General features: G+C 35.1%; 53 protein-coding genes, 2 pseudogenes and 1 riboswitch (1 of these 56 only partly in view). Of the genes and pseudogenes, 22 read left to right on the top strand and 33 right to left on the bottom strand.

Features of this window, described 5'->3' with window-relative positions; translation table 11 throughout:
- On the bottom strand, positions 1–988 hold the 5' portion of the coding sequence (locus AC4D4A_RS09805) for a DHA2 family efflux MFS transporter permease subunit (RefSeq protein WP_490996018.1). It extends 395 nt beyond the left edge of the window; 988 of the gene's 1,383 nt are visible here — the first part of the coding sequence; the start codon lies at positions 986–988; its stop codon lies off the left edge, out of view.
- Between the two features lie 441 nt (positions 989–1,429).
- Between AC4D4A_RS09805 and AC4D4A_RS09810 the strand changes: the two genes are divergently transcribed.
- Complete coding sequence (locus tag AC4D4A_RS09810) at positions 1,430–1,804, top strand: YuzC family spore coat inner layer protein (protein WP_490995737.1); 375 nt, start codon at positions 1,430–1,432, stop codon at positions 1,802–1,804.
- Positions 1,805–2,092: 288 nt separating this feature from the next.
- Here the strand turns inward: AC4D4A_RS09810 and AC4D4A_RS09815 are convergent, their stop codons facing one another.
- Positions 2,093–2,530: a GNAT family N-acetyltransferase gene (locus AC4D4A_RS09815; protein WP_490995738.1), complete on the bottom strand. Its 438-nt coding sequence runs from the start codon at positions 2,528–2,530 to the stop codon at positions 2,093–2,095.
- A gap of 293 nt (positions 2,531–2,823) precedes the next feature.
- Positions 2,824–3,702, bottom strand: a complete 879-nt coding sequence (locus tag AC4D4A_RS09820; RefSeq protein ID WP_490995739.1) for a Cof-type HAD-IIB family hydrolase — start codon at positions 3,700–3,702, stop codon at positions 2,824–2,826.
- A 458-nt stretch (positions 3,703–4,160) separates the two neighbouring features.
- Here AC4D4A_RS09820 and trhA point away from each other — a divergent pair, with 458 nt between their 5' ends.
- A complete protein-coding gene (trhA, locus tag AC4D4A_RS09825; protein WP_490995740.1) occupies positions 4,161–4,811 on the top strand; it encodes a PAQR family membrane homeostasis protein TrhA in 651 nt (216 codons plus the stop codon).
- An 85-nt stretch (positions 4,812–4,896) separates the two neighbouring features.
- Here the strand turns inward: trhA and AC4D4A_RS09830 are convergent, their stop codons facing one another.
- From AC4D4A_RS09830 to AC4D4A_RS09850, 5 genes are all read right to left on the bottom strand, one after another.
- Positions 4,897–5,034 carry a hypothetical protein gene (locus AC4D4A_RS09830; RefSeq protein WP_490995741.1) on the bottom strand — a complete coding sequence of 46 codons (138 nt, stop codon included), beginning with the start codon at positions 5,032–5,034 and terminating at the stop codon, positions 4,897–4,899.
- 92 nt (positions 5,035–5,126) lie between these two features.
- A complete protein-coding gene (locus tag AC4D4A_RS09835) occupies positions 5,127–5,306 on the bottom strand; it encodes a hypothetical protein (RefSeq protein WP_490995742.1) in 180 nt (59 codons plus the stop codon).
- Positions 5,307–5,353: 47 nt separating this feature from the next.
- On the bottom strand, positions 5,354–6,151 hold the full coding sequence (locus tag AC4D4A_RS09840) for a type II toxin-antitoxin system SpoIISA family toxin (RefSeq protein WP_490995743.1): 798 nt from the start codon (positions 6,149–6,151) through the stop codon (positions 5,354–5,356).
- 101 nt (positions 6,152–6,252) lie between these two features.
- Entirely contained in the window at positions 6,253–6,711 is a 459-nt protein-coding gene (locus AC4D4A_RS09845; protein WP_490995744.1) for a hypothetical protein, read from the bottom strand.
- Positions 6,704–7,177 carry a DUF2243 domain-containing protein gene (locus AC4D4A_RS09850; protein ID WP_490995745.1) on the bottom strand — a complete coding sequence of 158 codons (474 nt, stop codon included), beginning with the start codon at positions 7,175–7,177 and terminating at the stop codon, positions 6,704–6,706. The genes AC4D4A_RS09845 and AC4D4A_RS09850 overlap by 8 nt, the downstream gene beginning before the upstream one ends.
- A gap of 142 nt (positions 7,178–7,319) precedes the next feature.
- Between AC4D4A_RS09850 and AC4D4A_RS09855 the strand changes: the two genes are divergently transcribed.
- Together AC4D4A_RS09855 and AC4D4A_RS09860 are read left to right on the top strand one after the other, a co-directional pair.
- The gene (locus tag AC4D4A_RS09855) at positions 7,320–8,852 is read left to right on the top strand and encodes an FAD-dependent oxidoreductase (protein WP_490995746.1); all 1,533 of its coding nucleotides are present in this window, start codon (positions 7,320–7,322) and stop codon (positions 8,850–8,852) included.
- 310 nt (positions 8,853–9,162) lie between these two features.
- Complete coding sequence (locus tag AC4D4A_RS09860) at positions 9,163–10,023, top strand: EamA family transporter (RefSeq protein ID WP_490995747.1); 861 nt, start codon at positions 9,163–9,165, stop codon at positions 10,021–10,023.
- A 119-nt stretch (positions 10,024–10,142) separates the two neighbouring features.
- Here AC4D4A_RS09860 and AC4D4A_RS09865 read toward each other — a convergent pair whose 3' ends face one another.
- Positions 10,143–10,763 carry an FMN-dependent NADH-azoreductase gene (locus AC4D4A_RS09865; RefSeq protein ID WP_490995748.1) on the bottom strand — a complete coding sequence of 207 codons (621 nt, stop codon included), beginning with the start codon at positions 10,761–10,763 and terminating at the stop codon, positions 10,143–10,145.
- A gap of 179 nt (positions 10,764–10,942) precedes the next feature.
- Here AC4D4A_RS09865 and AC4D4A_RS09870 point away from each other — a divergent pair, with 179 nt between their 5' ends.
- Both AC4D4A_RS09870 and AC4D4A_RS09875 read left to right on the top strand, forming a co-directional pair.
- Positions 10,943–11,362, top strand: coding sequence for a MarR family winged helix-turn-helix transcriptional regulator (locus tag AC4D4A_RS09870; protein WP_490995749.1), 420 nt, complete (start codon positions 10,943–10,945; stop codon positions 11,360–11,362).
- A 10-nt stretch (positions 11,363–11,372) separates the two neighbouring features.
- Entirely contained in the window at positions 11,373–12,596 is a 1,224-nt protein-coding gene (locus AC4D4A_RS09875) for an MFS transporter (RefSeq protein WP_490995750.1), read from the top strand.
- Positions 12,597–12,763: 167 nt separating this feature from the next.
- On the opposite strand, the gene AC4D4A_RS09880 is transcribed toward AC4D4A_RS09875, so the two are convergent.
- The 3 genes and pseudogenes from AC4D4A_RS09880 to AC4D4A_RS09890 form a co-directional block, all read right to left on the bottom strand.
- Entirely contained in the window at positions 12,764–14,242 is a 1,479-nt protein-coding gene (locus tag AC4D4A_RS09880) for a sensor histidine kinase (protein WP_490995751.1), read from the bottom strand.
- Positions 14,235–14,891, bottom strand: coding sequence for a response regulator transcription factor (locus AC4D4A_RS09885; RefSeq protein WP_490995752.1), 657 nt, complete (start codon positions 14,889–14,891; stop codon positions 14,235–14,237). The genes AC4D4A_RS09880 and AC4D4A_RS09885 overlap by 8 nt, the downstream gene beginning before the upstream one ends.
- 258 nt (positions 14,892–15,149) lie before the next feature.
- Positions 15,150–16,931, bottom strand: a pseudogene (locus tag AC4D4A_RS09890) (APC family permease).
- Between the two features lie 127 nt (positions 16,932–17,058).
- Positions 17,059–17,185: riboswitch (cyclic di-AMP (ydaO/yuaA leader) on the bottom strand.
- Positions 17,186–17,602: 417 nt separating this feature from the next.
- On the opposite strand from AC4D4A_RS09890, the gene AC4D4A_RS09895 reads away from it, so the two are divergent.
- Complete coding sequence (locus AC4D4A_RS09895; protein WP_490995753.1) at positions 17,603–18,904, top strand: NCS2 family permease; 1,302 nt, start codon at positions 17,603–17,605, stop codon at positions 18,902–18,904.
- 128 nt (positions 18,905–19,032) lie between these two features.
- Positions 19,033–20,259 carry an aminopeptidase gene (locus AC4D4A_RS09900; RefSeq protein ID WP_490995754.1) on the top strand — a complete coding sequence of 409 codons (1,227 nt, stop codon included), beginning with the start codon at positions 19,033–19,035 and terminating at the stop codon, positions 20,257–20,259.
- A 264-nt stretch (positions 20,260–20,523) separates the two neighbouring features.
- Here AC4D4A_RS09900 and AC4D4A_RS09905 read toward each other — a convergent pair whose 3' ends face one another.
- The 7 genes from AC4D4A_RS09905 to AC4D4A_RS09935 all read right to left on the bottom strand — a co-directional run bounded on the left by AC4D4A_RS09905 (position 20,524) and on the right by AC4D4A_RS09935 (position 28,693).
- The gene (locus tag AC4D4A_RS09905) at positions 20,524–22,290 is read right to left on the bottom strand and encodes an L-fucose isomerase (RefSeq protein ID WP_490995755.1); all 1,767 of its coding nucleotides are present in this window, start codon (positions 22,288–22,290) and stop codon (positions 20,524–20,526) included.
- 120 nt (positions 22,291–22,410) lie between these two features.
- A complete protein-coding gene (locus tag AC4D4A_RS09910; protein ID WP_490995756.1) occupies positions 22,411–23,511 on the bottom strand; it encodes an ABC transporter substrate-binding protein in 1,101 nt (366 codons plus the stop codon).
- A gap of 20 nt (positions 23,512–23,531) precedes the next feature.
- The gene (locus AC4D4A_RS09915) at positions 23,532–24,521 is read right to left on the bottom strand and encodes an ABC transporter permease (RefSeq protein ID WP_490995757.1); all 990 of its coding nucleotides are present in this window, start codon (positions 24,519–24,521) and stop codon (positions 23,532–23,534) included.
- Complete coding sequence (locus AC4D4A_RS09920) at positions 24,522–26,027, bottom strand: sugar ABC transporter ATP-binding protein (protein WP_490995758.1); 1,506 nt, start codon at positions 26,025–26,027, stop codon at positions 24,522–24,524.
- An 18-nt stretch (positions 26,028–26,045) separates the two neighbouring features.
- Positions 26,046–26,471 carry an L-fucose mutarotase gene (gene fucU, locus AC4D4A_RS09925; RefSeq protein ID WP_490995759.1) on the bottom strand — a complete coding sequence of 142 codons (426 nt, stop codon included), beginning with the start codon at positions 26,469–26,471 and terminating at the stop codon, positions 26,046–26,048.
- 1 nt (position 26,472) lies between these two features.
- Positions 26,473–27,957: a rhamnulokinase gene (locus tag AC4D4A_RS09930; RefSeq protein WP_490995760.1), complete on the bottom strand. Its 1,485-nt coding sequence runs from the start codon at positions 27,955–27,957 to the stop codon at positions 26,473–26,475.
- A gap of 28 nt (positions 27,958–27,985) precedes the next feature.
- Positions 27,986–28,693, bottom strand: coding sequence for a class II aldolase/adducin family protein (locus tag AC4D4A_RS09935; RefSeq protein ID WP_490995761.1), 708 nt, complete (start codon positions 28,691–28,693; stop codon positions 27,986–27,988).
- A gap of 158 nt (positions 28,694–28,851) precedes the next feature.
- On the opposite strand from AC4D4A_RS09935, the gene AC4D4A_RS09940 reads away from it, so the two are divergent.
- Positions 28,852–29,607 (top strand): DeoR/GlpR family DNA-binding transcription regulator, encoded by a 756-nt coding sequence (locus AC4D4A_RS09940; RefSeq protein ID WP_490995762.1) that lies wholly within the window; start codon positions 28,852–28,854, stop codon positions 29,605–29,607.
- Positions 29,608–29,783: 176 nt separating this feature from the next.
- Here AC4D4A_RS09940 and AC4D4A_RS09945 read toward each other — a convergent pair whose 3' ends face one another.
- Positions 29,784–31,559, bottom strand: a complete 1,776-nt coding sequence (locus AC4D4A_RS09945; RefSeq protein WP_490995763.1) for an ABC transporter ATP-binding protein — start codon at positions 31,557–31,559, stop codon at positions 29,784–29,786.
- A 308-nt stretch (positions 31,560–31,867) separates the two neighbouring features.
- Between AC4D4A_RS09945 and AC4D4A_RS09950 the strand changes: the two genes are divergently transcribed.
- The 4 genes from AC4D4A_RS09950 to AC4D4A_RS09965 all read left to right on the top strand — a co-directional run bounded on the left by AC4D4A_RS09950 (position 31,868) and on the right by AC4D4A_RS09965 (position 36,888).
- The gene (locus AC4D4A_RS09950) at positions 31,868–32,275 is read left to right on the top strand and encodes a MarR family transcriptional regulator (RefSeq protein WP_490995764.1); all 408 of its coding nucleotides are present in this window, start codon (positions 31,868–31,870) and stop codon (positions 32,273–32,275) included.
- Between the two features lie 54 nt (positions 32,276–32,329).
- Positions 32,330–34,060 carry an ABC transporter ATP-binding protein gene (locus tag AC4D4A_RS09955; RefSeq protein ID WP_490995765.1) on the top strand — a complete coding sequence of 577 codons (1,731 nt, stop codon included), beginning with the start codon at positions 32,330–32,332 and terminating at the stop codon, positions 34,058–34,060.
- The gene (locus AC4D4A_RS09960) at positions 34,057–35,910 is read left to right on the top strand and encodes an ABC transporter ATP-binding protein (protein ID WP_490995766.1); all 1,854 of its coding nucleotides are present in this window, start codon (positions 34,057–34,059) and stop codon (positions 35,908–35,910) included. Before AC4D4A_RS09955 ends, AC4D4A_RS09960 begins: the two co-directional genes overlap by 4 nt.
- Before the next feature lie 240 nt (positions 35,911–36,150).
- Positions 36,151–36,888 (top strand): Na-translocating system protein MpsC family protein, encoded by a 738-nt coding sequence (locus AC4D4A_RS09965; protein WP_490995767.1) that lies wholly within the window; start codon positions 36,151–36,153, stop codon positions 36,886–36,888.
- Positions 36,889–37,824: 936 nt separating this feature from the next.
- Here AC4D4A_RS09965 and hmpA read toward each other — a convergent pair.
- Positions 37,825–39,036, bottom strand: coding sequence for an NO-inducible flavohemoprotein (gene hmpA / locus AC4D4A_RS09970; protein WP_490995768.1), 1,212 nt, complete (start codon positions 39,034–39,036; stop codon positions 37,825–37,827).
- A 166-nt stretch (positions 39,037–39,202) separates the two neighbouring features.
- On the opposite strand from hmpA, the gene AC4D4A_RS09975 reads away from it, so the two are divergent.
- Together AC4D4A_RS09975 and AC4D4A_RS09980 are read left to right on the top strand one after the other, a co-directional pair.
- Positions 39,203–39,667: an RrF2 family transcriptional regulator gene (locus AC4D4A_RS09975; protein WP_490995769.1), complete on the top strand. Its 465-nt coding sequence runs from the start codon at positions 39,203–39,205 to the stop codon at positions 39,665–39,667.
- Positions 39,668–40,123: 456 nt separating this feature from the next.
- Positions 40,124–40,333, top strand: coding sequence for a hypothetical protein (locus AC4D4A_RS09980; protein WP_490995770.1), 210 nt, complete (start codon positions 40,124–40,126; stop codon positions 40,331–40,333).
- Between the two features lie 220 nt (positions 40,334–40,553).
- Here the strand turns inward: AC4D4A_RS09980 and AC4D4A_RS09985 are convergent, their stop codons facing one another.
- Entirely contained in the window at positions 40,554–41,084 is a 531-nt protein-coding gene (locus tag AC4D4A_RS09985) for an NADPH-dependent FMN reductase (RefSeq protein ID WP_490995771.1), read from the bottom strand.
- A gap of 264 nt (positions 41,085–41,348) precedes the next feature.
- A pseudogene (locus AC4D4A_RS09990) lies at positions 41,349–41,660 on the bottom strand (GNAT family N-acetyltransferase); the annotation flags it as partial.
- Between the two features lie 245 nt (positions 41,661–41,905).
- Between AC4D4A_RS09990 and AC4D4A_RS09995 the strand changes: the two are divergent.
- Positions 41,906–42,457 (top strand): 2'-5' RNA ligase family protein, encoded by a 552-nt coding sequence (locus AC4D4A_RS09995; protein WP_490995772.1) that lies wholly within the window; start codon positions 41,906–41,908, stop codon positions 42,455–42,457.
- Between the two features lie 408 nt (positions 42,458–42,865).
- Here AC4D4A_RS09995 and AC4D4A_RS10000 read toward each other — a convergent pair whose 3' ends face one another.
- A complete protein-coding gene (locus AC4D4A_RS10000; RefSeq protein ID WP_490996019.1) occupies positions 42,866–43,759 on the bottom strand; it encodes an alpha/beta hydrolase in 894 nt (297 codons plus the stop codon).
- 131 nt (positions 43,760–43,890) lie between these two features.
- Between AC4D4A_RS10000 and hemH the strand changes: the two genes are divergently transcribed.
- Positions 43,891–44,868: a ferrochelatase gene (gene hemH / locus AC4D4A_RS10005; protein WP_490995773.1), complete on the top strand. Its 978-nt coding sequence runs from the start codon at positions 43,891–43,893 to the stop codon at positions 44,866–44,868.
- Positions 44,869–45,096: 228 nt separating this feature from the next.
- On the opposite strand, the gene AC4D4A_RS10010 is transcribed toward hemH, so the two are convergent.
- The 3 genes from AC4D4A_RS10010 to AC4D4A_RS10020 all read right to left on the bottom strand — a co-directional run bounded on the left by AC4D4A_RS10010 (position 45,097) and on the right by AC4D4A_RS10020 (position 47,523).
- The gene (locus AC4D4A_RS10010; protein WP_490995774.1) at positions 45,097–45,549 is read right to left on the bottom strand and encodes a threonine/serine exporter family protein; all 453 of its coding nucleotides are present in this window, start codon (positions 45,547–45,549) and stop codon (positions 45,097–45,099) included.
- A 12-nt stretch (positions 45,550–45,561) separates the two neighbouring features.
- Positions 45,562–46,323 (bottom strand): threonine/serine exporter family protein, encoded by a 762-nt coding sequence (locus AC4D4A_RS10015; RefSeq protein WP_490995775.1) that lies wholly within the window; start codon positions 46,321–46,323, stop codon positions 45,562–45,564.
- 885 nt (positions 46,324–47,208) lie between these two features.
- Positions 47,209–47,523, bottom strand: a complete 315-nt coding sequence (locus tag AC4D4A_RS10020; RefSeq protein ID WP_490995776.1) for a thioredoxin family protein — start codon at positions 47,521–47,523, stop codon at positions 47,209–47,211.
- A 172-nt stretch (positions 47,524–47,695) separates the two neighbouring features.
- On the opposite strand from AC4D4A_RS10020, the gene AC4D4A_RS10025 reads away from it, so the two are divergent.
- The gene (locus AC4D4A_RS10025) at positions 47,696–47,872 is read left to right on the top strand and encodes a hypothetical protein (RefSeq protein ID WP_490995777.1); all 177 of its coding nucleotides are present in this window, start codon (positions 47,696–47,698) and stop codon (positions 47,870–47,872) included.
- 80 nt (positions 47,873–47,952) lie between these two features.
- Here AC4D4A_RS10025 and AC4D4A_RS10030 read toward each other — a convergent pair whose 3' ends face one another.
- Positions 47,953–48,249 carry a hypothetical protein gene (locus tag AC4D4A_RS10030; protein WP_490995778.1) on the bottom strand — a complete coding sequence of 99 codons (297 nt, stop codon included), beginning with the start codon at positions 48,247–48,249 and terminating at the stop codon, positions 47,953–47,955.
- Positions 48,250–49,473: 1,224 nt separating this feature from the next.
- On the opposite strand from AC4D4A_RS10030, the gene yfkAB reads away from it, so the two are divergent.
- Together yfkAB and AC4D4A_RS10040 are read left to right on the top strand one after the other, a co-directional pair.
- Positions 49,474–50,601, top strand: a complete 1,128-nt coding sequence (yfkAB, locus tag AC4D4A_RS10035) for a radical SAM/CxCxxxxC motif protein YfkAB (protein WP_490995779.1) — start codon at positions 49,474–49,476, stop codon at positions 50,599–50,601.
- 337 nt (positions 50,602–50,938) lie between these two features.
- Entirely contained in the window at positions 50,939–51,412 is a 474-nt protein-coding gene (locus tag AC4D4A_RS10040; RefSeq protein WP_490995780.1) for an 8-oxo-dGTP diphosphatase, read from the top strand.
- A gap of 173 nt (positions 51,413–51,585) precedes the next feature.
- Here AC4D4A_RS10040 and AC4D4A_RS10045 read toward each other — a convergent pair whose 3' ends face one another.
- Positions 51,586–52,146 (bottom strand): transglycosylase SLT domain-containing protein, encoded by a 561-nt coding sequence (locus AC4D4A_RS10045; RefSeq protein ID WP_490995781.1) that lies wholly within the window; start codon positions 52,144–52,146, stop codon positions 51,586–51,588.
- A gap of 465 nt (positions 52,147–52,611) precedes the next feature.
- Here AC4D4A_RS10045 and AC4D4A_RS10050 point away from each other — a divergent pair, with 465 nt between their 5' ends.
- A complete protein-coding gene (locus AC4D4A_RS10050) occupies positions 52,612–53,460 on the top strand; it encodes a hypothetical protein (RefSeq protein ID WP_490995782.1) in 849 nt (282 codons plus the stop codon).
- A 321-nt stretch (positions 53,461–53,781) separates the two neighbouring features.
- On the opposite strand, the gene AC4D4A_RS10055 is transcribed toward AC4D4A_RS10050, so the two are convergent.
- The 4 genes from AC4D4A_RS10055 to lepB all read right to left on the bottom strand — a co-directional run bounded on the left by AC4D4A_RS10055 (position 53,782) and on the right by lepB (position 55,455).
- Positions 53,782–54,261: a DinB family protein gene (locus AC4D4A_RS10055; RefSeq protein WP_490995783.1), complete on the bottom strand. Its 480-nt coding sequence runs from the start codon at positions 54,259–54,261 to the stop codon at positions 53,782–53,784.
- Positions 54,262–54,519: 258 nt separating this feature from the next.
- Positions 54,520–54,762, bottom strand: a complete 243-nt coding sequence (locus tag AC4D4A_RS10060; protein ID WP_490995784.1) for a hypothetical protein — start codon at positions 54,760–54,762, stop codon at positions 54,520–54,522.
- Positions 54,763–54,910: 148 nt separating this feature from the next.
- Positions 54,911–55,036, bottom strand: coding sequence for a S26 family signal peptidase (locus tag AC4D4A_RS10065; RefSeq protein WP_490995785.1), 126 nt, complete (start codon positions 55,034–55,036; stop codon positions 54,911–54,913).
- The gene (gene lepB, locus AC4D4A_RS10070; protein WP_490995786.1) at positions 55,015–55,455 is read right to left on the bottom strand and encodes a signal peptidase I; all 441 of its coding nucleotides are present in this window, start codon (positions 55,453–55,455) and stop codon (positions 55,015–55,017) included. Before lepB ends, AC4D4A_RS10065 begins: the two co-directional genes overlap by 22 nt.
- A gap of 921 nt (positions 55,456–56,376) precedes the next feature.
- Between lepB and AC4D4A_RS10075 the strand changes: the two genes are divergently transcribed.
- Positions 56,377–57,156 (top strand): 3D domain-containing protein, encoded by a 780-nt coding sequence (locus tag AC4D4A_RS10075; RefSeq protein ID WP_490995787.1) that lies wholly within the window; start codon positions 56,377–56,379, stop codon positions 57,154–57,156.
- The last annotated feature ends 515 nt before the right edge of the window (positions 57,157–57,671 follow it).

The raw sequence follows: 57,671 nt of genomic DNA on the forward strand, positions 1-57,671 counted from the left end.
TTAATACAAACCCAATAACCACCAACCACCTCGCCCCATATTTATCCATTAATTTTCCGTTAATTGGGGACATAATCCCATTCATTACCCCACCAGGCAAAAGCGTTAAACCAGCTGTAAATGCCGATAATAGTAGTCCTCCTTTTAAATACATCGGTAATAAAATGGCATTCGATAAAATCATTAACATAGCTAAAAAAACCAATGATACACCAAGGGAAAACATCGGGTAAGTGAAGACGCGCAAATTAATCATTGGATTGTCAGTATAAATTTGACGGAAGGAGAACAATATCAAGAAAAATAGACCGATTCCAATAGGGAGTAACACATGCGCTTCTCCCCATCCACCCCCGCCCTCTCCGGCAGCACTAAATCCGAAAACAATCCCGCCAAACCCAATTGAGGAAAGTATTACTGACCTTATATCGATTTTTGGCTTGGTTAGTTTTGTAACATTTTTCATAAAAAATATCCCAGCACCCAAGGAAAGCAATAATATTGGCAAACATGTCCAAAAAATCCAGTGCCAACTTAACTGGTCTACAATGATTCCAGAGAAGGTTGGTCCAAATGCAGGAGCAGACATGATAACAAGCCCCATTAATCCCATCACTAACCCACGTTTATGCGGAGGAAAAATAATAAGCGTGCAATTAGTCATTAAGGGTAAAAGAATAGCTGTTCCAATGGCCTGGATGACTCGCGCCGAAACCAAAATAGGAAATGAAGGAGCAAGTCCACCGATTAATGTGCCCAAAATCCCCATAGCCAGAGAGAAAAAAAACAGTTGCCTGGTCGTAAACGTTTGGATTAAGATGGCCGAAACTGGTACCAAAATTCCCAATGTCAATAAATATCCTGTGGTTAGCCATTGTGCTGTTGAAGCTTCTATATTAAAGTCATGCATAATATTAATTAGAGCCAAATTTAACGCTGTTTCACTGAATAAACCAATGAATGCTGCAACTGCCAATACTGCCATCATTGGTACAGCTCTGAACGCCTTTTTCTCTTCTAAGTTCACTTTTCCAACATTCAATGAAATACCTCCTATAACTTCACATCAAAAAGCTTCTAATTCACCTATACTTAGTTCATCTGCTAGATCATCTATATGTCTATATAGATACTCCTATATTTTTCTGATATATCATGCCTTATATAAAGCAGATTATAGGTGGTATTTTTTTCTTGAATTAAAAGACAACCTGCTTATACAGGTTGCCAAAGTTAAAGACCCTACTAAATTCGAATAAAACAAGTAGTAATTAGATAAGTAAAAGCTCATTTAACCCTATAATTAACTACCCTGAACATCTTTTCCTTACATATCCAAGGATTCACCGATCGCCTGTCCGCTTCATAGGTATGAATACTATAGACCATCCAGACATTTATAATTTATTTAATAAAAGGAGATAGGAATATGAATAATCCATATGACATGAATAACATGCACCCTGGTTACCATAATAATTACCAAAATTATGATCGTCAGCTTCCTCCAGTACAACCAGTAATATTTATTAATTCAGCTGGCGTCGCCAAGGAGCTTATAAATGATGCCTACACCATAACTAACCACATCCAAAACAACCCTCAGTTTTCAAGACAAATAATGACGTATGCTCAGCAAGGGCAAAAAAATGAAATCTTAAGAATGCTGAACAGTTTACCTTTAAAGCATCGCCCAGAGGTAGTCTTTACACCAGGAGCCATATTAATTAAATTATTCCCAGGCAACCCAAATGACTCGAGCAGCGCCTTAACCATAACCATGCTGTGGCATGAAGCATTTTAAGTCATTAGACAACATAAAAAATCCGAAGAAATGCTGATTTAACAACATTTCTTCGGATTTTTTGTAATTCATTATCATACGGATAGTTCTATGCTACTATTATTTTATACTATATTCCTAAAGGAGAAATCTTGTATGTTCACTTTTTTTAATAAATGCTCCATTTGCAAAAAGAAAGATAAAGATTTGCGCAAATATCAAAATGATAAAGGCAAAAAAATGAAAATATGCAAAGCTTGCACCTTTTATGCCGAAAGAAGGGCATTCCGCAAGATCTGACATCATTTATTACAGCTTTTTACGAAAGGAGTAACACCATTTATCGTAGCCCAACTTTTCTTCATAGAAACGATGAGCATCCGTGCGTGGAAGAGCAGATTCCAACGCTACATAATTCGCACCATTTTGCTTAGCCCATTCATGGATAAAAACAAGCAGCTTTTCCCCATATCCTCTCGAACGTTTACTTTCAGTTGTTACCAAATCATGAACAATGATATGACGTTTATTATAGAAGTTTACACGAGAACTAACACCAATTACAGCTACCACTTCTTCACCTAAAAACAATGCAAAAAGCCTGTACCCTTCTTTATGCATTTGATTCATTAATTCTAAATACGAATGCTTATCCAAATCAGTACGTAATTGCTTCATAATTGAATAGGCATCATCCCACTGGTCAACCGTAATCAATTCCATAATATTTTCTGTGATTATCGTCATGTTTTTCCTCCTGAGGTTATAACTAAATCAATTATAACCCTGCAAAATTTTACGGAGTCAGCTCCGTTACCATTATACACCAACCATTCCATTTCGCTATTGTTTTACATATTTCTATAAATGAAATGAATGTATATACGGATGTTAACAACTAAAAATTAATAGACCTATCACGTTAGAATCAGCAGAGAATCATGTATCACATATAAAGTGTGAGCTGGTTAGAATTAAACTCATTAATGGTGAAGCAAATATCTTACCTTGATTTAAGCGGTAATCAAACATTAACTACCTTAACCTTGCCGTATTGCAAGGACTTCTTCAATCGCACAAGCAACACCATGTTCCACATTCGTTTTAGTATGATAGTGGCAAAGTTCTTTCACCTCATTAGAAGCATTTCCCATGGCTACTCCACGTCCAGCCAGCTGAAGCATGGAAACATCATTTAAATGGTCACCAAGTGCCATAACATCCTTCATCTCAATATTAAATTGATCAGCCAATATCTTTAAGGATGTTCCTTTCTGGGCTTTTGGATGATTAAATTCTATGTTTCCGCGCTCCGAAGAGGTAATGATATACTCTGTTTGACCGGCTAACTCGCTATTTATACGTGCCAATGCATCCATATCAGCTGATAATACTAAAATCTTATAGATAATCAATTCTTCATTCTGGTATATACCATCAAAGTTATCTACAAATTGGCAATGTTCAAATTTAAATCGTTCCTCCGCTCTTCTTCTAACATCCTCTAGCATTAGAGCCTCATCGGCATTTGGGAATCTCTCCATTTTTAATTGCATTCTAATATCAATATACTGTTCCATACTTTTAGAAAAAACTCCAACATTAGTAAAAAACTCGATATATACGTTTTTATTTTCCAGTACATTTTGAATAGAGCGGCACCATTCTTTTTGTAATGGGAGTTTATTTAATACTTCTCCCTGTTCTTCTCTTATTTCAGCTCCGTTTAATGCAATGATTGGACAAGACAATCCAGCTAATTCCAATGGCATTAAAGCATAACTGTATGGTCTTCCCGTAACAATTACTACCTGAATCCCTTCCTCTTGGGCTTTCTCAATTGCAATAATATTCTCGTTACTGATACGACCCTTTTCATTCAACAAAGTCCCATCCATGTCTGTTGCGATTAATTTCAATGTCTATCATTCCTTTTACTATAACCTAATTAAATACCATACTAGTATACTATTATATTCATCAAATTCGTAGAAGGCACCCATTTTTATAATTGTAAAAATAAAGATTTCTATCGAATAATTAAGCAACAAGCATTAGAAGAAATAATGTGAGTTTTGGTATGCAAAATCTATCTTTTAACAAGCCTACGTAAATAAATTTAGAAAAAAGGAAACCTCGATAACTGATTTCCTTTTCTTGATCAAATGTAAATTTACAAATAAACTTTTATATAATCTGTCAATATAGCCTTTTCTATTCTCTCTACATAAAAAACACAAAAAGGATATTAAGTAGTTATTAAAACTATATAACATAATATTATAACAACAATATAGAGTGTTAATATTTACAAACTAATGATATTGCATTATACTAATGATAATAATTCATATTGTACTAGAAAGAAGGAAATTTAATGAAGGACATTCATGTTTATAGTAAAGGGGAAGAGATCGCAAATGCAATTACCCATGGCTTAGGTGTAATTTTAAGCATAGCAGCCCTGGTTCTGCTGGTTTTCTATTCTTCTATATATGGTACCGCTTGGCATATCGTCAGTTTTACTATATTTGGGATAACCATGCTTCTTATGTATCTGTGTTCCACTCTTTTGCACAGCTTGCCTCATGGCAAAGCTAAAAATGTATTTGAAATATTCGACCATTCAGCTATCTATTTTTTTATAGCAGGTACGTACACACCATTTTGTTTTATTGTATTGGACGGTTGGACACGTTGGACTTTATTCGGTATTGTCTGGGGAATCGCTGTTGGGGGAACAATTTTTAAATCATTTTTTGTTAAAAAATATATGATTGTATCAACACTCCTATACATAGTTATGGGTTGGATGATTGTCTTCGCATGGAAACCATTGGTCAACTTTCTTGAGCCAAATGGAATGATTTTATTAGTTACTGGAGGTATTCTATATACGGTGGGTGCTATCTTTTATGTATGGAGAGGCTTCAAATTCCATCATGCCGTTTGGCATCTTTTCGTTATCGCCGGGAGTGTTATGCTTTTCTTCTGTATACTCTTCTATTTACTCCCATGGGATAAATAATCACATATTCAAGGCAGCTTTCCCTATTCGGAAGCTGTCTTTTTTATCTTTAACGAATGTTCTATTTAGCCTAAAGTCTCTTCTTTTATCCAAACCTGCCTCGAAGTTTTTTTAAAACCCTAATGGCTTCTTGATTCATTTTACTAACTCGTAATGCCTTATTACCCAAAACTGTGTACCTTCTATTTTTTCCTGATTGTTCTGTTACATTCTTAGATGTCATATTTTTCGCTCCCTAACATGTGCTTATTGTTATAGCTTATGTTATAAAACGAAAAAGCAATACAAAAAAAATAACAAAGTTCCATAACTTTGTTATTTTACCGAGTATATATAAGCCAATGCCTTTTTATTCATTTCTTTTACTTTCTTTGTCTGCTTACTGACTGATTTATCAGAGAGATGGGTGATTTTTGGACCTGCCTGAGAGTTTTTCTCCATTATTTCAGCGGATTCTTCAGACTGAATGTTATTTCTCCTACGCCTCATAGCCATCTTACTCCTCTCTTCCTTATCTTTTATACCCTTATTATACCAAAGTTTTACATAAACGAATCATAAATGTGAACTAAATTAGCAATATGAACACCATCCACTTCAATGGGGATGCCCTTGTCTTTCTTTAAAACAATAATAAAATTATACATTTGTAAATGGATAGGAATTAACAAAGCATCGTGATCTTCGAGAGTGATAACCTCTAAATTGAAAATCGAATCCGTAAAGCTCTGTAAAAGCTGCTGATTAAAATCGAAATTATGTATATGATCAATCCTGATAAGCTTCTGTTTAATTCTCTCCCTGACGGATATATCTAAGTCCATCGATTCGTCCGCTTCGTATTGATTGATATCTACTGACAAACCAAATTCATCACCATACAGGGCAAGATATTTCTTTAATTCACTCTCATATTCTTCTCCGTTTTCAGGAACAGGCTTTTGCTCAAAATAATAGATAGCATCCTGTACTAATACGGACATATGCTCTACCTTTGTTACCGTCGCTCGTTGAATCTTTTCATTTTCCTTTATAGTAGCTTCAAGAAATTCAGACCCTGTTATAAACTCTGCCTGCCATATCTTTAAAATGCTTGGTGTTAAAAGAACAGATAAATCGATAAAAACCACGATTGCAGTTAAGCTTAATATATATGTCCAGTTGGTTATATTTATTCCGCCTGCAATAATGCCGATCCCGAGGCAAATCACAAATAACGTATAAAGGCTTCGGCGGAAATTTTTTAAATGCAAGTCAAATATGGAAGGTTTTACGATGGCCATCATACAAGAAACGAGAGAAAAACATACTAGAATAGCAATATAAATTTTTCCAAACATTTCATCCTCCATCGATAATCGTTTATATGAATAATCATACCATTTAATCCCATATTACCATATAGGTATATCTTCTGAATTGTCGGATGAATGTTTGTGATCTATTTCACCTTTAGTTTATAGTGATAGGCAATCTCCTTACCGTTATACATTAGTACTTTATGATTATTGGTATTTAACGTAACCTTCACCTTGTACACCCCTGGTTTAAGTGTTCCTAAATCATAATATTGACCATAAATTCTATTCTTTTTATCTCCATTTATATATAGATGAGCATGTCCCTCGTTGATTTGTTGGTCATTTGAACCAAGTTTTTCAGGTTTAAAGGAAAAGTCTTTTGTGTTTATTTTCAGCATCCAACTCCCTGTTTGATCCTGCTTGATCCACCCATTGATTTCCGGGATTTCCCCTTCACTTATATTGCTTATTTCTAATCCATCATGTTTTCCGGTATGCCCCGCATGAGCATCTTTGCCGAAATGGCTGCTTTGTTGATGAAAATACAGCATGATGGATACAAAACCAGCGATAATAATAAAGCTAATTATTCTATACATGAATCTCTTCCCCACCCTTATTTCTGGAGGCACTTTTTTTCAATAAAAGACCAATAAAAAATAAAATACCTCCCACTATCAGAAACGCTATATCATAAAATAAAGCATTTGGATCACCTGGTTTTACCCTATGAATCTGAAGGATATGATGATTAATAATTCCTTCCAACACATTGAATAAACCTGAGCCAATTAAAAACCAACCAATAACCTTTTTGATGCCCCGATTTTGGTCTGATGGGTTACCTGCAAGCCATAAAATAAAGCCCCCTGCAACCAAAGCGATCGTCACCGCAAAATGAAAGATTCCATCACTCATGATTTGGCCTGAGCGACTCGTTTCCATCACCACACTATGCCATTGTAAAAGTTGATGAAAAATAATCCCATCCATAGCCCCCATGAAGCCGAATCCCAGCAGAAAGCTCCCTATTACTAATAATTTCTTTTTAGTTTGATTCCTCAATCAAAATCCCCTCCAGCACCCATTTTTTTACTTAATATCCAATCAGTCTTCTTCGTAAACAACTCGTTTATCATGATTAGCTGATTTTTTTAACAAAACATGGGTATCTATATACTATATTGGAAAAACCGGAGGGGTTAAAATGAATCAATTACCAAATCAATCGAGTTCATATTGGACGAAGTTCATGCAGAATCATGAAGAACTAAAATTTAATAAGCTACAAAATGATTTAGAAACAGATGTTGTTATAGTTGGAGCTGGAATAGTCGGTATCTTAACGGCTTATCAATTGGCCAGCAAAGGAGTAAAGGTTGCATTAGTTGAGGCAAGCGAAGTGATGAATGGAACAACAGGCCATACAACAGCAAAAATAACCGCCCAGCATGGTTTGATTTATGACAAACTGATTAGCACGGTAGGTGAAGAAAAAGCAAAGCTATACTATCAGGCAAATATGGATGGCCTTGAATTTATCCATTCTCTCTACAAAGAAGAAGAGATTGATTGTGATTATGAAGAGCAGGATGCCATCCTTTACGCAGAAACTGAAACATTTGAAAAGAAAATCAAGTCAGAGTTCGAAGCTTATCAAAAACTAGACATTCCAGGTAAACTTGTCGAACAATTACCTTTGCCTTATCCAATCAAAAATGCCATTATTATGCCTAATCAAGCACAATTTCATCCAGTTAAATTTTTAGGCCATATTTTAAACCTGATTATAAAAAAAGGCGGACAAGTATTTGAACAATCGCCAGTAGAAGCTATTGAAGATGACGATAAAGGACCTGTTCAGGTTAAAGTGAAGAATGGACATACCATTTATTGCAATAAAGTTGTGATTGCTTCCCATTATCCATTCTATGATATGCAGGGACTGTACTTCTCTCGCCTGAGCCCTAAACGTTCTTACATTGTTGCCGCTGAAATCAAGGAAGACCTTCCAGATGGAATGTATATTAGTGCGGACCAGCCTACACGCTCTATCCGCCATACAAAAGATGGGGATAAAACTCTGGTATTATTCGGCGGAGAAAGTCATAAAACCGGTCAAAGTGAAAATCCATTTAAGCATTATGAAGCACTAAAGGATTTTGCCGAAAAGTATTACACAGTCAATGACCTTCCATACAGATGGTCAGCACAGGATTTAGAAACATTGGATCATGTCCCTTATATTGGTCCATATTCTTCTATGAAGGATCATATTTTTGTTGCAACTGGTTTTGGGAAATGGGGAATGTCGAACGGAGCTGTCGCTGCTCTAATTTTAACTGATTTAGTACGTGGAAAAGAAAATCCATATTTTGATCTGTTTACCCCTACTCGTTCAGAAACAAATATACAATCTGCCGGTAAATTCATAAAAGAAAATATAAATGTAGCAAAAGAATTAATTAAAGGAAAACTTGCTGATAAAGATATCAGTCCTGATGAACTTAAACCCGATGAAGGCAGTATCGTTACCTTTAATGGTAAAAGAGCCGGTGCCTATCGCGACCATACAGGTAACGTTTGTGTAGTAGATACTACCTGCACCCATATGGGGTGTGAAGTGAAATGGAATAATGGAGAACGCTCCTGGGATTGCCCATGTCATGGATCCCGCTTTGCATCCAACGGGGAAGTCATAGAAGGCCCAGCAGTTAAACCGTTGGAACGGTTGAATTAATAGATTGGGAAACGAGATCCTAAATTCCATCTATACTTCCTTTGAGTTTTAAAACTAAATACACTTTTTATGCCGGATAGACGTTCTATGTGACATAAAAAGTGTATTTTTTATGATTTTAATAAAGGTTTATATGCTGCTTAAGAACTTAATCCTTTAAACTATTACTGGGACATCAAAAATGGCGAAATAAGTTCTCCATAAGTATATGAAACCAAATGACTTTTTAAATAGAATTGAGTTATATTGAAAGGTAGATACTACCAGAGGAACAATCCGAATCTAAGTACATAAATAAGCGAGGATTTTCATGAGCATACTGTTAGCTTTACTGGCTGCTTTATTTGCAGCCTTAACGTCCATATTAGCAAAAATCGGTATTAATAATGTGAATTCAAATTTGGCCACTGCGATTCGAACGTTTGTAGTCCTAATTATGGCTTATGCCGTTGTTCGAATAACCGGGCAATGGGATGAGCTTTATACTATCCAACCTAAGGCATGGATTTTCATTATCTTATCAGGTATAACCACCGGCCTATCGTGGCTATGTTTTTTTAAGGCTATACAAATTGGTGACGTGTCAAAAGTGGTGCCCATTGATAAGTCGAGCGTCGTTATTACGATTATTTTATCCTTTATTATCCTTCAGGAACCCATGACTCCGTTAGTGATTGCAGGAGGGATTATCATTACGATTGGTACCTTTATTCTGATCGGTAAAAGAGAAAAAAAGAAGAAAGAAGGCTTTTTTCAATCGTATATTTTCCTGGCTGTCTTATCAGCTGTTTTTGCAGCACTAACCAGTATATTGGCGAAAATCGGCATCGAGGATGTTGACTCAAATGTCGCAACCTTCATTCGTACTGTCGTCATCTTAATTTTTGCATGGAGTATTGTATTTTTCCAAAGGACGCAAAAAGATCTTAAAACAATCTCTAATAGGTCCTATCTCTTTTTAATCCTATCGGGTATCGCAACAGGCCTATCTTGGTTGTGTTACTTTGCTGCCATACAAATCGGAAAGGTTTCCATCGTCGCTCCTATCGATAAATTCAGCGTAGTCATTACAATGGTTTTAAGCTTTATCATTCTAAAAGAAAAACCAAATAAAAATACGATTATTGGTGGTATTGCGATCACGATTGGTACAATTCTGCTTATTTTTTAGTCAAAGCGGTATTATATCAAAAAATAAAAACAGTGGGAATCCTTAAGTGATTCCCACTGTTTTTATTAATTATATATAGTAAAGTACATGGCTATCCATGCAGTATTGATATTTCTAAATTAGAAGCGGGCAGCAAGTTTAGCTGTATTCTCAAGACCTTCTGCAACAATTTCAACCGTACGGTCTGGGTATTGATTATGTCCTTCAATAACCATAACTTCTGGGTTAGTAATTCCCCAAAGGCTAATAGCAGATTTAATTAAATTAACTGCCATTTCCGCTCCTGGTATAGCTGAGTAATCAGAGCCTCTGGCAGACAATAGCGCAACCTTTTTATCAGCTGCATACCCTATCGGACCTTCAGCTGTATACTTAAACATTTTTCCGGCTTGAGCCAAATACGAAATATACGTAATTAATGGTGCAGGAACAGTTGAATTCCAAAGAGGGAAAGCAAATACAATTTTATCCATAGATAAGAATTGATCGATATATTGATTTGCCAAATTAACATATTTAGTTTCTTCTTCTGTTAATTCGATTCCTTGATTGTTTTTATAAAGAGCGGTAATCGCCGCATTCCCATAGTAAGGGAGTTCTGCTTGAAATAAATCCAACTCTGTAATTTCATCAGTTGGATTTGCTTCTTTATATGCATGTAAAAATGCATTGTACATTTGAACAGAAACAGCTTGGTCTGCTGGTCGATCGTTTACTTTAACAAATAAAACTTTAGTCATATGTATACCTCCATGTAAGTTATATGATTTGTAAATTTATTTTAATATAGTTTGAATTCAAAGCAAAATAATATGCCTATGTTTTACCATTATTTAAAGACTGGACATCTCCTCCCCTTCTCTGCCATAATAAAAAATTGAATTGGTTAACTAAAGTAACTATTCAACAGGGAGGAAAAATGGAAAGACATCAACAATTATTCCACGAGTTGTCTATGGTGCATAAGCCTTATATTGACCAGTTAAATGAAATTCTAATTAGATACGCTTTGAACAGACCACAATGGACAATTATGTATATCCTTTTTAATTATGGGCCACATACCCTTGTTGAGATATCTAAATATCAAAGTATCGAAAAGCCAGCGATAACCCGCACAGTCAACAGCCTCGAGCAGCAAGGGTATATTCAGTCATTTTCAAGCTCAGATAAAAGGAAGAAAAATATTCAACTGACTGCTAAAGGAAAGGAACAATATATAGTTGTAAGAAGTGAGATTGATGAATTTCAGAATGGAAAGTTAATAGGTATTACGGCAGATGAACAAGAACAATTCCTAAATATTATAGAAAGGATTAAGCAAAATTTTAATGAGTAAGGAGATAACTATGCAAACGGAACGAGCAAAATTATGGACAAAGGATTTTATTATTGTATCCGCCATTAATTTTTTATTAACACTTGTTTTTTATTTATTAATGGTTTCTATTTCTGTATATGCTGTTGAACAATTCAGTGCTTCAACGAGTGAAGCAGGACTGGTTACCGGAATTTTTATTATTGGAGCACTTATTGGCCGACTGCTGACAGGTAGAATTATCGATAAATACGGCAGAAAAAGAATATTATTATTCGGACTTGTCGTTTTTACATTAACAACTATTTTATATTTTGGGATTAATAGCTTATCATTTTTGATGGTTAACCGCTTATTACATGGAATCGGATTAGGAATTGCAAGTACGGCTACCGGTACCATTGTGGCGCAAATCATACCAGCAGAACGACGGGGTGAAGGGGTTGGGTATTTTAGCCTTAGTGCCACTCTTGCTACTGCGATTGGTCCTTTTTTAGGTATTTATTTAAAACAGCATACAACATTTGAAGTCATTTTCAGCTTTTGTATAGCATTGGGAGCTGTTAGCTTTTTAACTGCCTTTCTATTAAAAATACAAAATGAACAATCTCACACTTCTGTTGAATCAGAAAACAATAAAGCTAAAATCTCCAGTTTTATTGAACCAAAGGCTATCCCCATTGCCATTGTTATGATGCTGGGAGCCCTATGCTATTCAAGCGTCTTATCATTTATTACTTTCTATTCAGAAGAGATTCAATTAGTTGAAGCAGCAAGTTTCTTTTTTGTCGTTTATGCAGCAGCGGTTTTAGTGTCAAGACCTTTTACTGGCCGCCTATTAGATTTAAAAGGGTCTAATATTATTATGTATCCCTGCTTACTTGTTTTTGCCCTTGGACTTCTTCTATTAAGCTATGCTAATAACGGATTTATTTTGCTTTTAGCCGGCGCCATTATTGGACTCGGTTTTGGGAATATCCAATCTACAACTCAGGCTATTGCCGTAAAAGTGACTCCTCCTCACCGAATCGGTTTAGCAACAGCAACCTTTTTTATCTTTTTGGATGTAGGCTTCGGAATTGGCCCATATGTACTTGGAATGATTATTCCTTTCACTGGCTATCGAAATCTCTATCTAATCATGTCGATTCTCGTATTGACCTTAATCATAGTCTACTATTTTATGCATGGAAAAAAGGATTCTTTAGAGATGCGCAATAAATTAATAAAGCTAGAGCAAACAAAATCAAATTAAAGATCACCATTAAGGAAAAAAGCGGAAGGTCCGAGATTGGATATTCCGCTTTTTTCTATTAATTCGATTTCCATTCAGCATAATAGCATTCACATTCTCCAAGAAATATTCTGTAATGTAAAAAAGAGTGAGGCATGCATAAAATTGATGCCCCACTCTTCCCTGCGCTATTCTTCTATATTTCCCTGTTTAATATGCCTGAACTTCAGCGAAAAGGTTGCTGATTGATCTGTACTACTTACATCAATATTTATATCATAAATTTCAGAGACCCTTTTAACAATCCATAATCCAATACCTGATCCTGACGTAATCTTCTTAGCTTTACTTAGGCGCACATACTTATCAAAAATCTTATTAATATTGGAATAAAGTATAGTTGAGCCAGTGTTAGTTACATCAATATTAATCGTATTATCAAGCTTGTTCTCTCTAATTCCCACAAAAATGGTTGATCCACTTGTTGAATATTTCACAGCATTATTCAATAAATTCTGTAGGACTAATTCAAATGAATACTCATCTATCCATATTTTAGCAGTTGTACTTATGTTATCGTTTAAAATAAATGTATAGGAGGGGTAATTCCTCATATAGGCAGCCATTAATGGTTCAATACAATCTTTTGGTTCTATCCAGCTATCGGGAGGATTTCCTCCTAAATAATAAAGTTCATGCGATAATTTAATACCTGTTAATAACGAATCTATATTACTAGATTCGTTTTTAATATGAAACAATCCTTCTTTAATCTCAGGATGAGTTTCGTTATCAATCAGGTCCTCCAAATATTCAATGGTATTCTTAATATTATGTGCAGGATTACGAACCTCATGGACAATCTCTTCCAAGAAAGCGTGTGTCTCGTCTGTTACAGCCAGCATTTTTTCAACACTACGATTCGTAACATCGTTTAACTCTTTCATCTCTCTTAACATAAAGTCATTCATAAAATGAGGTGTAATATTAAACTTGTTTTTCAGCTTGTAATGATTGGTCATCTTTGATAAAGGTTTAAAGATAGTTTCAAATAATAAAGCTTGGAATAAATAGAAAAAGATGAATATGATTAAATATAAATAAGCATTCGTAATGAGTATTTCCTTAAAATCTTCAATAAGCAGAGCTGAGAGATTTATCTTCGTATATAACTGACCATTGAATGCTTCCGTTTGAATGGCATGCTCAATTTCCGCTATTACAGACCCGTTAACCTCATAAAGTTCAACCTTTATTTTTTTATCACTCAACCCATCTTTTACAAAAAACTCATCTTGATTTTGATTTAATAACCACTTAATAATTGGTAAATATTTTTTATCTTTTCCTTCATAAATATTGATATTCTTTGTTGTTTGGTTATAGGCAATATTTTGATAACTTGAGTCATTATCCAAAATCATCATATACTCATACGCACCAGCTAGCTTACCGAACTTATCATTCAAAAAATCTTCCTGTAAACCGTATTCAGCTAAATGAGTTTCAACTAAATAGAAGTTCGGCAATACTTCATTAATCCGTTGTTTTGCAGAATCGCTTACCCGATTAATATTTTGCAGTATTACTATGGATGTAAATATTAAGAACAAAAGAATATTTGACAAAATGGTAAAACGCTTAATGGTTAGCCAATTATTAATCATTGATTTCATATCCAACATTTTTAATCGTATTAATACTATTCTTACCTATCTTTCGCCTAATCCGATTTATCGTTGTATTAATAATGTCATCACTCATATCCCCATGCTCAGTCCAAATTTTTTCCCATAATTCTTGTTTACTGATAACTTGATTTTTATGTTCTAATAAATATGTATACACCTGCATTGGAATTTTTGATAGCGTCTCTACACTGCCATCTTCTTTTGTAATCGTCCCACGAAGAGGCTCAATTTTTAATCCTCTATGTATATAATACGAATTATTTTTTACTGCTGTACTTTCCATAATATTCTTTATATTAAGGACAAGTTCTTTGTAGCTGAAAGGCTTTGTAAAATATAAAAGAGCTCCTTCCTGTAATCCTCGCAATCTTGCATCTGACGAATCAGCTCCGGTTACTAGGACAAAGGGAATATTATGTTTTTTCCTTATGATAGAAGCAGCTTCCAACCCATCAATAATTGCACCATGAATGGTAATATCAAAAATTAATAAATCGTATTTCACTTTGTCACAAGCTATAATTGCATCCTCTGGATCGTCAAAATCATCTACTGTATATCCCTGTAATTCAAGCCTTTTCCTTAGTACTTTTCTCGCAACAGGCTCATCTTCTAAAATTAACATTCTAATGGGAATCACCCTCTTAAAAAATATCATTGAAATTATATCACCATAATTTTTCTAGGTAAATACTTACTTGTATTTTTATACATGAAATTGTCATTCTTAATTCAGGTAATGGTCAAAGCAAAAAGAGTGATTTCTTTAATAGCAGAAACCACTCTTTATAAATTGATCTTTTTAAACACATAAAGCGCTTATCAGACTATGGGCTTGTTAACAACACTATAGTAAAGCTCCATTAAATGTATTACAAGAAACTCACTTTATTAAATGATAAGGTACAGTAGTTATAACTACATTGCGTTTATAAAGCAAAAAAGCACGTATCAATAAGCTTGATTGGTTATGAAGGATATTGTGCCATCCTTTTTTCGGAATAAACTGAGGTATCATAACAGTAACCTGATAATTGGATCACTCGCTTTATGCTCTACTATATCGACAAATTTAGTAAGTGGCTGAATTAAGCTTCGATATTGCGAATGGAAACTAACCAAACGAATATCCGGTTGCCATGCCTTCCATTTTTGTACAAACTTCTTTTCTTCTTCCCGATCAAAGGATACATAAACAGCAATGATTTGTTGGGCTGATAAAGATTTTGCATAATTTAGTGTATTTTCAACCACTCTTGTAATCCCTGCTACCGGTACAATGATTATATTTCCTTCTATAGGAATATTCTTAACTTCTGCAGAAATACGTAATTGTTCTCCTACACCTTCATAATGATTATGAATTTTATGAAAAACAAAAATGATAATCGGTAAGAATACTAGAATAGACCAAACTTGTGAAAATTTCGTGAAAAAGAAAATCATCGTTACAATAAAACTAATAAACGCACCACTTGCGTTAATAGCCAGTTTCTTCATCCACCCTTTTGGTCGTTCACGAAACCATTTAATTGTCATTCCGGATTGTGAGAGCGTAAACGGAATAAATACCCCTACCGCATATAAAGGAATGAGCTGTTCTGTTTCCCCATGAAAAACTAGAATTAATACAATTGAAAGTAATCCTAAAATGATAATTCCATTCGAATAACCCAAACGGTCACCTCGTACCGTAAACATTCTCGGAATGTATTTATCCTTAGCCAAATTAACAGCCAATAAAGGAAAAGCCGTATAACCTGTGTTAGCTGCCAAAATCAAAATAAGTGCTGTTGTACCCTGCAAAAAATACGACAGTCACTTCATGCCTTGGCGATATACCATAATAAAAGGCTAGAAAAACAATTCCAGAAAATAAGGCGCCAAGTAAGCATCCCATACTAACCAATGTTTTGGATGCATTAAGGGGGGCAGGATCTTTAAAATTCGGGATTACATTCGATATGGCTTCCACACCAGTCAATGCTGAACTTCCTGATGTGAATGCTTTTAACAATAGAAAAAAGCTTATGCCAGCCACTGGTGTTCCAATTGATGTATGTAAATCGGCGGGGACTTGCCCAGTTATGATTTTAACTATTCCGGATCCAATTAAAAGAAATAACGAAAAGACAAATAGATATACTGGATAAGCTAATATACTGGCAGATTCAGTAATCCCCCTTAAATTCAAAATCGTTATTAACACAACAAATAACATAGCTATTTCAACTTTATATGAATGCAATACAGGAATTGCTGACGTAATCGCATCAGAACCAGCCGAGACACTTACTGCTACGGTTAATATATAATCCACAAGTAAGGAACCACCTGCTATCAACCCAAAATTCACACCCAGGTTATTTTTTGAAACGAGATAAGCCCCTCCACCATTTGGATAAGCAAAGATAATTTGTCTATAGGAAGAAATCAAGATGGTTAAAAGCAGTAATACTCCAACAGCAATCGGGATGGAATACCAAAAGGCAGCCGCTCCGAGAGTAACTAAAACAATTAAGATTTGTTCAGGTCCATATGCGACCGATGATAAAGCATCGGATGACAATATGGCCAACGCTTTTCTTTTATGAAGCTTTTGTTCTCCAGCATCCGCTGACTTTAATGGACGACCAATGAGTATACGTTTAAATGATGAAACCACTCTGTTCACCCGCTTTTAATAAAGTATGAATGTGTGCTTATTAACGTCTTAATCAACAAAAAACGCCTGCAAGTCATCGATAAATAGATCTGCAGACGTTATATTAGTTTCGTCTCACAAGTTCCACCTTCCTTCTCATAAAACGCTGACGAGGTTAGCTGTCGGATTCGGGCCTTCTGAGTAGCCCTACCATAAAGGATTCACCCCAGAAACAATGGGTCCCCCGCGCAATAATGCTTAAGCGATTTAGAAATTAGAAACTGTGATAATAATACTCCCGATATGAGAAATGTAAATATTTTCATCCGTTAATTTTTATATAATTATTAATTTATTCACATAAATTTCTTTTTGTTTTTGGTCACAGTCTACTCTGCTTTCAACCTATACATAAAGGAAAAAATCCCACAAGCAAATCAAGCCTTATAAGGTTGATATGAAATTCAAAATGATTCCTAATACTAACAATCCGTTTTAGTATGATAAGAATTTAAATATCAACCTCTTAACTAGGATAAATCCCCTCTTTAATCCTCATATTATAAGTAGTTATCGCAAATAAATAATATAATTATTAATTTGTGGTTGAAAAATGACCGAAAAACGAATATTATATTAAATGTCGTCAAAAACGTTCGCTTTTTCAAGGTGAATAGATGGAGGTATACGAATTGTTAGACAAATTTTTCTCTATAAGCCAAAACGGCTCTACTGTTAAAACGGAAGTTTTAGCAGGTATAACTACTTTCTTTACGATGGTGTACATTGTAATAGTTAACCCGGCAATCCTTTCCGCTTCAGGAATTCCCTTTAATCAGGTATTTATTGCTACCATTATCTCGGCAGTAATTGGTACGTTAATTATGGGATTATATGCAAAATATCCAATCGCTGTTGCGCCAGGTATGGGAATAAACGCTTACTTTACGAGTGTAGTTGCCACACAAGGTCTTAGCTATCAGGTTGTCCTGGGCGCAGTATTTATAGCTGGTCTCTTATTTATTTTATTAAGTTTTACTGATTTAAGAGAAAAGATCATTAATTCCATCCCACTTTCGATTAAATATGGAATTACTTCTGGTATTGGTTTATTCATAGCATTTCTTGGTTTCAGGCAATCACAAATCTTTATTGCCAATGAAAGCAATCTTGTTGGTTTAGGTGATTTAACTGCTCCAGTTCCTTTATTAACAATTGCAGGCCTATTCATCACACTTATCCTGATGGTTAGAAAAGTTCCAGGTGCCCTGTTCATCGGGATGATTATTACAGCCATCATTGGCTATTTTACTGGTATGTTAGATATCACTGCCAAAGAATTTCTTCCTTCATTACCAGAAGGAATGGCATTCTTTGATTTAGATCTTGCAGGTGTCTTCACTAACGGTTTATACTCAGTTGTGTTTTCATTTTTACTTGTAACTATCTTTGATACAACAGGTACAATGGTGGCTGTGTCCGACCAGGCTGGATTGTTAAAAGACGGCAAGTTCCCTCGAGCTAAACAGGCTTTCCTGGGTGATTCTATCGCTACTACAGTTGGTGCCGCTTTTGGTACAAGCCCGACAACTGCTTATGTGGAATCAACAGCAGGTGTTGCTGCAGGCGGACGCACAGGTTTGACATCCGTTGTTGTAGCTCTATTGTTTGTTGTTGCATTGTTCTTTTCACCATTTATCGCAGCTATATCTAACTTGTCAGCTATAACTGCTCCTGTTTTAATCATCGTTGGTTGCTTTATGATGGAAGGTTTAGCAAAGATTACATGGTCAAAATTTGATGAAGCATTTACAGCATTTGTTATCATCCTTGCAATGCCATTAACATCAAGTATCTCTACTGGTATTGCGTTTGGATTTATTATTTATCCAATCTTAAAATTAGCAGGTGGCAAAGGTAAAGAAGTTCCACCTCTCGTTTACATCTTTGGAGTACTATTCCTTATTCAATTAGTCTTCTTAGGAGGACATTAAAAAATATAGAGCTGGATTTCTTTATAAATCCAGCTCTATATTTTTACCCCCGATAAATTATTGATATTTTCTGATATCTAGATGATATACTTTTATAGTAAATAATATTGTATGGGGAGGATTAATCCATGAATAATTTTGAAGAAAAATTAGATCGTTATGCTGACTTGACTGTTAAGAAAGCCGCTAATGTACAAAAGGACCAAATTGTATTCATCATATCCACTATTGAAACTGCACCATTTACACGTAAACTTGTTAAAAAAGCCTATGAAGCAGGTGCAAAGCAGGTTTTTGTGGAATGGAGTGATGAAGAAATTAACCGAACGAAATATTTGCTGGCACCTGACGAGGCATTTACTGAATTTCCTTCATGGATGGCTGCCTCCAGAAACGAAATGGTTGAAAGAGGCGCAACTTTTATAACGGTTGTCTCTCAAGATCCGGATTTACTGAATGGGATCGCTTCAAATCGGATCGCTAATTTTCAAAAGGCTACAGGTAAGGCTCTCAATAATTTACGCGAAGCAATGCAGTCCAATAAGATCAGCTGGACAGTCGTTGCTGCTGCAGGTGAGGGTTGGTCCAAAAAAATATTCCCCGGACAAGAAAACAGCTTAGATTTACTTTGGGATGCCATCTTTTCTTCAGTCCGTGTTGATCAGGAAGATGTTATTCAAGCATGGGAGGATCATCTAGATACATTAATCAGTAAAGCTGATTATTTAAATAACAAAAAATATAAATACATACACTATAAAGCACCCGGTACGGATTTAAGAATTGAACTTTCCGAGAAACATAAATGGTGTGCAGCAGGAGCTAAAGACTCGACCGGCAAAGAATTCATAGCCAATATGCCTACTGAAGAAGTATTTACGATTCCCTTGAAAAATGGAGTAAATGGCACGGTTTCAAGCACAAAACCGTTAGCTTATGGCGGCAATGTTATTGATGAATTTACGTTAACGTTTGAAGATGGAAAAATCGTAAATGCCGAGGCGAAAAAAGGAAATGATATTTTAAATCATCTCATCAATGTTGATGAAGGAGCTAAATACTTAGGTGAAGTTGCACTGGTACCTCACCATTCACCAATATCTGAATCTAATATCTTATTCTATAATACGTTATTTGATGAAAATGCTTCTAACCACCTCGCCATTGGAGCTGGATATCCATTCTGCCTCGAAGGTGGAGAAGAAATGAATGTCGAACAATTGCATAAGTACGGGGTAAATATCAGCCAAGTGCATGAGGACTTCATGATTGGCTCAGCTGATATGGATATTGATGGAGAATTGCCTGATGGTACAAGTGAAGCCATATTCCGTAATGGGAATTGGGCGTTTTGATTAAGGGTTGAATTGGTTATATTTAATGGATGAATCGAAGAGCTGTAATAGGACTGACTATATTTACTTTGACACTTTTCATCTATATCTTCAGCCACATGTTTATTCATTTTATATACACGTGGTTATTTTTGGTGAATATTAATTGTGTTTAAAAATCAATTACAATTGTATATTTTCCCCTCCATTTAACCCAATAGCTTGTGTCAACACATATAGAAAGCTCTCAAATAAATGTACATTTATTTGAGAGCTTTCATTACATTACTTATATAAGGGTCCAAAGTTCGAGCAAGCACGAAAATCAGCTGACTCTTGATTTTGTGTTCCAAATAATCCCCATACACGAGGACGGAATATCCGAGATTCTTCAACGTTATGCATATTGACTGGAATACGTAGCATTGAAGCTAAGGTAATCAAATCCGCACCTATATGTCCGTAAGAAATCGCTCCGTGGTTTGATCCCCAGTTATTCATTACTTCATATACATCCGTGAATGCACCCTCACCTGTAATATTGGGCACAAACCATGTATTTGGCCAAGTTGGATCTGTTCGCATATCTAAAGTTTTATGGACTTCTTCGGGTAATTCTATAGAATAGCCTTCAGCGATTTGTAAAACTGGCCCCAATCCTTTAACATAATTGATTCGAGACATTGTTAACGGCATGTCTGCCTTTGTAATGAAGTTTGTCGAGAAGCCGCCTCCACGGAAATACTGACGATCTGCTGGACAGAATAGGGTATTTTCAATCATCTTGTCCACTTCTTCATCCGTGATTTCCCAGTATGGTTTTATTACTGGTTTACCATCTTTTCTTTGTTGTCCTGTACCGTCTAATGCTGCGGATCCAGAGTTTTTCAAATGGATTAGACCATTTTCCCCCATTCCTTCCAACGTATAGCCTGTTACACGTTTCACTGCATCTGGACTCCAATACGTACGAACATCGGCAAATATTTGTGCTGTATTGGTTAATAGATAGTTAAATAGCATAGCTACTCCATTTAAGCTATCATTTTCGGTTGCCATTATATATGGAGCGCGTCTGCCATTCCAATCGAATGAGCTATTTAAAATCGTTTCCATGAAATCTCCGTTCGGGAAATGATCCGTCCATTGGCGTTGCCCTTGGAAACCGGATAAAATCGCGTTATGACCATCTGCTTCTTCTACATAACCCATTTCCGCTAATTTTCTGTTACCGACCATTAAGTCACGGCCAATTAACGTCATTTTGACAACCGTTTCCCAATCACTTGCACGTTTTTCATCAGTAAATTTCAAATGATCAGGATTTTTATCAAATCCTTCTCTTATATTCTCTTTTATCCATTTTAATGCTTTTCCGTACTCTTCTTTATCGTATATTTCTTCTTCCAAGCGACGAGTGAATTCAGACATATCAATATATTCATTTCTCATGCCAAGATATTCTTGGAAGAAGTCATCTTTCACAATTGAACTCGCAATTCCCATTGATACGCTACCCATCGAAAGATATGCTTGATTTTTTATCAATGCAACAGAAAGTCCTGCCTTTGTAAACTGAAGCAATTTTTCCACAATATCTTCTGGAATCTCATCTGTACCTGAATCTTGAACATCATGTCCATATATACCAAAAGCAGGAACACCCTTTTGAGCGTAAGCTGATAGTACAGCTGCAAGATATACAGCACCGGGACGCTCTGTTCCATTAAATCCCCAAACAGCGTGAGGCATGTGGGCATCTAAATCCATTGTTTCTGTTCCGTAGCACCAGCATGGAGTAACAGTAATGGTTAAACCAACATTCTCTGAACTAAATTTCTCTTTACAATCAGATGCTTCTTTCACGCCGCCAATTGTCGAATCAGCAATCACACAGCGAACCTTTTCTCCATTAGGATAATACAATGTTGATTCTAATAATTCTGCTACTTTTCTTGCCATAAGCATTGTTTGCTCTTCAAGTGATTCCCTAACACCATTCCTTCTACCATCAATCGTTGGTCTAATTCCAATTTTGGGTAATCTATTCATTATTGTATTCCTCCTATACCACACTTTTTAATCGTCTTTTTAATGATTGCTTGGCAGCTGCAGTCCCAAAAAGCGAATGTCTGCCAAACAATCTAGTAATCTAATGGACCAGTAGAAATTTTATTCGTATAATAACGGAGCTATTTCCTCAGAATCTATGTTTGAAGAATCGTACCATTTAGCTCCAGTATCAACATCTGCAACTTCTTCACCTTTTGCTGCTGCAATCGAAAGTTTAACTGCTTGATAACCAATTGAGATTGGATCTTGAGTCACAGAGCCATAAAAACGTTCTTTTTTTACAGCATCTAATTGAAGAGAACCGGAGTCAAATCCTACAGCGATGACTTTATCTGGACCAATTTTCCCACCAGAAATAGCATTATCTGCATTAACAATCGCTTTTGCAGCAAATTCATTTGAGCCATAAATACCAATTAAGTCTGATTTTTCAAGCAAAGTTTGCGCTTCTGTTTGACCAGCTGCATCTGTTAATTGTGCTGGTACTCTTGTTTCTATCACAACAGGTGCACCACTGACTTTTACATCATTTTTAAGCTTTGTATGTCCTGAAACTGCCACTTTACCTTCACCAACAACACCTTCTACTAACTCAACCATTTTGTCGATAAAGCCTTCCGTACGAGCGGTGATTGACATTGAATTTACTTCTTGGGCAACAACACCAATACGTACGACATCTCCATTTGCTGAAGCTACCTTCTCTTCAATACCTTTGTACATTCCTTCTGCGGCAAGCTCACCTGCAGCATAATTATCTGTTGAAGCATTTGCTAATACAGCTCCCTCCGGCGCATCAGGAACACCAGAGTCAAACCCAATAATTGGAATCTTGTTGTTCATTGCCTTTTGAATTGCATCTAGAGATGCATTTGTATCAAGTGCAGCTAATGCGATTGCTGATGGTTTTTTGTTAATTGCGTTATTAATCATTTCTACTTGCTCTGCAATTGCGGACTCGTTCTTTGGCCCAACGAACTGAATCTCTGCACCATTTTCTTCAGCTGCCTTTTCAGCACCTGTTTTTACAGCTCTCCAGAAGTCGTGTTGAAACCCCTTTGCTACAACCTCAATTTTCATTTTCCCATCAGAAGCTTTGCCTGATCCACTAGACTCTTCACTTCCACAAGCTGTAAGTAAACCTAATGAAACAATTGATGATAATAAAACCAGTCCCATTTTATTCTTGACTTTTATCATTAATATAACCTCCCTCTCTATTAACCTCGTTTATTTCTGCGGCGCACATCGAAGTAAACTGCAATGATCACAACGATACCTGTAATAAATAATTGATAGTGTGGCTGTAAATCGATGTATGGTAAACCGACTTTTAGAACACTCATGATGAATACACCGATGATTGTTCCAAAGATGGTTCCTACTCCACCAGAAAGGGACGTACCACCTATAACAACGCCCGCAATAGCATCCAATTCGAACCCAGCACCCTCACCTGGAAGAATAGTTGTATATGTAGCCGCGTAAGCGATGCCAGCCACTCCAGCACAAATCCCACTAATTACATAAGCAATGGTTTCCCATTTGTTTACATTAACACCTGATAATCTAGTTGCCTCTCGATTACTTCCAATTGCAAAGATATAGCGACCAATTTTTGTTTTATTTAGGATAATCGCTGCTATGATGGTAAAGATAAGAAGCACAATGATTCCCATAGGAAAGTTATTTTCCAAGCGAAAAATACTCTTATACCAACCATCTTCTGAACCTCTTAATGGGAAAGTTATACTTTGAACATTCGAAACAATAGATCCTAAACCTCTAGCGACCATCATCGTACCTAACGTTGCAATAAACGCAGGTAACTTAAAGCGGGCAACCAATACACCGTTTAACAATCCAAATAATGCACCAACAGCGATAATACAAATTAAAGCAAGCCATAAAGGTAGTCCTAAATCCGTATATAAAACACCTCCTATGATTGCGGCGCACATCATTACAGTTCCAATTGAAAGATCAATTCCACCGGTGATAATAACAAACGTAACACCAATAGCTAGGAAGCCAATATAATAAGATGCGTCAAATATACTAGTTAACGTGTCAGTAGAGCTAAACGCTGGACTTGATACAAAAAAGAATAAATAGATGACAACCAATGCTATGGTAGCAATGAACTTTTGATCCTTCGTGATTCTCAATAAGATACTACTAGAATTCGCTTTTTCTATCTTATTACTCACTTATTCTCCCTCATTTCTTAAGGTTGCATAGTGTAATATTTTTTCTTGAGTTGATTCCTCAATTGATAGTTCTCCTGTTTTTCTCCCTTCACACATTACAGCGATACGGTCACTCATACGCAACACTTCCGTCATGTCAGAGGAGATCATTATAATCGACTTCCCTTTTTTTGTTAACTCATTCATTAGACTGTATATCTCACTTTTAGCCCCAACATCTATCCCCTTTGTGGGTTCATCAAAGATCAAAATATCACAGTCTCTAGCTAACCATTTAGCAATGACTACTTTTTGCTGATTCCCGCCAGACAGGTTACGTAAAATCTGCTTTGTTGAAGGAGTTTTTGTTTTTAAATCATTTATATAGCGATTACTTACCTCATCAATCCGTTTATCCTCAATAATGCCATTTTTAATATAGTTATCTAATGATGGCATTATTGTATTATTTGAAATATCCATATCTAAAAGAATCCCATACTGCTTACGGTCTTCAGACAAGTAACCGATTCCATTTGTAACTGCATCTTTTGGACTGTTAATATTAGTCTGTTTCCCTTTAATATAAATCTCTCCACTATCTTTCTTATCAGCACCAAAAATCAATCTGGCCACTTCGGTTCGACCTGCACCCATTAATCCTGCAAAACCTAATATTTCCCCTCTTCGCAACTCAAAGCTAACACCTTTTACAGCCCTTCCTACGGAAAGATTCTTTACAGATAATACAACTTCGGCATCTGGATTTACATTCGATTCTTGTTTTGGATCTTCATAAATGACACGGCCAACCATCATACTGATGATTTCGTCCTTTGTAGTCTTTTTCGTTTCTAATTGACCAACGTATTCACCATCACGCATCACTGTTACTTTATCAGTAATTTTAAAGATTTCTTCCATTCGGTGCGTTATATAAACGATTGCAATTCCCTTACTCTTTAAATCCTCAATAATTTTAAATAGCTCTTCCGTTTCCTTTCTTGTAAGAGCTGTAGTCGGTTCATCAAACACGACAACTTTTGCATTCATAGATATTGCCTTAATGATTTCAACCATTTGCTGCTTTCCGACTGTTAAATTCCCGACCACTTCCTTTGGATTTACATCCAGATTTAAAAGCTTAAAATACTCTTTAGCTCTGCTGTTAATGTCGGCATCATTCGTGAAAAACTTCATTTTCATGCTTTCACGGCCAATAAAAATATTTTGAGCCACTGTTAAATGGTTCATCATATTTAACTCTTGATGGACGATTGATATTCCAGCTTCCTGTGACTCTTTTGGACTTGTAAATTCAACTTCTTTACCGTCAAAAACAATGTTTCCAGAATCTTTCGCATAGATTCCTGTCAGCACTTTCATTAATGTTGATTTTCCAGCGCCATTTTCACCCATTAAAGCATGAACTTCACCTTTTCTTAATTCTAAGTTTGCATTCTTCAAGGCATGTACCGGTCCAAAAGCTTTAGATACATTGGTCATTGATAAAATTAAATCATTCACGTATTCCACCTCCTGTCATCAAACTACTCCCTTTTTCAAAATAACATTTGCATATAAAGAGTTTTCACTCGTTGAGACAATGGCATAAGCTTGCTTACTTCTTTCGTAAAAAGCAAAGCGTTCGATGTGCTCGATACTTGTATTCTCTTCCTTTGATGCTCCTAAAATCTTTTTATACGTATCCCATATTTCTGGTTGATACGGATCACCATCTACAACCTTCATTAGTGATACGGAATTTTCTGAATATGTATCCAATGGAAATAATTCTAAGATGGCTTCTAATAGCTCGGGAACGTTTAACCCTTCACATCTAACCAAATTTCTTGCATGGGAAGCTCCTGGGAAGTTGCCATCTGCTATGACAATTTCATCGCCATGCCCCATTTCCATTAAAATTTTTACTAAGTCTGGTGATAAAATCGGAGGTATCTTTTTTAACATGTTAAAAACTCCTCACTTGTTTAATATCTTTCATCACTTTTATATATCGAGCATATTGTTTTTCCCATATTTTTGCGTCCGTAGGCTCATAGGTTAGAACCTCAAATGAGGATTGGACCAACTCTCTTCCTTGATTCAAATCCTTGATTTCGTTTTGGGCAATCAATTGCACGATACAGTTCCCGATTGCTGTTGCCTCAACAGGCCCAGCAATCACTTTTAATTGAGCAGCATCTGCAACCATTTGACAGAGGATAGACGCTTGAGAACCACCACCCACAATATGAACCGTTTCGTATTCCTTTCCCACACATTCTTCAATTTCATTGAATACCAATCTGAATTTAAGCGCTAAACTTTCATAGATGCAGCGAATCAATTCACCATCTGTTTGCGGCACAGTCTGCTTTGTAACTCGCGCATATTTTCGAATTCGAGAAGGAATGTCTCCAGGAATTTGAAAGTCATTAAAATCTGTGTCGATAAAGCACTTAAATGGAGGTGCCTCTTCGGCAATCTTGATAATATCACTATAAGAATAGTATCTTCCTTCTCTTTCAAATTGCCGTTTAGTTTCCTGGATAAGCCATAGTCCAGTTATATTTTTCAAAAATCTCGTCGTACCACCGAAACCGCTTTCATTTGTAAGGTTGTACTTTTCTGACTTTTCATTAATGATTGGCTCTGGTAATTCTGTCCCTACTAATGCCCAAGTGCCGCAAGAAATAAATAGGAAATCTTCTTTTGCCGGTACACTAACGACTGCACTTGCTGTATCATGGGAGCAAACCGCCATAACAGGTGTTTCAGGAATCGATAATTCTTCCATTAATAATTTTGATACTTTTCCAACTTCCGTTCCAGGTTTGATCACTTCTGTGAACATTTTCGTTGGAAAACCTAGCTTTCTCATTAATTGTTCATTCCAGTTCTTTTCATATGGATCAAAAAGCTGAGTGGTAGAGGCAATGGTTTCTTCAGACTTCATTTCACCTGTCAGTAGATAATTGAACAAGTCAGGCATTAACAACAAGGTATTATTTTCACTTAACACATCATGATACTTCTTCAGGAAGACAAGTTGAAAAATTGTATTGATATTCATAATTTGATTACCGGTCAACTCATAAAGCTCTTTATTTGTACAAAATTTCAATGCTTCCTCAACCATACCGTCAGTGCGCTTATCTCTATAATGAACCGGGCCACTAATCAAGAGACCTGTAGGGTCAAAAATAGCGAAATCAACACCCCATGTATCAATGCCGATACTACTTACTAGTTCTTTATCAAAAGCCAACTGAAGCGATTTTTTCATTTCAGAGAATAACGTATAGATATCCCAATGAAGTGTTTCATTTTTATATATCGGCTTGTTTTCGAACCGGTGAATTTCTAGTAAAGATAGTTTATTGTCTACTATTGACCCTAATATCGCTCTCCCACTCGAAGCTCCAAAGTCAAAAGCTAGAACGTGTTTCTCCATAATCATTCACCTAGCTTCCAAGTTTTGTTTAATCGTTATATTTTTTATATCCTGGATGTTTGCCTGTAAATTTATAATAATCAGATCGCAGGTTCATTAATTGATCTAGCTTCCCTCGTTCAATTTCTGGTTCAGGTCCACCGTTCAATATTCTCGCTACCAAACTCGTTTTCGCCCATAGTTCTAAAGATTCCATACGATAGTAGGCAGTGATTAAATCTGCGCCTACAGTTAGTGCACCGTGATTTTCAAGAAGCAACACATCATGGTCAGATAAATATGGTGTAATCGCTTCTGGAACTTCGTCAGTAGAAGGTGTTCCATAAGGGGTAATTGGAACCGACCCAACTACTAAAGAAGGTTCAACTAACGAATAATTATCCATGTGAACTTTCGCTAAAGCAAAACCAGTGGCAGTTGGTGGATGTGCATGAACAACAGCACCGATATCTTCGCGTTCCTGGTAACAACGCATATGCATCTTAATTTCACTGGAAGGGCGATAGTTTCCGTTTGGTTCAATTAATTCGCCTTTACCATTGATTTTCACAATTTTATCTGGAGTCATAAAACTTTTGCTTATTTGAGTAGGGGTTGCCAGATAGACATCCTCAGCTATCTTCACTGTGACATTACCATCATTAGCAGCAACCCAGCCTAATTGCCATGTTTTATAACAAACATCACAAATTTGTTCTCTTATTGATTGTTCGTCCATAATTATCTCCTCGTTCATGTTTGTTCCCCCTGTATTGTTTTGAAATCTTGATGGTTTTATTGTATATTTTTTCATTAATATTTTGTATATTTGAATAGGAAGTTGAAAATAAAGCGCTTCCAGTGTAAAGTTTTAATCAAATATGTTCAAAATTCGTCAAAAAGGGGGATGAAGTATTGCCAGTTCGTGAAAGGATAGAATCAATATTAGAAATTCTAGATAAGAGAAAAAATGTACCAACATCCTATATATGTGAAGAGCTTTATTGTAGTCCAGCCACGATACGAAGAGATTTAATCGAAATGGAGAAACAAGGTTTAATAGAACGGCGCCACGGCGAAGTTTCCCTTATCCCTAGATCAAAAGTTGAGTTTTCCTATCTTTATAGAGAAACAAAGAACCTGAACGAAAAAAAATACATTAGCAAGTTGGCAAGAGATTTTATTTCAAATGGACAAACTATTTTTCTTGATGCGAGTAGTACCGTGATTAACCTTTGCCCACTCCTAGAGGAATATAAAAATCTAACTGTCTTAACGAATGGAATCAAAACATCTATGGAACTAAGTTTGCTTACGAGTATTGATGCCTTTTTAACTGGGGGAGAAATTAAACAGGGTTCTTCTGCCATCGTAGGGGAATTTTCAAAAGAGTTTTTAAACAATTTCAAAGCGGATATTTGCTTTATCTCTTGTCGTTCACTCAATAAAAATGGGATTTTTGAAGTAAATCATCACCAACCTTTAGTCAAAAGACATATGATGAAGAACTCTGATATGACTGTTTTATTATGTGACAGCAGTAAATTTGACCAAGATGGGTTCTTCAAACTTGCTGATTTTACTCAGATACATACGATCATAACTAATGAAAAACCGTCAGAAGATATCATTCAAATTGTTAATTCTGCAGGAAGCGAGATTATCTGGTAGTAGTTACCTAATGTCTTTAAGCTATTTAACCATTTCTATTTAAAAGAATGCTCTTGATGAAAAAGATTCTTTACCTACTCAATGGATTTTCTTTCTTAGGTAAACATTTACTTTAATAAGATTTTTTATAGTTTTCAGAAAGATATACTTCCCCAGAAGAAAGTTAGAGTTGCAATCTAACTTTCCGGGGTCACTGCCTTCTCTTTTAAATTCTCATTAATTTTTAATTGCTGTGTTGCAAATTTATGGTAGAGTTCATGAGTTTTCATTAATTCTTCATGTGTGCCTTTGCCTGTAATTTCACCCTTTTCAATAAATAACAACTGGTCGGCATTGACGACAGTTGATAATCGATGGGCAATAACGATTGTCGTCCTCCCTACCATTAGTTTATTTAATGCAGCCTGTACGATTTGTTCAGACTGGCTGTCTAAACTTGATGTGGCCTCGTCTAGCATTAGAATACTTGGATTTCTCAATAACGCTCTTGCTATCGCAATTCGTTGGCGCTGTCCTCCTGACAGCTTCAATCCCCTCTCCCCTACATCCGTTTGGAATCCTTCTGGAAGCTGCTGAATGAATTCAAGTGCATGAGCCATTTTAGCTGCTTGCTCCAGTTCAATGGAGGTGACTTCCCTTTCCAGACCATAACATATATTATCCTGGATCGTACCTGCCAAAAGCGGGCTTTCTTGAGATACATACCCAATATGCTTCCGCCACGATTGCAAATTGTATTCACCGATAGGAATTCCCCCTATCCTGATTGATCCCTCACTTGGTTCGTAAAAGCGTTCAAGCAATTTAAACAGAGTCGTTTTCCCGCCACCGCTTGGTCCAACAATCGCTGTTACTTTTCCCGCTTCAATCGTTGCATTTAAATGACGAAGAATCAAAGACTCCTCTGCATATCCAAATGATAAATCATCGATAACGATATCGACATTTGCTTTTACTAGTTCTTTCCCTCTGAGTAAATCCTCTTCTTTTTCATTCAGGATTTCAATTATTCTCATGGTTGCCCCCATCGAACGCTGCAATTGAGTGAAAAATGTCGTGATTTGTCCCATAGGCATAATAATTTGAAAAATATAAAGAATAAAAGCTACAAGCGAACCTGCTGTAATTATTCCGCTTGCTACCTGCATACCGCCATACCCGATAATTCCTACTAGAGCAGCCATTAGCACTAATGTGATAATTGGTGAAACAAGAGACTGGGTCTTCGCTTCTTTTAAACCGAGAGCGAACAACCGTTTTACACCTGACATTCCCCTATTATATTCAATTTCTTCTGCATTGGATGCCTTGACTAAGCGGATTTCAGGTAGGACCTGATTTAATACTCCTGTAAATCTACCAGTTTCAGCTTGGGTCTCCTTCGAGATATTAAGCATTATTCGGCCAATTGGTATTAAAATCATGGCTGCTATTGGGAATACAATAAATATTAACAGGGTTAATTTCCAGTTCATGATAAATAATATCGTTATAGACCCAATAACTGAAATCATTCCAGTAATAGCCCCAACTAAATGGGTAGTTATTAATTCTTTGACGACCATCGTGTCATTTGTTAACCTGCTAATCATTTCACCTGAACCATATTTGTCAGAGTACGAAACAGGCAGCTTAATCAACTTTTTCCATAATAAATCCCGCAAGCCTGCAATGATTTTTTGACCATTATATCCAAGTGCATAGGTCGCGTATGCACTTAAACCAGCTTGAGCAATAAACACCAATACAATTATAAGAATCTGACTTTTAGATAAAGAAGACATACTGAAGCCATCTACCAATTCCTTTGTTAACAATGGAATGAGCAACCCAATAAGGGTAGTAATAATACTCAGACCGAGTGCAAAACCAAGTCTTCCATATGAAGGGTTAGTTGCATGCAATAACCGAAAAAAGCGTTTATAACTCCCCTTCTGTTTTCTTTCATTCATAAACTTTCTTCCTCCTGAGTTTAGCTTCTATATTAACGTTACCGAAGAACTGATATAAAGACAATCCTAATTATGTAAAACATTGGGATTTTAAACTGAATTTAATATGTTTTATACATTATACATTTTTTCAAGTCCTATTTCTTTTTTTAAGGGACCTACAAAACCATCGTATATAAACTGTCATATTTTACACTTTCCGAAACTGTATAGCTATATTGACTTGTATATATTATATAAATATAATTTTATTTGCTTTTAATTTGGTTACTTAACTATTAGGAAGGCATTATTTTAGTAGTGGAGGTATGACAGTAAACAAAGACCAATCAGTTGGAAAATTGAACAGGGCTTTTACACAGTTTGACAAATTGGATTGGGAAAAGAAAACAATAAAAGGATATAAACCAAGTGAAATAAGAGTTTTGACATGTATCAAGAAAAAAACTCAACATATTACCGAGATTAAGGTATCCGAGATCAGCAAGCAGTTAAATGTTAAATTACCATCTGTTACCCCAATTTTAAATAAGCTGGAACAGCATAACCTAATTACCCGCAGAATTGATAAAAATGATCGCAGGGTGGTACTGGTTACATTAACATGTGAGGGAGAATCTGTAGCAGATGCAGCACTTGCTAAATTACATCATACTTTTACCCTTCTAGAGGAATATATCGGATTAGATGATAGTAAAGAACTTACCCGATATTAACAAAAGTACATGAATTTTTTGATGAAAATCAATATTAAGGAGTTGTATTAATTTTTGAGGAAATTGTTTCGCTATTTAGCACCGTATAAATTACCGATTGTTTTTATATTCGCATTGGTATTTATACAGTCATTATCAGAATTATTCTTACCCACATTGATGTCTGACATCATCGACACAGGCGTCATTAATCAAAACATACCATACATATGGAAAATTGGCGGATTTATGCTTTTGGTTGCTGCGGTTGGTACGCTTTGCTCTGTTACGGCAAGTTACTTTAGCGCAAAAGTATCCATGTCATTTGGCAAAAATCTTCGCTCCAGAGTATTCTCCCATGTTGAGAATTTTTCACTTCATGAATTTGAACAAGTTGGTACTGCTTCCTTAATTACAAGAACAACCAATGATATAACACAGGTGCAATTGGTTCTGAACATGATTCTTAGAATGATGATAATGGCACCATTAATGGCTATTGGTGGCATTATTATGGCCTTTTCAAAAGATCCTGAACTTTCCTGGGTTATCATTCTTGCGATTCCAGTCCTAGTCGGAGTTATACTTTTTGTCATCTGGAAAGGCGTCCCTCTATTTAAACTGGTTCAACGCAGATTGGATGCTGTAAACCGTGTCATTCGTGAAAATTTGACTGGTGTCCGTGTCATTCGTTCCTTTAATCGGATCCATTTTGAAAAGGAACGTTTTAAGAAGGCAAACACTGACTTAAGAGACACTACTATCAAGGTAAATAAATTAATGGCTACACTTATGCCGCTCATGATGCTGATTATGAACTATACAACGATTGCGGTTGTTTGGTTTGGTGCAATCAGGATTGATCATGGAGATATGCAGGTCGGTGATTTAATGGCCTTTATGCAATATGCCATGCAAATTATGTTTTCCATGGTTATGCTTTCCATGATGTTTGTCATGATTCCTCGTGCTTCTGCTTCAGCAGCTCGTATTAATGAAGTATTGGCGATTAAGCCTACTATTAAAGATGAGCCAATTAAGCATGAAGCTAAACCAACTAAAACTGGCTACCTGGAATTTAAGGATGTTACATTCAGCTATCCAGGTGCCGAAGAACCTGCCTTAAAAGGCCTTTCATTCAGCGCTGGTCCTGGTGAGGTTACAGCCATTATCGGTGGAACTGGTTCCGGGAAATCTACATTATTAAAATTGATTCCTCGTTTTTATGAACCGACTGAAGGCAGTATTTATGTAAATGGAATCAATATTAAGGAATTGGAATTAATGGATTTACGTAACCGAATTGGTCTAGTTCCTCAGAAAGCTGTTCTATTCACCGGTACCGTAAAGGAAAATATCCTCTACGGAAATGAGAATGCCAGTGATGAAGAAGTCATCCATGCTGCAAAAATCGCACAAGCCTATGATTTTGTTTCTAATATGAAGGAAGGCTTTGACTCTCCAATCTCTCAAGGTGGGACAAATATTTCCGGCGGACAAAAACAGCGTCTATCGATCGCGAGAGCCTTGGTTCGAAAACCGGAAATCTATATGTTTGATGACAGCTTTTCTGCACTGGATTTCAAAACGGACGCTAAGCTGCGGAAAGCTTTAAAAAGTGAAACCACGGAAGGAACGGTTTTATTGGTTGCCCAACGTGTATCTACAGTTATGGATGCCGATCGTATCATTGTGTTGGATGAAGGAAATATTATGGGAATTGGTACACATGAAGAATTACTAAAATCATGTGAAACCTATCAAGAAATCGTGAAGTCACAGCTTTCTGAGGAGGAGATTGCATGAGCAGAATGACAAGAAGACAATCAAATCCGGGATTTGGTCCTCCAGGCGGTCCAGGAGCACCGATACAAAAAGCAAAAGATTTTAAGGGAACGTTAAAACGATTAATTCGTTATTTAGCGCCTTATAAATTTCGCCTTTTAACTGTTTTGCTGGCTGCTATCCTCAGTACGGTTTTTACCATTGTCGGCCCAAAAATTTTAGGTAAAGCGACAACCAAAATATTTGAAGGCATTATGGAAAAAATGTCAGGTATTCCTGGTGCAGGCATCGATTTTGAGTATATCATTCGAATTCTCTTCCTACTTGGCGGTTTATACTTGTTTAGCTCACTCTTCGCCTTTATCCAGCAATATATTATGGCAAGCGTTGCTCAAAATACGGTATTTACATTAAGAGAAGAAGCTGAAGCTAAGGTATCTCGGCTCCCTTTAAAGTATTTTGATGGAACAACAACGGGTGAAACTTTAAGCAGGATTGTAAATGATATTGATAATATCAGCACTACCTTACAACAAAGCTTAACACAGCTTATTACCAGTGTAGTAACAATTATTGGTGTTATTATTATGATGCTGTCAATCAGTCCGGTTATGACAGGAATTCTTCTGTTAACATTACCTTTAAGCGGAGTTGTCGCTGTATTTGTAGCCAAAAAATCTCAAACATACTTTGCTGGCCAACAAAAATCACTTGGAAATTTGAGCGGCCATGTTGAAGAAATCTATACTGGTCATGAAGTCGTGAAAGCCTTTGGCCAAGAGGAAAAAGCTTTAGAAGAGTTTGAGGTAATAAATGAAAAATTATACGAATCTTCCTGGAAAGCACAATTTATTTCAGGTGTAATCATGCCTTTCATGCAATTTATCGGAAATATCGGATACGTACTCATTTGTGTAGTTGGCGGTATTTTTGTTACAAACGGAAGAATAACAGTTGGTGATATTCAGGCTTTTATACAATATGCACGTCAATTTACACAACCGATTACTCAAACGGCGAATATCGCTAACATTATTCAATCTACTGTTGCTTCTGCAGAACGTGTATTTGAACTGCTAGATGAGGAAGAGGAAGAAGCAGAAACTCAGAATCCACAAGTGATTTCTAATCCAAAAGGACAAGTTGTTTTTGATCATGTTGCATTCGGATATAAGCAGGATCAGCTATTGATCAAAGATATGAATCTTGAAGTCAAACCAGGGCAAAAAGTGGCCATAGTAGGTCCAACCGGTGCAGGTAAAACAACAATGATTAACCTGTTAATGCGTTTTTACGAATTAAATGGCGGTAGCATCAAAATTGATGGTGTCGATATTAAAGAAATGAAACGCGGAGATCTCCATGGATTATTCGGTATGGTTCTTCAGGATACATGGCTCTTTAATGGTACCATTGCAGATAATATTGGCTATGGTCGTGAAGGTGCCACTCGTGAAGAAATTATTGAAGCGGCCCAAGCAGCTCATGCCGATCATTTTATTCGTACATTGCCAGAAGGATATGAAACTGAATTAAATGAAGAAGCATCTAATATATCACAGGGTCAAAAACAATTGCTTACAATAGCTCGTGCCATTTTAGCAAACCCTTCTATTCTAATCTTGGATGAAGCAACAAGCAGTGTGGATACACGAACTGAAATCTTTATTCAGAAAGCGATGAATCGCTTAATGGAAAACCGTACAAGCTTTGTGATCGCTCACCGTTTATCCACGATTAAAGATGCAGATTTAATTTTAGTAATGAATAAAGGAACCGTTATTGAACAAGGCACTCATGACGAGTTACTGAGTCAAAATGGTTTCTATGCGGATCTTTATAACAGCCAGTTTGCAGATGAAGCCGTATAAAACACAACAGATGTGCCGGGAAAGAAAACTTCCCGGCACATTTGATACCGCTAAATAATATTTCCGGAGCCCCACTCTCTGACCAATCACCCCCCCTTGTCCTTTTGTTTTTAGATGTTTTCGTTAACTATAATCCTTTAATTCAGACTAAATTCCCCTGTCATAAGTATTTGTCTGATGTTTTAAAAGAACTACTTAGGGATAAATGATAAGAAAGTCGCAAAACCTGAGGTGTATGATATGGAGAAAACGAAAGCCGAAAAAGACATTAGCAGTTATATAGGACGAATGCTAAGAGAAACCTTCGGACGAGGCCCCAGCCACGTTATTTGTACGTTATCGTCTCCTACTCTTGCTGTGCATCTTACCGATTTCCTATCCCCTATGGAGAAATCCTTATTGGCGAATCAAGATGGTGAAGTTTACGTGCAAAAGAACCGGGACCTTCTCATGGAAACCATAATCAAAGACATCACCTCCTATATTGAAGCAGTATTAGGAACAAAAGTTGATGAATTCTTTTATGATTGGAATTTGAAAACTTCGACCGGCATGTTTATTATTACATTATTAAAAACAGCGACGAGCATCAGTGAATATAGAAATAGAGAGAAAGTCGAGCGAGAGTTAGCAAAGGTTACCGAGCTCGCTCAAAAAGAACCAGAAGAAATCTATTCAACAATGCTCAATAAGCGGCAACTGATGATTGTCCGAAAAGGTATAATGGTCCCGATCGAAAAGGAATTCATAAAATTCGGATTTACAGAACAACTAACGATCGCGAAAAGAGATTTGGAGAAACGTCTGATAAAAGAGCATAAAGGCAATTTCGAGAACTATTTAAACACCAAAATAATTGAAGTTTACGTTTTGGAATTTCGAGAAAGATACCAGCTATATTATTTTCATTTTACAAAGTTGATTGGTCGATTGACAATAACCCCCATCTGCGATAAAGTTAGCTGTAAATCTAAATAAAATAACTGATAGCAATGAATGGGCATAGAACCATACATAAGTCAGAAAAGGATCCTTTTCTGGCTTTTTTTATGAATAAATTCAAAAAAACAGGGGATGATTACCTATAAATATGGAAGAATGTATACAAATAAAGAAGGAACTGTTAGACAAGCTAGAATCATTTAAGAAACAGAAATTATTAAGCTGCCATCTAATCAAACGGATGGAAATGGAACATTATTTCGAAGAAGTCGCAAGCTCTTTATCAATTGATTATAAAAAAGAGCTAAATTCGACTAACACTGTTTATTATTTCTGTATCAAAGAGTGTCAATTACAATTGAAATTTTTATTTCGCTACGGTACATATTATACACGACACCAAATTATTAACCGATATGAATAGAGAAAGATTTTATCGGGTGATCCTTTTATTAAATATACTGACTATCCAGCCATCAGCTGCCTTTATGAAATGTCAATTCATTCATATGAAATGTACATATAGACAAAAGAAACCTGGTTTTTGTGTACAGCTCCAGATTAATCTTTAGGTTTAACCAGCTGAGATAGTTGTGTCACTAAACATACCGATTTAAGGCAAGAAGTATTAGATTAATCCTTAGGCACTTCATTTGAATGTCTTTCTCTAAACAAATGACAGTAATTAATACCTGATCAACAAACGCACTAAAGGTGCTTGAGGAATTCTTCTTATTGTTTTTTATAATCTTTATCTCTGTATATTCCTTTACCATCCTCCCCTCTTTTAATCTATTAAACCAATCAATTCAGCGCACACTTTTGTAATGTTTGGTATCGTTATAGAATCAGAAAATCATGTCGAGTTACGGAGACAAAACATATTCTATGCTGATTTTCACAACAGAAGTTTAACAGACGAAGTATGTATATAAAAAAATATGCCAGGAATAAACTTCCCAGCATGTTTTTTTACACGTTCTCTGCTACTGTTTCTATTATCATGGAGGGTCCAAAAAATTCATACCGTACTTTATCTTGCGGTACTCCTAGTTTATAAAGCATTTGAATAACTACCTGCATAAATTCAACTGGTCCACAAACATAGAAAATTCCATTCTGATCTAATTGCCTCAATACATCTTCATTGATTCTGCCTGTTTTATAATTCTCCTCGATTACATCAGCTTCTTCATTATAAAAGTTGATTGTCATATCATGCATTTGCTTGCTTAAAATGGATAGCTCATCAGCAAATGCTTGAAGCTTCCTATTTTTGAATGCGTGTATCAAAGTTATTTTTCTTAATGATTCCTGTTTATACAGTGTATTCAACATACTCATAAATGGCGTTATCCCCACTCCGGCTGCTATAAAAGTGATTGGCTCGGTGTCCTCTTCTAAAGTAAAATCACCCGCCGGTACCGTTAGTTGCAATATATCATCCACATAAACTTCCTTATGCAGGTAATTAGATACTTTACCATCAGGATTGTCATGCATACTTTCACTTTTAACAGAAATTCGATAGTATTCACCGTTGGATACATTAGTTAAGCTATATTGGCGATTCATCATAAACTGTTCTCCTGGAATCTGAACCCGCACAGTTATATATTGGCCTGGTTCAAATTCTGGCACTGCCAGCCCATCAGTTGGTTTTAAATAGAAGGAAGTAATAACGTCACTTTCCTTCACTTTCTTTATGACTGTAAATTCCCGATAGTCTCTCCAACCACCAACCTTATTTTCCGCTTCTTCATACATTTCACGTTCAACCTCTATGAAGATATCAGCTATTGCCCCATAGGCCTCTTCCCAAGCTTTTAAAATATCATCTGTAGCCGCATCACCCAATACTTTTTTAATGGCCTGCAATAAATATTTTCCTACAATCGGATAATGCTCAGGTTTAATCACTAAACTACGGTGTTTATGTGCGATTTGTTTTACAACCGGCAGAAGAACTTCCAATTGATCGATATAATAGGCCGCAGCTGTTACCGTATTTGCTAATGCAGTCTGCTGTCTTCCCCTTTTTTGATTTGCATGGTTAAAGATATTCAAAAGTTCAGGATGTGCTTCAAACATCGTTTTATAAAAAACTGTAGTTATTTCCTTACCTCTTGTTTCTAATATCGGTGCAGTTGATTTTACAATTTCAATTGTTTGAGTAGACAACATAAAAAAGTCCCCTTTTAAAGATGTATTTAGAATACATCTTTAATTTTACTCTATTGGAAAGTAAAAGCAATATTTCAAATACATCTTTTCTGTGAAGTTTCTTTGGCAGCCAATTTATGTATGGTAGTATTATAGATGAGTAGATAATCTGAAGCGGGGCGTGACTATGCGATTAACAAATTTCAGTGACTATTCCATCAGGGTGCTTATGTACTTAGCAAGTCATCCCGATCGACTAGTAAATATAAAAGAAATTGCTGATGCCTATGGCATTTCCAAAAATCATTTGATGAAAATCATATACCAGTTGGGCAAGTTAGGTTATATAGAAACCATACGTGGGCGTAATGGTGGCATGAGACTGGCAATGGACCCTCGTGAAATCAATATCGGTGGTTTAGTAAGAAAAACTGAAGAGGATTTTAACATAGTGGAGTGTTTTTCTGATCATAATACATGTCCCATCTCTCCTGTTTGTACGTTGAGAGGTGTATTAAATAAAGCATTGTATGCTTTTCTAAACGTATTGGATGGCTATACACTCGCAGATATATCACAAAACAAAGAAGTGTTAGCCCAATTTCTAGGAGCATATTCCGAAGTAAACAGTGATTCGAGAAATCCAGGTTAGAAACAACAATTATATACTAATATATTTAATAGGCAGTACGGCAGTCATTCATGGACTGTTGCACTGCCTATCTTTCTTTATAACAAAGGTGGAAATTCGCACTTTTATACACACTTACTTAACTCCAAATATTCCGTATCTCCTATAGAAAGTATCATCCTCTAAATGCCTTAATGGTTCAAGATACTGAATCTTTTTCTTTTTGAATATCTTTCAATGCGAAGGCTGGAAACCTACGGGAAAGAAAATCGACAAGACATTATCTTGTCAAAACAGTAAAGATCCAGTTCCAAAATTGGTTCATTCATTTCTGAGAGTTGACTCTAGACAATAGTTTTTAAGGAATTTGCTCAAAATTTACATAATATTTTGAATGTGGAAAAATTTTAAGATGAATTAACAGAATCTTTTGTGATATTATTTAAATATAACATCAAGAGTAAAGAAGGTGATATAGTGTGCGCTCAGAAAAAATATAATGATTTATTAAATGAGTTACGAAAAAATTATCAAATGTACTATGATAACCGGACAATATCACATAAGGATTTTTATAAACGCCGTGTACATTTAATTATGAAACTTCGTACATTGGATATCAATGAAGATAAATCATTATTAAGCGATATTTCAACCTATTCATCAGATTCCAATAAACACAATTAACCTTTCATATAAATTGAGTTAAAAAGAGATTGAGCAGTTTAAAAATCCATTCAATCTCTTCATGCAATTCTCTGTAGGAAGCAAATTCCTTATTTTTTATATCTTAGTAAGCCGCCTACTCCTATCGTTAGGATATCCCTTGAATGCTCCATATTCTAATGAAATACTAGGAATGCAGACACTATTTTTCTCGTTCACATTTAGAGGATCTGACAAAATTTTAGTGAATCTTCTTTAAATCAATAACCTCCTGAGCCAATGCCTGGATTCTATTATTCTCTTCTTCATTTACAATTTTATTGCCAGGTCCAAAGCAGTTTGTATGTAAAAATACATTATTAAATGGTATTATCGCTTTAAAATAAGATAATATCGGCTTTAATTGGTACTCAGTTACTAAAAAGTGTTTTTCAGATCCTCCATTCGTAACAATTCCCACCACTTTTCCCTTAAAACAATCCGGAGCTAAATGATCAAATAGATTCTTAAGTACGCCCGGTATCGACGCCTGATATATAGGTGTACCAATTATTATAATATCCGCATCATTTAGTTTATTGACTACCGTTTGGGTATCCTGATTATAGGAAGTAAAAGGAATACCTCTTACAAATTCCACATTATAATTTCTAAGATCTATTAATTCTGTATCTAGTTGATTATCTATATTGTTTATAGCTGCCAATACCTCTTCTACTGATTTAGGTGTTTTTTCACCAATAATGGAACCTGATAAACCTATAACTTTCATTACTTATTCACACTCCCACTCTATGCATCTCCATATTTTGTTAGTTCTATACTTTTATCATACTTTTTGGAGAACAGAATATCTACTATTTCTGCTTTTTGTAAAAAGCTTTATTCCAATAAATTGTGAAATCCTCATTTACGCCAGCAAAACAAGACGTAACTCGAAAGTAGATTCTGAATAAACATTCTATTTTAAAAACAAAAAGCCTTATTTTTTGCAAATAAGGTGATGAAATAGGCTTATAGAATTTGAATAAATGAATTACATTAAAACATCCTGATATTCTTTTTTATTTTCAAGTACCATTTTGGCAAATGGACAGACGGGCTTAATATATTTATTTTCATTTCTGGCATGCAACACTACACGGTTTACTAATGCTTTGCCTAAGCCTTTCCCCCTGTAGCTATTTGCAACCAATGTATGATTTATGATGATACTGCCTTGGTCAGATACCTCTTGCTCATTTGCCACAAATTCTATCTGAGCAACAATATTCCCGCCAACTGCTATATAAAAATCGTTACTATAGCCAGGCACAATAACCCTCTCCCATCTTTCATTATTTATGACATCTGTAAGTAAACAGTAAACGCACTGTTTTAGAAGTAATGATCATAAGGACTATTGAAGAAATAATTGAATACAAATTTTATATTAAAGTGTTAAACTTCGTGAAAGTTAACGTTTCTTTATCATTAAAAGTATATGAATAGTATCTTTTTTTATGGCTGTTGTTTTTCACGTAATAATACTGATTTTATTTTGAGAATTTTCTGTTAAAATAGTTAAAACTGGAAATAAAGGAGTAAAGAAGAATGAATGTGGAGTATTTTATAGGAATTGTTCCACCTGAAGAATATTTGGAACGAATTGAGCATTTTCAAAGTTTATGGATTAATCAATCGGGTGTAGAGCCTCACATAACATTGAAAGCACAAGGAGGACTAACTCCAGATAAACAGTGGATTGATAAGGTACAAACAGTATGCGATACCTTCAAACCTTTTCAAGTATCATTAGATAAGCCTAACTATTTTGGAGATAGCGTTTTATATTTGAGTGTTAACTCAAATAATTTACACAAATTGCATCATAAAATAGTAAAAAAGATTTCACCGTCAGAAGATTTAATAAAACAGTATTTTGAACTCGAGGCCTTTGTACCTCACTTAACACTGGGGAAAGAACAATACAGTGGAAACATTTCTACTGGACTCTCTAAAAAAGAACTAAAAGAAATGGAAATAATAGCAGATAAAGAGTTGAAACCATACCCTGATTTTGAAGTAGATTTCATTAGAGTATATGAACTAAACATTGAAAAGCAAAAATATGAAAGATATTTAGATATCTCTTTAAGCAATTGACCTCACATATCGCGGTCTTTTTATACATTTCTAAACATTACAACAGTTTTATAATTAGATTTTTGCTGAAATAAACATTTGCTCCATGCGTTTATCAAATGCTAAATCTTTTCCTAATTCAAGACAATGGAACCAACAGAGATAGATTTCCAATATTATCCTTAAATCAATTATACCCATTTATACAGGGCACAAACTATACAAAAACAGCCTTATTATTAATAAAATCCATCATTCATGTATATATATCCTTTTAATAACATTAATATGAACTTTTTTAATAAATATGTTATAGGATATATGATTATAAAAAGCAGCAGTCCAACTCTAAATGAATTGAACTGCCATTGTTTTTATACTTATTTATAAAGATTATTCAAAAGTCATGAGGCCAAAGTACGCCAGGCATTAATCGAGGAAAAAGGCCTCTTTTAATTCATCACTAATTAAATGCCACGCCTCTTCAGCCTGTTTCAATTCCCCTGTATGGGTAAACGCATGGGCAGCTTCCATGTACCTTTTCTTCTTAACAGTGACCCCAGCTTCTTCAAGCTGACTTGCATAGTAGTCTGCTTCATCTGCAAGAGAGTCATATTCAGCAGTAATGATTAAAGCAGGCGGCAGATCTTCTAAATCCTCAGCATATACAGGTGAGACCAATGGGTTTTCCGCATCTTTCATTGATTTTAAATAGGATTCATTAAACAGTTTTGCCATTCTGGGTGGTATGGCTTTTTTATGCTTGAATTTCAGGTCCGGATCAGTAGCAAGGTCAAGCGGTGGATAATTAAGGATTTGCTTCACTATAGGGATCTGCTCTCTCTCCTTGTTCAGCAAACAAAGAGCAGCTGCTAAATTCCCACCTGCACTATGTCCCCCAACTGCTATTCGCTTATTGTCTACCTGAAGGACATTGGGGTTCTCATAAAGCCATTTCAGAATATCATAGCATTCGTATAATGCAGCAGGAAATTTGTATTCAGGCGCCAGATGGTAATCAATATTCACGACTAAACAACTGGCTCGGTCCGCAATTACAGGGCACCACGCATCATCCAATTCAGCACTTCCCATCACAAATCCACCGCCATGCATATTCACAAAAACGGGTAATGGTCCCCTTGTTTCAAGTTTTGGCCGATATGTAATGACGCGTGTACTTCCCAAACCTGTTTCAATTAACCGCTCCTCTCTTTCAATGTCAGGTTTTATGCTAGGTTTCAGAGAGGAGGCCTGTACCATCTTACGTTCCATCATACGAATGGTCTTTACGAGTACTTTTTGATTTAGAACAAGCAATATACACACTCCTTTATCCGAGACTGTAACAATTAAGTCAAATAGTACGTTTTTGTACAAAAAGTTTTTGTGATATAAATTATCTATATATTAAAATAATAATAACAATATTCTTTTACGACAGGAGAATGGTGATGGAAAAGACAGCGATTCTTTTAGTTAACTTGGGTACACCTGATCAACCAACCACGACCTCTGTTCGTTCGTATTTAAAAGAATTTCTAAGTGACAGTAGAGTAATTGATTTACCTAGGTGGAAATGGATGCCTGTCCTGCACGGAATTATCCTGAAAACCCGGCCGCCGAAAACAGCAAAGCTCTACCAATCTATATGGACGAATGAAGGATCACCTTTATTAACCATTTCTATTAAACAAAAACAAGAATTAGAGAAGAAATTCGCACATTCTAATGTTAAAGTATCACTTGCTATGAATTATGGTAACCCCTCTATAAACGATGAATTAGAAAAGCTACATAAATGGGGAATGCGCCGATTAATTGTCGTGCCCTTATTTCCGCAATATTCTTCCACTACTACAGGATCTGTTTGGGATCATTTGAACCAAACATTATCTAAATGGAAAGATATCCCGGAAGTGATATTTATACGTGATTATCCTGATCATCCAATATGGATTAAATTATTAAAAACACGTATTGAACTATGCACAAAAGAACATGGACATCCTGATGCAGTAGTCCTGTCTTATCATGGCATTCCTAAAAGATATGTATCAAATGGGGACGATTATCCATACCAATGCTTAAAAACCACTCAGGCTCTAAAAAAAGAATTGCCAGCTCACACTATCATTACATGCTATCAATCTAAATTTGGAAAGGAACCTTGGCTTGAACCATCAACCAGTGAAACATTGCGTCATCTTGCCAAAAGCGGTTCTAAACATATTCACATTCTCGCTCCCAGTTTTACAGTCGATTGCCTGGAAACATTGGAAGAACTTCAGGTTGAGAATCATACTATTTTTATGGAAAACGGCGGTGAAAAATATCATTATATAGAAGCCGCCAATGATGATCCTTTATTTATTCAATGCCTGGTGGATATCATTAAGCCCTATTTGGTTCCCATTAAAAATTTCATGTAGAGATATTGAAAAATATCCCAATTTAATCTTATCATAACCAGCAAAAAAATAAACAATAAAGAACCAATCCTTTTCCTGGAACGTCCTTTATTGTTTATTTAGCTTGGTTCATGAAGTTCTACTATCACCTCATAACTTCCATTTTTATCATCTATTCATTTCAAGGACCCTTTTTCACTTCGTAAAATAACCTCTAAATAAAAACAGTATGATTTTTATCATACTGCCCTAACGAACTATCTTGAAATTTTTAATTATGTATAAACTGCTCTTAAATAGGATATCTGATACAACAAGTCCGATTGCAATCCCAACTGCACAGTAACCAACATTTAAAAATCCGATTAACGCACCATCATAGTCCTGTAATGTTAATAAACGAAATGCCTGAAAAGCTGTTATTCCCGGAACGATTGGCACCAGCCCCGGTACATAAAAGACAGTCAGCGGCATCTTAAAGATTCGTGCAGAAATTTGTCCGGCAAAGGCTAATAATAACGAACACACTATACTGGATAGAAATACCCCGTATCCTTCTGTGCTTAAAATCCAGTATCCCATCCAACCGCACATCCCTACAAGTCCTCCTATTGGTATAGACCTGCGCGGAACATTACAAATAACGGCGAAGGATATCGATGATAGAAAGCTAAAAACCATATGAATAAGGATCTGATTCACTTTACCCGCCTCCTAATTGATAAATAAATAATAGACGGTAGCAATTCCCGTACCAATCGCTCCTGCAATGAAGACAGCCTCCACTAATCGGATTGTCCCTGAGAGATAATGCTTTGCCATCATATCGCGAATTGCATTGGTCATCGCAATACCGGGTACAAGCGGTGCAACCGTCCCTATCATGACGGAATTTAAATGACTTCCCATTATACTGTTAATATAATAGGCAACAATCCCTCCCAAAAATGCAGCGATATATTCCACTATGAATGGTGTTTTCATAATTTTAAAGCCAATCAAATAGGTTATATAACACAAAAGGCCCCCGATCATACTCGCCGGTAAATCTACAAATGTTCCATTCATAATCAGCATAACGCTTCCACTCAATACAGCTGTACAAATAAGTCTGAACCATAAGGGATAGTCAAGCGGGTCCTGATCAATTGCTTTCAGTTCCGAAAGAACTTCCTCAATTGTCAGACGGCCTTCCGAGTACATTCTTGATATTTGGTTGACCTTCGTTACCTTTTCAAGATTATGATCCCGATTATCGATTCTAACGAAATTCGTATTGTCCAAGCCTATATTCACGAAAATCCCATTAACTGTCACATATGTAAATGCATTTGTTCCATGCTTTATTCCTAGTGAAGTACTAATCATTCTTTCCATGGTATCCTCTACCCGGCTCGTTTCCGCTCCATTTTCCAGCATAATACGCCCGGCCAGAAGACTGGCATCAATAATAATTTTATTCTTGTCTACTGCCACTTTCGTCAACTCACTTCACATTTAATATCAGTCAATGCTAATATATTGTACAATAATTATTCTGAAAAGATAGAGGTAAAATGAGTGGAAACTAAAACTTTGTTAGTATAGAGGAAAAGAATACTAATCTAACCCTATAATTCACTATTTCGCAATGATTATGTCAATGTTCTCGTTATGAATTAACTAATTATCAGGAAATCCATTCATTACGCTAAATTACTTAAAAACTATTATAGCGCCTCCCCATAATGTACTATGATAAGTCAGCTTAAATAACAGGGCTCTGTTCAGGAGTTTGTTGCTAATAAATATTGGAGGCAGCCGAAAAAAGCTGTCTCCATTATTGATCTAACGCCTGAATTTATATATTTAGGATTACTCAATTGAATTTAGTTCATCAATTGTCTTAAAAATTCTCTACACATCTTTTATATGTAGATCATTTTTCTCATCATTATATAAACCATATTCCCAAGTTTTTAATGTATCATCTTCTAATGTAAGAATTCCGACAGCATAACTATTGCAATTCATTGTTTTGTCGTATTCCAAATCTTTTTCAGTAAAAGGGGCATATTGATTTGTTCCCATAAAAAAGAAAGGGACGGCTGAATTAAAGTAAATAGCTGCATATTGACTTTCAGCGGCTCAAATGGTTATTTTCCGCAAGAGTTCAATTCTTTGTTTTCATTTCACCAAATGAAATTTGAAGAAAACTAATTAGAATAAGTGCAAAAGCAACCATATCTACGAACAAAGCCAAAAATAAAGAACATAACAAATATGACTAATCTGTTATGCTCTTTATTTAATCTGCTTTTAGTCAATTTATACCCGGATAATTTTTCTCAGCAATAGAGATGATTGGTTACCCTCTTATTTTTATAGATTGCTTAAAAAATCTCTGACTTGATCGGGCGTCTTAGCATTAGCACTATGTAAATGAGCTATTTTTTCTCCATTTTTATAAACTAATAAGGACGGAATTCCCATAACATTTTCTTTTTCTGCTAATTCGGGGAATTCATCTTTATCAATTGTAAACCATTGTTTATCTTCATGCTCCGCAATAATTTCGTCAATAAATATATCCAGTCGTTTGCAATCCGGACACCAAGTAGTCGTAAATATATTTACGGTTAGTTTATCGCTTTTTATTTGATTATCAAATTCTTCTACAGATGTAACTTGTTGCATTCTCTAAATCTCCCTTCCCTTCTCTATTACTATAATAAACATTTTAAATACTTTACACATTTTAAATGCATATAATGATGTTTACAATAATATTTTCATTAATCTATGCTACACCCGCCAAAAATTGGTACAATAGTCTTATATAAGGAGATTACTGTAATGGAGGTTTTTTATGCTATTGTTACATCTAATGTCTAAAGAAGAAACAGAAGAAGCGATTGAACTATTAAAAAACAAACTGCAGGAATCCGTAGAGAAATACGGACAATACGATTATCGGACTATTGAATTAAATAAACAGCTCACATTATATATCAATCACTACAAAAAACTAAAAAAGCAGAATTAAATGTTCCTGGCTATGATCAACAAATTAAAGTACAGCAAAAAAAGATGAACCTTGTGTTCAACAAAGCCCATCTCTACGTTTTATTCATCTGTTTCCATCTCTGAAAGTGGTAATCCTGTTGTTTTTTCCATTTCAGTAAGAACTTTGGTAACCATTTCATCTGACCATCCATTTGACCACTTTGTTAATTCAATGCTGCCCTCTTCATCAGGATTGCCAAAGTAAACTTGAATTGGCGCTCCCTTATACTCCACTGTACGCTCTGGTAATTCACTGGCTTGTTCATCACTTCGACTGGCACCTATAGATACTCCAGCAGCATAAACTATCGAAAATACAGTCATTAAACCAATTGTCACTTTTCCAAATTTCCTCATTCATTCCACCCCGTTCTTCAAACATTCTTTTATGCCTAATCCTCATCTTATAATCCTATTTTTACCAAATTTACAAACATCAAACATTAATTAAAGGCAAAGACTCATGTTTATTATGTTTTAAATAATTGCCATTTGAAGGAAATAATAAAGAAATACACGTAATAACCTATTCTCCTAATATTGGCTTTCATGATAAACCCATCATTTTAAAAGACATGAGTCGTGAATTTTAATGATATGGTAACACAATAAAATTCTATTTATATTGGAATAAGTGTGTTTTGGCCCTTCTCTTATCCGAATTATTCGAATCACACACTTGAATAATTGTAGTTCTATAAGTTCTATTCGAATTCGAATAACAGATTTATCGGTTCCTCTTTGCTACTGCCTTTTCTATAAATCCTTTTTCTTTGCTAAAGATCGATATGGTCATTGCCAGCAGGTCCTTTATTCTAGTGTATATCCGTAAAAGCCAGGTTTGTTCTTTTTCTAAGATATTCATCTATTACTACATACATTATTGCTGCTACAATCCCAAGATAAGCAAAAAATATAGTCTCCATTGCTACAAATAAAAATCTTGAGAGGAACATTCCATATATCATAATTTTTATTAGAAGTCGTGCTTTTTTATGTTGTACTAGACCCGCAATTATTTCTCCGATGATTGATGCTATAAATCCATAAAGAAAAACAAACAGGAATGAATATGGAAATGCAAAGAATAAAAAAGATTCAAATAAATGATCACTTTGTTCTCCTAAGATGTATGAAGTAACCATAAGAAATAAAGATGTTAAGACAGAAACGATAATAACCGATTGCAAATTTCTGATGATTATCCTAATGTTTATTCCCCCCAGTACGTTAAACTATACCGTTATATTCTAGATACTAATTTTCTAATCCATATTGAATTACCACTTTCACGAAATATAAGTTAAACGCATACCTCAAAATAAAATTAGCATATCCAATATTCAATTTCCACTTTTTTCTAAATAATTCGTATAAGGGGTATAAAGTTCTACACCCTGTCCATTCTATTTTCTATTGACTGAAAAATTATAGATGTTCTTATGCCGCTTATCTATCGTCCGGGTCATCTTCCTTATTGAGTTTTAATAATTTTATAGACTCCCAATTATAAGAATGTTGACATACTTCCAAATTAATGACCATAATATGGGATATGAATTTTTTATGAGGAGTAATAGGATGATCACGAAAAACACACAAAAAGTAATGCCATTAAGCCCTGATTATGACCCATGGGAAACCTATATGGATATAGAACAATATGGAAATCTAACCCTTTCTAATATAGAATTTACAACCACAACATTATGTAACATGCGTTGTGAGCACTGTGCTGTTGGCTATACCCTGCAACCGAAGGATCCTGATGCACTGCCTTTGGAACTAATCTTACACCGGTTGGAGGAAATCCCTAATTTACGTTCCATTAGTATAACCGGCGGTGAACCTATGCTCTCGAAAAAGAGTGTTGAAAATTATGTTCAGCCTCTATTAAAATATGCACACTCACGTGGAGTGCGAACACAAATAAATTCTAATTTAACACTTCCGCTAGAGAGATATGAAACAATTATTCCTTATTTAGATGTTTTGCATATTTCACATAACTGGGGAACCATCGATGATTTTATAGATGGCGGTTTTGCTATGATGGAGAGAAAACCAACTCGTGAGCAGCGCGAAGTCTTATTTAATAGAATTATTACCAATTCCCAGGCATTAACGAAAGCGGGAGTACTCGTATCTGCTGAAACCATGCTTAATAAAAGGACGCTTCCCCATTTAGAACATATACACAAACAAATTGTTGAAGAAATGGGCTGCCAAAGGCATGAGGTGCATCCTATGTACCCTAGTTCTTTTGCTTCTGCTTTAGAAACACTTTCATTGGATGAAACAAGGAAAGCCATTCACCATCTTCTGGATATTCGTAATGAAAACATTTGGATGCTGTTTGGAACATTGCCTTTTTATCCATGCAGCCCAAAAAAAGAAGACCTTGAATTACTGCAAAGATTATATTCAAGCAAAAACGTGACTGTTCGGAATGACCCTGATGGCCGATCTCGTTTAAATGTAAATATCTTTAGTGGGGATGTAATCGTAACTGACTTTGGAGATACCCCACCACTTGGCAATATTAAGGAGCAATCATTGCCTGCAGCCTATAATAATTGGATGAAATCCAGTCTGGCTGATTCATTAAACTGTCATTGTCCGGCAGTAAAATGCCTAGGTCCAAATGTATTGGTTAAAAACGCTTATTATCCAGAAATGAATTTCAAATTAAATACAACTAATTTATAACAGTTCAGATTAAGAATATTATTTTAAAGAGGGATGGTCGATTTTAAGAAATCGGCCTATTTTTTTTGTCTATATAGGGAAAATTGATCAATTAACTTATTGAAAAAATCTCGACCCTGTCAATAAGTTAAAATATAAAAGTTATAGCGATGAGGGCCATATAAACTACCAAACACTTTATTTAATCACCGAAATATCCGTCATTTCTTCTCCATTCTTTTATGTCTTTTTAATCACTCAGGTTTATCCAATTTAGTTTTGTAACCTTTTTACATTTTAAGGTAAAATTAAGTGTAATACCAATAGTTATTAAAGAATGGAGATTGGGGTGAATTAGATGGGGGAATCTATTCATTACAAATTTTGGACTGTTTGTATGGTTCAGAACGGAGATTATGTCCTGTTATTAAACAGACAGCACGATCATTTCAAGGGATTTATACCACCAGGAGGTAAAGTAGAGTTTCCAGAAAGTTTTACAGAGTCCGCTATTAGAGAAGTGAAAGAAGAGACAGGATTAAGTGTAAGTAATCTTGCCTATAAAGGGCTTTATGAGTATGTCAATCCCGAAAAACATGACAGACATATGATCTTTAACTATTTAACCACAAGTTTTAGCGGAACATTGTTGCAAAACTCACCAGAGGGTAAACCTATATGGGTTCATATAAATGAAGCTTCCAATCTCCCAATGCAGGAATCTATAAGAAGAAGATTTCCCTTGTTTTTTGAAGAAGGAACATTTGAGATTCAGGTCGAATGGGATAATGAGAGAAATCAAGAAGGTAAAGTTTCTATAAGGAAGACCTAAGCTAGTTTACAGGAAATACTAGATACTTCTTTTTAAATGCTTATTAAATAAAGTTCTTCTGATAAGACTTAATCATTAAAGTACTGTTCCTTATAATTATAGATATCTATTAGACGCACTTTCATTAATCAATCAAACAAAAACAGCGTCCGATAAACGAACGCTGTTGTTAATTAGAACCATTTTTTAACTTTCGCAAGACATTGATTATGCTTTTTTATGTAGGCTTTGGCTTTACCATACTTCTTAAATCCACCTTCACCTTTGTTATAAGCACTCAAGGTAGCCTCTTTTAAAGCAGTACCTTTATAACCTTTTTTCTTATATTTCTTTTGTAAATCGGATAGCATGTATGTTCCCCAATTCATATTTACATATGGATCATAGGGTTTATTCTTTGTCTTTGTAATTTTAGCTAAATTTTTATGGTTAATTTTATTAATTTGGAAATATCCGTAATTGCTTCCACCTTTTGCTTTTACTTTCATATTGCTTTCATGCAGCATTACTGCAAGCGTTTCTTTATAATCTAATCCTCTTTGTTTAGTCATTTTAAACAGATATTGTTGTTGGGCTTTTGGCAAAGGAACTTTTTTAGAATATTTAAATCCAGCTAAACTGCTACTTGCTGCATCAGCTTTTTGTCCCGGTATAGTGGTACTTGCGATTAACGCAAAGATGAATAATAAACTGATAGCAATTTTTCCAAATAGTTTAGGTTGTAATTTAATCATATAAACTCCTTTTCACTAGCAACTTTTTTTTACGTTTTGTTACTCTTGTACTATATCAAAAGTCTTTGCTAGAAATATAGGAATTCATCAGATTATAACCTTATTGTAAGGATGATGTCTTCTATGTAATCTGTTTGTAAAATAAGTAGACTAATTTCAATATAAAATTGAGTGATTCTTATAAAAAGATTTACTTTTTCTAGGAAAATCTGTTTTTAGTATGGTTACAATATAAGTCGTTCTACTAGTGCTATTGGAAAATAAATGAAGAATTGTACAATCTCTTCTTTTCTAAAACAAAGTGTCACAAAAAGGCTATACTTCAATTTAATTTAATCCATGAATAGAAGGTGAATCTATGTTTTTACCCGAGTTAGAAAGATACAGAGAAATAGAAATTCTTCAAGCTGCTACTTTTGCTGCCAGCCTTAAACTAAGAAATGAAGAAACTAAATTGATTGATAATTGGGTGGAGTCGTTGATCGAACTCAATATAAAGAAAGAATATGGGGGCAAACAACCAGAGGATTTTTTTCGATTTATCATACTCTAAAGGAAGCATCAGGTTCTTTAGATAGTAGTTTTTTAAAATATATTTTAGGTCGACTTATTAAGATTTACGACTCTATGTGGGGCAACGTTTTTTCATCCTTTATAGATCGTTCTACCTGGAGGATTAAACAGTATAGAGATGAAGCATTTTCTTTAATAGATGGTTTCAACCAAATTGAGTTCACATCTTTTTTGGCCTATCTTAAAGGAACACCAATTGATCCTAACTCGGAAATTTTTGATTATATTTGGAAAATAGAAAAACAAAGTAAGTTCTTTCATTCTGCTGATTTTTTTATGCGTAATAAAGCTCTAAGATACTTGCTGGACCTAAATGGGGTTAGAGGATTCCATCATACTATCAAGGATTTTAAGAAAATTATAGGATTTATAAAATCAGATAATACGGATATCATACATTACCTTGTTAATTACAAAGTAAATAACAATCAGGGATGTTATCAAGTTATTAGCTTCATTTTTAGTGATCTGAAAAATAGTTATAAGACATTCCAAATAAAAAGAGATTGTATAATATGGTTAGATAATGCTGTTGGCAGTTCACCAAAAAAGCCTTGGATGAACAAATTAACAGCTATTCAGAAAGAACTTAAAGAAGAGGAACTACTAAAAATAGCTCGTTGGATTTTGAATAATAGAGATTTTGAAAGGGAGGAAAGTACAGGGTGGACTGATAGCGTTTGTAAAAAATTCCAAAAATCTTCATCATGGTATCTAGATATCCGAAGTAATGAAATTTAAGGGCGCGTCTGCCATTCAACAGTATCATTAAAACAACAGCAGGAATTCTGCTGCCTTTAGAAATAGTATATATTACTGTTTCAAATCACTTTATGGATTCCATCATCGCTTTACGTGCACTTCGTCATATTTTTTTAACCAAGATAATCTTTACAATTACTTATTAGCAGGATTTATATCATTTAATTGATTAGCAAAAAGTGCTACTAATTAAAGAGGAAAACAAATAAATGGAGTTGAATGGTTATTTTATTTTATCAGCATCTATAATAGGAGTTCATTCAGCTTTTTTACTTGTCTTCCTATAAGGATTAAATTATTTTAACTTAATACCTCTTGAGATGTAACAAGCTTTTTCAATGCAAGAATATTCCCCAAATGGATGCCTTCATGAAAAATAGTTCTAACGAGGACTTGTTCCACTGTAAACATTCCAGATTCCGTTACAGAATATTCTTCTTCCAGTCTTTCTCCATATAAATCTCGAATCATAAAAGGCTGTACAGCAAGCAGTCTTTTTAAATAATCTAATTTAGGAACCTCTCCCATCCAATCTTCTGGGCTCGTACCATAACCAAACCATTCATTAAAATGATTAGGGAGGATGATTTGTTCCTTAGTCAAATGTTGAATCCACAAATATTGATCTAAGTATACATGTCCCAGGTTCCATCGTATATTATTTCGAAATCCCTCAGGTACAATATTCACCTCATCCTCATTCATCGAATCAACCGCCACTAACAATTCATGTCGATAATCAGCCAATTGCTTAAAGAGTACTTCATGTCTTTTTAACATATTCAACCCTCCTAATTGTGGTATACCCATTTATTTCGGGTTGTGATTGGCAATTCCCTTCCTACTTTGTAACCAATTAGAATAACTATTTAATTGAAACGAAAAATCAACTAAATCCTACTCGATAGTATGAGACCACTTAAAGTAAGAGATTCAATTCAATAATCAAAAAAACATCCAATCTGGCTTGGATGTTTTCTTCTTATCAAGTAGATTTTAGACACTTGAGTATAGTAAGCTGCATCGATATACCGTCTGTTATGATTTTTTCCGTTCCTTTATCTTGTAATTCATTCCATCAACGATAAAATGTCCATTGCCGGAGTAGACAACATATTTTCCCTGTTTCTCCAACTCATATTTAATGGCAACTACATATTCATTAGCATTTGGATACGTTTCATTCATCCTTAGTATAATTGTATTTCTCTCATCCTGTTTATATTTAATAAACAATAAAAAAGCAATCATAACAATCAATAAAGTTAATATATACACCATGCAGACTACCTCCGCCTCCATATATTAACTTTATTTTATAACAAAATATGACAATACTCCACATACTTTAATATAATTAATAAATTCACTTTTAAAGAACTACTACATGTACATAAAATAGAATCATTTTCACTGTTTTAAAAAGACCTCAGTCCAGTTTTCTTAAATCAGTAAATGGATAAAAGACATATATACCCTGGCCTATAACCTGCTCCTGTTTAATTAACCCTAATCCATTGCGACTATCCATACTTACAAGGCGATTATCACCCATAACAAAATATTCATTTTCAGGAATAAGGATTGCTTCGAAATCTCCATTTGATTTTCCGCCTTCATGAGCTTCTTGGTGATTTTTTCCAGATATCTTTCTTTTTTCGGAACATCATTAATATAGAGGATATTATTTTTGACTTCCACCTTATCCCCTGCCACACCAATTATTCTCTTAATGAACATCTCATTGTTATAACCCTTAATGATGACAATATCTCCTGTATTATATCTCTTTTCTTTTAATGATTTACTGACCAGTATTCTCTCTTGATTGCGGAGAGTGGGTTCCATCGATACTCCTTCCACTTTATACGGAGTAAATAAGAAAGTCCTAATTAACATAATGGCAACAACAATGATGAAAATGGACTTTATCCAATCAAATGTATCCTTTTTAAAATTTCTTTCAGGGATCAAATAATACACCTCATCTTTCCAAAAAGGGTTGGAAGTCAGTCAATAAATACTCTTTTCAATCCTTCAAGCATATAAGGCTTTAGGTTCTTATGTATCCAATAATTTGTTTATTACATACTATCCAAATCTAGCGGCATCTCTCTATACTTTTCTTATCTTTTCTCCTCCTCATTTTTATTAGCTCGACATACCGCAATTTAAGTGTTCAAAAGCAGATTCCCAGCAAATAATTACCGTGTTTCTTCTATTATAATGATTCTTTCAGGAACTAATTAATTATCTTTTTTGACGAATAACGTCTGTTAAACTAATTTATTTAAAAAAACCTTAGAACTATGTCATATTTTAGGTTATAATAGGAATAGATTATTTTATAACAACCAAAGAATGAAAATCGGCCAGCTTCTATGGTTTCCTTTCATAGTAGTTAGTCAGAAAAACAAATTTACTAAAGTGGTCTTTCATTGATAATTTTCATTCTCTTAAAAACTAAAATTTCATCTTTTTTTTAACTACGAACTATATAATTTTTGATATTTTCATCTTTTACTTTATAGCAATCACATCCATTCATTACCCTTTTCTCCCAATTTTAAGCGCAGTTTTTTGTATGTTTGATATTTTTTCTAAGTTTTTTTAATTCCTTTTTTTACCATTAATTCAAAATAACGGATATTTTTGTGACAATTATGACAAAAACTCCTCTTTTTAAATTTACTAGAAAAATATATTAATACCATGGTTTATTAAGTTTTTTTACCTAAAGTTTTCTGAATATTCAAATTATTAGACATATATTTGACATATTCACGTTATATCAGTAATGGATTTAACATCTCCTCGTTATTACTTCTTTCTCGTAAACCTGATAAGATTGTCAATGTTAGCTCAAAACAAACAATTTTAGGAGGTTCAAACTACATGAAGAAAACTTTGTTATCATTCGTAGCGGTAGCTTCCATCGCCGTTGCTATGGGCGGACCCCAAGCATCTGCCCAAGAAATCACAATCAAAAAAGGTGATACACTATGGGGTATCTCAAATAAATACGACACTACTGTTGATCATATTAAAGAACTCAATAATTTAGATTCCGATATCATTATTGAGAATACTAAATTGATCGTAAAGGAAGACCAACCAAAAACTTATACCGTTAAAAAAGGTGATAGTCTTTGGAAGATAGCTGTTAAAAATAAAATCTCTATTAATCAGCTAAAAAGTTGGAATAGCTTAAATTCAGAAATTATTCAACCAGGTCAAGTCCTTAATTTGTCTGGTGTTGGCCAACCGGCAAAAAATAATACTGAAGCTGTTCAACAAAAAACAACAACTACATCAACAACTACTAAAACTGAAACAAAAACAGAGACAACTACTACTACTGCAAAGTCTACTGGACAAAAAGCAGGAAAAACTCTCTCTGTTTCAGCCACAGCTTATACAGCTAGTTGTAACGGTTGTTCTGGCGTCACTGCTACCGGAGTCGATTTAAATGCGAATCCAAATGCTAAAGTTATCGCAGTTGACCCTAGTGTAATTCCATTAGGTTCAAAAGTTTATGTTGAAGGTTATGGATATGCTACTGCTGCTGATACCGGTGGTGCTATTAAAGGGAACAAAATAGATGTTTTCATCCCTACACAAGATGCTGCTCTTAATTGGGGACGTAAACAAGTTAACATTCAAATTTTAAACTAACACATTTCGCTTTAAACGACACCTTCGAGTTTACATCCAGTTCTCGAAGGTGTTTTATATATATCTTTTTCACTCCACTTTATCTCCTAAAAGAGCATCTGACATACATTCTTATCCATCCAGTCTAAAACTGCATAAATACAATTAATATATCAAAAACAATTACATTCATTTAATTTTTATTTAATGATCTGTTCATCCTCATGATTTCTTGAAGAAATTGGAGGATTTTATATAGCATAACCTCTTTAAAATCAGGTTCTCGCTCAATTTTCAATTAATGATAAAGATAGAACTTAGTGATGCTTCTGATAAAAGCGGTATCTCGCATCTTTATTAGCTTATTAAACTCACATATTTATTTTCGAATCATAAATTGAGAATCATCGCTCACTACCAATCATATATAGTCTCCACTCACTATTTAAACTTTCTTTCCGTATCATGACTTACTAATTAACCTTCTTGAATGCTTTTATAAAAAGGCTATTTTCGTATTATTACACGTTAAATTA

The organism is Pradoshia sp. Z5_111, assembly GCF_058267535.1.

Bases quoted from the DNA above. Each gene is read 5' to 3' on its own strand.
- AC4D4A_RS09810 (WP_490995737.1), top strand. From the start codon at position 1,430: ATGAATAATCCATATGACATGAATAACATGCACCCTGGTTACCATAAT.
- AC4D4A_RS09815 (WP_490995738.1), bottom strand. From the start codon at position 2,530: ATGACGATAATCACAGAAAATATTATGGAATTGATTACGGTTGACCAG.
- trhA (WP_490995740.1), top strand. From the start codon at position 4,161: ATGAAGGACATTCATGTTTATAGTAAAGGGGAAGAGATCGCAAATGCA.
- AC4D4A_RS09830 (WP_490995741.1), bottom strand. From the start codon at position 5,034: ATGACATCTAAGAATGTAACAGAACAATCAGGAAAAAATAGAAGGTAC.
- AC4D4A_RS09835 (WP_490995742.1), bottom strand. From the start codon at position 5,306: ATGGCTATGAGGCGTAGGAGAAATAACATTCAGTCTGAAGAATCCGCT.
- AC4D4A_RS09840 (WP_490995743.1), bottom strand. From the start codon at position 6,151: ATGTTTGGAAAAATTTATATTGCTATTCTAGTATGTTTTTCTCTCGTT.
- AC4D4A_RS09845 (WP_490995744.1), bottom strand. From the start codon at position 6,711: ATGTATAGAATAATTAGCTTTATTATTATCGCTGGTTTTGTATCCATC.
- AC4D4A_RS09855 (WP_490995746.1), top strand. From the start codon at position 7,320: ATGAATCAATTACCAAATCAATCGAGTTCATATTGGACGAAGTTCATG.
- AC4D4A_RS09860 (WP_490995747.1), top strand. From the start codon at position 9,163: ATGAGCATACTGTTAGCTTTACTGGCTGCTTTATTTGCAGCCTTAACG.
- AC4D4A_RS09865 (WP_490995748.1), bottom strand. From the start codon at position 10,763: ATGACTAAAGTTTTATTTGTTAAAGTAAACGATCGACCAGCAGACCAA.
- AC4D4A_RS09870 (WP_490995749.1), top strand. From the start codon at position 10,943: ATGGAAAGACATCAACAATTATTCCACGAGTTGTCTATGGTGCATAAG.
- AC4D4A_RS09875 (WP_490995750.1), top strand. From the start codon at position 11,373: ATGCAAACGGAACGAGCAAAATTATGGACAAAGGATTTTATTATTGTA.
- AC4D4A_RS09880 (WP_490995751.1), bottom strand. From the start codon at position 14,242: ATGATTAATAATTGGCTAACCATTAAGCGTTTTACCATTTTGTCAAAT.
- AC4D4A_RS09885 (WP_490995752.1), bottom strand. From the start codon at position 14,891: ATGTTAATTTTAGAAGATGAGCCTGTTGCGAGAAAAGTACTAAGGAAA.
- AC4D4A_RS09900 (WP_490995754.1), top strand. From the start codon at position 19,033: ATGAATAATTTTGAAGAAAAATTAGATCGTTATGCTGACTTGACTGTT.
- AC4D4A_RS09905 (WP_490995755.1), bottom strand. From the start codon at position 22,290: ATGAATAGATTACCCAAAATTGGAATTAGACCAACGATTGATGGTAGA.
- AC4D4A_RS09910 (WP_490995756.1), bottom strand. From the start codon at position 23,511: ATGATAAAAGTCAAGAATAAAATGGGACTGGTTTTATTATCATCAATT.
- fucU (WP_490995759.1), bottom strand. From the start codon at position 26,471: ATGTTAAAAAAGATACCTCCGATTTTATCACCAGACTTAGTAAAAATT.
- AC4D4A_RS09930 (WP_490995760.1), bottom strand. From the start codon at position 27,957: ATGGAGAAACACGTTCTAGCTTTTGACTTTGGAGCTTCGAGTGGGAGA.
- AC4D4A_RS09935 (WP_490995761.1), bottom strand. From the start codon at position 28,693: ATGAACGAGGAGATAATTATGGACGAACAATCAATAAGAGAACAAATT.
- AC4D4A_RS09945 (WP_490995763.1), bottom strand. From the start codon at position 31,559: ATGAATGAAAGAAAACAGAAGGGGAGTTATAAACGCTTTTTTCGGTTA.
- AC4D4A_RS09950 (WP_490995764.1), top strand. From the start codon at position 31,868: ATGACAGTAAACAAAGACCAATCAGTTGGAAAATTGAACAGGGCTTTT.
- AC4D4A_RS09960 (WP_490995766.1), top strand. From the start codon at position 34,057: ATGAGCAGAATGACAAGAAGACAATCAAATCCGGGATTTGGTCCTCCA.
- AC4D4A_RS09965 (WP_490995767.1), top strand. From the start codon at position 36,151: ATGGAGAAAACGAAAGCCGAAAAAGACATTAGCAGTTATATAGGACGA.
- hmpA (WP_490995768.1), bottom strand. From the start codon at position 39,036: ATGTTGTCTACTCAAACAATTGAAATTGTAAAATCAACTGCACCGATA.
- AC4D4A_RS09975 (WP_490995769.1), top strand. From the start codon at position 39,203: ATGCGATTAACAAATTTCAGTGACTATTCCATCAGGGTGCTTATGTAC.
- AC4D4A_RS09985 (WP_490995771.1), bottom strand. From the start codon at position 41,084: ATGAAAGTTATAGGTTTATCAGGTTCCATTATTGGTGAAAAAACACCT.
- AC4D4A_RS09995 (WP_490995772.1), top strand. From the start codon at position 41,906: ATGAATGTGGAGTATTTTATAGGAATTGTTCCACCTGAAGAATATTTG.
- hemH (WP_490995773.1), top strand. From the start codon at position 43,891: ATGGAAAAGACAGCGATTCTTTTAGTTAACTTGGGTACACCTGATCAA.
- AC4D4A_RS10020 (WP_490995776.1), bottom strand. From the start codon at position 47,523: ATGCAACAAGTTACATCTGTAGAAGAATTTGATAATCAAATAAAAAGC.
- AC4D4A_RS10025 (WP_490995777.1), top strand. From the start codon at position 47,696: ATGCTATTGTTACATCTAATGTCTAAAGAAGAAACAGAAGAAGCGATT.
- AC4D4A_RS10030 (WP_490995778.1), bottom strand. From the start codon at position 48,249: ATGAGGAAATTTGGAAAAGTGACAATTGGTTTAATGACTGTATTTTCG.
- yfkAB (WP_490995779.1), top strand. From the start codon at position 49,474: ATGATCACGAAAAACACACAAAAAGTAATGCCATTAAGCCCTGATTAT.
- AC4D4A_RS10040 (WP_490995780.1), top strand. From the start codon at position 50,939: ATGGGGGAATCTATTCATTACAAATTTTGGACTGTTTGTATGGTTCAG.
- AC4D4A_RS10045 (WP_490995781.1), bottom strand. From the start codon at position 52,146: ATGATTAAATTACAACCTAAACTATTTGGAAAAATTGCTATCAGTTTA.
- AC4D4A_RS10055 (WP_490995783.1), bottom strand. From the start codon at position 54,261: ATGTTAAAAAGACATGAAGTACTCTTTAAGCAATTGGCTGATTATCGA.
- AC4D4A_RS10060 (WP_490995784.1), bottom strand. From the start codon at position 54,762: ATGGTGTATATATTAACTTTATTGATTGTTATGATTGCTTTTTTATTG.
- AC4D4A_RS10065 (WP_490995785.1), bottom strand. From the start codon at position 55,036: ATGGGTGATAATCGCCTTGTAAGTATGGATAGTCGCAATGGATTAGGG.
- AC4D4A_RS10075 (WP_490995787.1), top strand. From the start codon at position 56,377: ATGAAGAAAACTTTGTTATCATTCGTAGCGGTAGCTTCCATCGCCGTT.